At 42.5% G+C, this 57,671-nt stretch carries 52 protein-coding genes and 1 other annotated feature (1 of these 53 running past the window's edge); of the genes, 42 read left to right on the top strand and 10 right to left on the bottom strand.

The genetic code is table 11. The features are described 5' to 3' along the window. The 9 genes from alr to IWB18_RS06065 form a co-directional block, all read left to right on the top strand. Positions 1 to 36 carry the 3' portion of an alanine racemase gene (alr, locus tag IWB18_RS06100; protein ID WP_332310668.1) on the top strand. Its footprint begins 1,107 nt before the window's first position, so only the last 36 of its 1,143 coding nucleotides appear in the window; the start codon falls outside the window, past its left edge; its stop codon occupies positions 34 to 36. A gap of 47 nt (positions 37 to 83) precedes the next feature. Then, positions 84 to 947: a YitT family protein gene (locus IWB18_RS06095; protein ID WP_195682728.1), complete on the top strand. Its 864-nt coding sequence runs from the start codon at positions 84 to 86 to the stop codon at positions 945 to 947. A gap of 93 nt (positions 948 to 1,040) precedes the next feature. Further along, positions 1,041 to 2,633, top strand: coding sequence for a CTP synthase (locus tag IWB18_RS06090; protein ID WP_195682727.1), 1,593 nt, complete (start codon positions 1,041 to 1,043; stop codon positions 2,631 to 2,633). Positions 2,634 to 3,131: 498 nt separating this feature from the next. Beyond that, positions 3,132 to 4,724: a transcription termination factor Rho gene (gene rho, locus IWB18_RS06085; RefSeq protein WP_195682770.1), complete on the top strand. Its 1,593-nt coding sequence runs from the start codon at positions 3,132 to 3,134 to the stop codon at positions 4,722 to 4,724. 108 nt (positions 4,725 to 4,832) lie between these two features. After that, positions 4,833 to 4,961, top strand: coding sequence for a hypothetical protein (locus tag IWB18_RS12590; RefSeq protein ID WP_269747909.1), 129 nt, complete (start codon positions 4,833 to 4,835; stop codon positions 4,959 to 4,961). A 96-nt stretch (positions 4,962 to 5,057) separates the two neighbouring features. Next, positions 5,058 to 6,074 (top strand): 3-deoxy-7-phosphoheptulonate synthase, encoded by a 1,017-nt coding sequence (gene aroF / locus IWB18_RS06080; protein WP_195682726.1) that lies wholly within the window; start codon positions 5,058 to 5,060, stop codon positions 6,072 to 6,074. After that, positions 6,075 to 6,932 carry a prephenate dehydrogenase gene (locus IWB18_RS06075; protein ID WP_195682725.1) on the top strand — a complete coding sequence of 286 codons (858 nt, stop codon included), beginning with the start codon at positions 6,075 to 6,077 and terminating at the stop codon, positions 6,930 to 6,932. A 38-nt stretch (positions 6,933 to 6,970) separates the two neighbouring features. Beyond that, on the top strand, positions 6,971 to 7,741 hold the full coding sequence (locus tag IWB18_RS06070; protein WP_195682724.1) for a TatD family hydrolase: 771 nt from the start codon (positions 6,971 to 6,973) through the stop codon (positions 7,739 to 7,741). Between the two features lie 236 nt (positions 7,742 to 7,977). Further along, complete coding sequence (locus IWB18_RS06065) at positions 7,978 to 9,018, top strand: 3D domain-containing protein (RefSeq protein ID WP_195682723.1); 1,041 nt, start codon at positions 7,978 to 7,980, stop codon at positions 9,016 to 9,018. Between the two features lie 21 nt (positions 9,019 to 9,039). Here IWB18_RS06065 and IWB18_RS06060 read toward each other — a convergent pair whose 3' ends face one another. Together IWB18_RS06060 and IWB18_RS06055 are read right to left on the bottom strand one after the other, a co-directional pair. Then, the gene (locus tag IWB18_RS06060; RefSeq protein WP_195682722.1) at positions 9,040 to 10,020 is read right to left on the bottom strand and encodes an ATP-binding protein; all 981 of its coding nucleotides are present in this window, start codon (positions 10,018 to 10,020) and stop codon (positions 9,040 to 9,042) included. Then, positions 10,010 to 10,981 carry a DnaD domain protein gene (locus IWB18_RS06055; RefSeq protein ID WP_195682721.1) on the bottom strand — a complete coding sequence of 324 codons (972 nt, stop codon included), beginning with the start codon at positions 10,979 to 10,981 and terminating at the stop codon, positions 10,010 to 10,012. The genes IWB18_RS06060 and IWB18_RS06055 overlap by 11 nt, the downstream gene beginning before the upstream one ends. Before the next feature lie 221 nt (positions 10,982 to 11,202). Between IWB18_RS06055 and IWB18_RS06050 the strand changes: the two genes are divergently transcribed. The 15 genes from IWB18_RS06050 to argF all read left to right on the top strand — a co-directional run bounded on the left by IWB18_RS06050 (position 11,203) and on the right by argF (position 28,969). Then, positions 11,203 to 12,459 (top strand): UDP-N-acetylglucosamine 1-carboxyvinyltransferase, encoded by a 1,257-nt coding sequence (locus tag IWB18_RS06050; protein WP_195682720.1) that lies wholly within the window; start codon positions 11,203 to 11,205, stop codon positions 12,457 to 12,459. 101 nt (positions 12,460 to 12,560) lie between these two features. Beyond that, positions 12,561 to 13,343: an MBL fold metallo-hydrolase gene (locus IWB18_RS06045; protein ID WP_195682719.1), complete on the top strand. Its 783-nt coding sequence runs from the start codon at positions 12,561 to 12,563 to the stop codon at positions 13,341 to 13,343. A gap of 16 nt (positions 13,344 to 13,359) precedes the next feature. Next, the gene (locus IWB18_RS06040; RefSeq protein WP_195682718.1) at positions 13,360 to 14,541 is read left to right on the top strand and encodes a S1C family serine protease; all 1,182 of its coding nucleotides are present in this window, start codon (positions 13,360 to 13,362) and stop codon (positions 14,539 to 14,541) included. Positions 14,542 to 14,642: 101 nt separating this feature from the next. Then, positions 14,643 to 15,263 (top strand): TetR/AcrR family transcriptional regulator, encoded by a 621-nt coding sequence (locus IWB18_RS06035; RefSeq protein WP_195682717.1) that lies wholly within the window; start codon positions 14,643 to 14,645, stop codon positions 15,261 to 15,263. A 19-nt stretch (positions 15,264 to 15,282) separates the two neighbouring features. Further along, a complete protein-coding gene (locus tag IWB18_RS06030) occupies positions 15,283 to 16,245 on the top strand; it encodes a 3'-5' exoribonuclease YhaM family protein (RefSeq protein ID WP_195682716.1) in 963 nt (320 codons plus the stop codon). Between the two features lie 8 nt (positions 16,246 to 16,253). Continuing rightward, positions 16,254 to 17,006, top strand: a complete 753-nt coding sequence (locus IWB18_RS06025) for an acyl-[acyl-carrier-protein] thioesterase (protein WP_195682715.1) — start codon at positions 16,254 to 16,256, stop codon at positions 17,004 to 17,006. 82 nt (positions 17,007 to 17,088) lie between these two features. Continuing rightward, positions 17,089 to 17,340: a binding site (T-box leader), on the top strand. A gap of 128 nt (positions 17,341 to 17,468) precedes the next feature. Further along, positions 17,469 to 18,470, top strand: a complete 1,002-nt coding sequence (gene ilvC / locus IWB18_RS06020; RefSeq protein WP_195682714.1) for a ketol-acid reductoisomerase — start codon at positions 17,469 to 17,471, stop codon at positions 18,468 to 18,470. 15 nt (positions 18,471 to 18,485) lie between these two features. After that, positions 18,486 to 20,141 (top strand): dihydroxy-acid dehydratase, encoded by a 1,656-nt coding sequence (ilvD, locus tag IWB18_RS06015; protein WP_195682713.1) that lies wholly within the window; start codon positions 18,486 to 18,488, stop codon positions 20,139 to 20,141. Between the two features lie 25 nt (positions 20,142 to 20,166). Then, a complete protein-coding gene (gene ilvB / locus IWB18_RS06010) occupies positions 20,167 to 21,825 on the top strand; it encodes a biosynthetic-type acetolactate synthase large subunit (protein WP_195682769.1) in 1,659 nt (552 codons plus the stop codon). Between the two features lie 83 nt (positions 21,826 to 21,908). Next, positions 21,909 to 23,435, top strand: a complete 1,527-nt coding sequence (locus IWB18_RS06005; RefSeq protein WP_408626607.1) for a 2-isopropylmalate synthase — start codon at positions 21,909 to 21,911, stop codon at positions 23,433 to 23,435. Beyond that, positions 23,428 to 25,011, top strand: a complete 1,584-nt coding sequence (gene cimA / locus IWB18_RS06000) for a citramalate synthase (protein WP_195682712.1) — start codon at positions 23,428 to 23,430, stop codon at positions 25,009 to 25,011. Before IWB18_RS06005 ends, cimA begins: the two co-directional genes overlap by 8 nt. Positions 25,012 to 25,074: 63 nt before the next feature. Beyond that, positions 25,075 to 26,145, top strand: a complete 1,071-nt coding sequence (leuB, locus tag IWB18_RS05995; protein WP_195682711.1) for a 3-isopropylmalate dehydrogenase — start codon at positions 25,075 to 25,077, stop codon at positions 26,143 to 26,145. A gap of 214 nt (positions 26,146 to 26,359) precedes the next feature. Next, positions 26,360 to 26,626 carry a Veg family protein gene (locus tag IWB18_RS05990; protein WP_195682710.1) on the top strand — a complete coding sequence of 89 codons (267 nt, stop codon included), beginning with the start codon at positions 26,360 to 26,362 and terminating at the stop codon, positions 26,624 to 26,626. Positions 26,627 to 26,725: 99 nt separating this feature from the next. Next, positions 26,726 to 27,958, top strand: a complete 1,233-nt coding sequence (locus tag IWB18_RS05985) for an arginine deiminase (protein ID WP_332310667.1) — start codon at positions 26,726 to 26,728, stop codon at positions 27,956 to 27,958. 21 nt (positions 27,959 to 27,979) lie between these two features. Then, positions 27,980 to 28,969 carry an ornithine carbamoyltransferase gene (argF, locus tag IWB18_RS05980; RefSeq protein ID WP_195682708.1) on the top strand — a complete coding sequence of 330 codons (990 nt, stop codon included), beginning with the start codon at positions 27,980 to 27,982 and terminating at the stop codon, positions 28,967 to 28,969. Positions 28,970 to 29,004: 35 nt separating this feature from the next. On the opposite strand, the gene IWB18_RS05975 is transcribed toward argF, so the two are convergent. From IWB18_RS05975 to IWB18_RS05960, 4 genes are all read right to left on the bottom strand, one after another. Next, positions 29,005 to 29,751, bottom strand: a complete 747-nt coding sequence (locus IWB18_RS05975) for a peptidylprolyl isomerase (RefSeq protein ID WP_195682707.1) — start codon at positions 29,749 to 29,751, stop codon at positions 29,005 to 29,007. Positions 29,752 to 29,803: 52 nt separating this feature from the next. Then, positions 29,804 to 31,162, bottom strand: a complete 1,359-nt coding sequence (locus tag IWB18_RS05970; protein WP_195682706.1) for an FAD-dependent oxidoreductase — start codon at positions 31,160 to 31,162, stop codon at positions 29,804 to 29,806. A 130-nt stretch (positions 31,163 to 31,292) separates the two neighbouring features. After that, the gene (locus IWB18_RS05965) at positions 31,293 to 33,824 is read right to left on the bottom strand and encodes an FAD-dependent oxidoreductase (RefSeq protein WP_195682705.1); all 2,532 of its coding nucleotides are present in this window, start codon (positions 33,822 to 33,824) and stop codon (positions 31,293 to 31,295) included. Beyond that, the gene (locus IWB18_RS05960; RefSeq protein ID WP_195682704.1) at positions 33,824 to 34,126 is read right to left on the bottom strand and encodes an ArsR/SmtB family transcription factor; all 303 of its coding nucleotides are present in this window, start codon (positions 34,124 to 34,126) and stop codon (positions 33,824 to 33,826) included. The genes IWB18_RS05965 and IWB18_RS05960 overlap by 1 nt, the downstream gene beginning before the upstream one ends. Positions 34,127 to 34,313: 187 nt before the next feature. On the opposite strand from IWB18_RS05960, the gene amrA reads away from it, so the two are divergent. Continuing rightward, positions 34,314 to 35,714, top strand: a complete 1,401-nt coding sequence (amrA, locus tag IWB18_RS05955; protein WP_195682703.1) for an AmmeMemoRadiSam system protein A — start codon at positions 34,314 to 34,316, stop codon at positions 35,712 to 35,714. A gap of 33 nt (positions 35,715 to 35,747) precedes the next feature. On the opposite strand, the gene IWB18_RS05950 is transcribed toward amrA, so the two are convergent. After that, positions 35,748 to 36,038: a hypothetical protein gene (locus tag IWB18_RS05950; RefSeq protein WP_195682702.1), complete on the bottom strand. Its 291-nt coding sequence runs from the start codon at positions 36,036 to 36,038 to the stop codon at positions 35,748 to 35,750. Between the two features lie 453 nt (positions 36,039 to 36,491). Between IWB18_RS05950 and pyrB the strand changes: the two genes are divergently transcribed. The 16 genes from pyrB to fdhD all read left to right on the top strand — a co-directional run bounded on the left by pyrB (position 36,492) and on the right by fdhD (position 53,595). Then, a complete protein-coding gene (gene pyrB / locus IWB18_RS05945; protein ID WP_195682701.1) occupies positions 36,492 to 37,418 on the top strand; it encodes an aspartate carbamoyltransferase in 927 nt (308 codons plus the stop codon). Further along, on the top strand, positions 37,415 to 37,837 hold the full coding sequence (locus IWB18_RS05940) for an aspartate carbamoyltransferase regulatory subunit (protein WP_195682700.1): 423 nt from the start codon (positions 37,415 to 37,417) through the stop codon (positions 37,835 to 37,837). The genes pyrB and IWB18_RS05940 overlap by 4 nt, the downstream gene beginning before the upstream one ends. A gap of 9 nt (positions 37,838 to 37,846) precedes the next feature. Then, positions 37,847 to 39,010, top strand: coding sequence for a dihydroorotase (locus tag IWB18_RS05935; protein WP_195682699.1), 1,164 nt, complete (start codon positions 37,847 to 37,849; stop codon positions 39,008 to 39,010). Further along, complete coding sequence (pyrF, locus tag IWB18_RS05930) at positions 38,985 to 39,839, top strand: orotidine-5'-phosphate decarboxylase (protein WP_195682698.1); 855 nt, start codon at positions 38,985 to 38,987, stop codon at positions 39,837 to 39,839. Before IWB18_RS05935 ends, pyrF begins: the two co-directional genes overlap by 26 nt. Further along, entirely contained in the window at positions 39,830 to 40,537 is a 708-nt protein-coding gene (locus IWB18_RS05925) for a dihydroorotate dehydrogenase electron transfer subunit (RefSeq protein ID WP_195682697.1), read from the top strand. Before pyrF ends, IWB18_RS05925 begins: the two co-directional genes overlap by 10 nt. Beyond that, positions 40,497 to 41,429, top strand: coding sequence for a dihydroorotate dehydrogenase (locus IWB18_RS05920; RefSeq protein ID WP_195682696.1), 933 nt, complete (start codon positions 40,497 to 40,499; stop codon positions 41,427 to 41,429). The genes IWB18_RS05925 and IWB18_RS05920 overlap by 41 nt, the downstream gene beginning before the upstream one ends. A gap of 21 nt (positions 41,430 to 41,450) precedes the next feature. Further along, complete coding sequence (gene pyrE, locus IWB18_RS05915; RefSeq protein WP_195682695.1) at positions 41,451 to 42,023, top strand: orotate phosphoribosyltransferase; 573 nt, start codon at positions 41,451 to 41,453, stop codon at positions 42,021 to 42,023. A 12-nt stretch (positions 42,024 to 42,035) separates the two neighbouring features. After that, positions 42,036 to 43,103, top strand: a complete 1,068-nt coding sequence (locus IWB18_RS05910) for a carbamoyl phosphate synthase small subunit (RefSeq protein WP_195682694.1) — start codon at positions 42,036 to 42,038, stop codon at positions 43,101 to 43,103. Then, the gene (gene carB, locus IWB18_RS05905; protein WP_195682693.1) at positions 43,096 to 46,314 is read left to right on the top strand and encodes a carbamoyl-phosphate synthase large subunit; all 3,219 of its coding nucleotides are present in this window, start codon (positions 43,096 to 43,098) and stop codon (positions 46,312 to 46,314) included. Before IWB18_RS05910 ends, carB begins: the two co-directional genes overlap by 8 nt. 97 nt (positions 46,315 to 46,411) lie before the next feature. Then, complete coding sequence (locus IWB18_RS05900) at positions 46,412 to 47,206, top strand: Cof-type HAD-IIB family hydrolase (RefSeq protein ID WP_195682692.1); 795 nt, start codon at positions 46,412 to 46,414, stop codon at positions 47,204 to 47,206. Between the two features lie 95 nt (positions 47,207 to 47,301). Continuing rightward, complete coding sequence (locus tag IWB18_RS05895) at positions 47,302 to 47,748, top strand: RrF2 family transcriptional regulator (protein WP_195682691.1); 447 nt, start codon at positions 47,302 to 47,304, stop codon at positions 47,746 to 47,748. A gap of 12 nt (positions 47,749 to 47,760) precedes the next feature. After that, complete coding sequence (gene cysK, locus IWB18_RS05890) at positions 47,761 to 48,696, top strand: cysteine synthase A (protein WP_195682690.1); 936 nt, start codon at positions 47,761 to 47,763, stop codon at positions 48,694 to 48,696. Between the two features lie 91 nt (positions 48,697 to 48,787). Beyond that, positions 48,788 to 49,276 (top strand): GNAT family N-acetyltransferase, encoded by a 489-nt coding sequence (locus IWB18_RS05885; protein WP_195682689.1) that lies wholly within the window; start codon positions 48,788 to 48,790, stop codon positions 49,274 to 49,276. Between the two features lie 217 nt (positions 49,277 to 49,493). Beyond that, the gene (gene fdhF, locus IWB18_RS05880) at positions 49,494 to 52,175 is read left to right on the top strand and encodes a formate dehydrogenase subunit alpha (protein WP_195682767.1); all 2,682 of its coding nucleotides are present in this window, start codon (positions 49,494 to 49,496) and stop codon (positions 52,173 to 52,175) included. Between the two features lie 36 nt (positions 52,176 to 52,211). Then, on the top strand, positions 52,212 to 52,817 hold the full coding sequence (mobA, locus tag IWB18_RS05875; RefSeq protein WP_195682688.1) for a molybdenum cofactor guanylyltransferase: 606 nt from the start codon (positions 52,212 to 52,214) through the stop codon (positions 52,815 to 52,817). Between the two features lie 7 nt (positions 52,818 to 52,824). After that, positions 52,825 to 53,595: a formate dehydrogenase accessory sulfurtransferase FdhD gene (gene fdhD, locus IWB18_RS05870; RefSeq protein ID WP_195682687.1), complete on the top strand. Its 771-nt coding sequence runs from the start codon at positions 52,825 to 52,827 to the stop codon at positions 53,593 to 53,595. 28 nt (positions 53,596 to 53,623) lie between these two features. Here fdhD and IWB18_RS05865 read toward each other — a convergent pair whose 3' ends face one another. The 3 genes from IWB18_RS05865 to IWB18_RS05855 form a co-directional block, all read right to left on the bottom strand. After that, entirely contained in the window at positions 53,624 to 53,917 is a 294-nt protein-coding gene (locus tag IWB18_RS05865; protein WP_195682686.1) for a MoaD family protein, read from the bottom strand. Positions 53,918 to 53,919: 2 nt separating this feature from the next. Further along, positions 53,920 to 55,809 (bottom strand): aldehyde ferredoxin oxidoreductase family protein, encoded by a 1,890-nt coding sequence (locus IWB18_RS05860; RefSeq protein ID WP_195682685.1) that lies wholly within the window; start codon positions 55,807 to 55,809, stop codon positions 53,920 to 53,922. Between the two features lie 122 nt (positions 55,810 to 55,931). Further along, positions 55,932 to 56,270, bottom strand: a complete 339-nt coding sequence (locus tag IWB18_RS05855) for a zinc ribbon domain-containing protein YjdM (RefSeq protein WP_195682684.1) — start codon at positions 56,268 to 56,270, stop codon at positions 55,932 to 55,934. A gap of 308 nt (positions 56,271 to 56,578) precedes the next feature. On the opposite strand from IWB18_RS05855, the gene IWB18_RS05850 reads away from it, so the two are divergent. Continuing rightward, a complete protein-coding gene (locus tag IWB18_RS05850) occupies positions 56,579 to 57,541 on the top strand; it encodes a HEAT repeat domain-containing protein (protein WP_195682683.1) in 963 nt (320 codons plus the stop codon). Positions 57,542 to 57,671: the final 130 nt, after the last annotated feature.

The raw sequence follows: 57,671 nt of genomic DNA, 5'->3' as shown, positions 1-57,671 counted from the left end.
ATATATATAAAAAGAAACGAGATATTATCTCTATAAAAAGATATGTTAAATCGGAGAAAAACAAAATTTGAGAGGTGATCTATTTGACTGAACGGCTAAAGCCCATTAAAACAGAAATAAAAAGCTATTTGGGGATAACATTGGGCACAATGATAATGGCATTTGGATTCAACTCATTCAGTGTACCCAATAAGATCGCGCCAGGTGGATTTAGTGGTTTGGCCACAGTGCTTTATCATTTGACAGGATACCCCGTGGGTTTGATGACATTGATTTTTACCATACCTTTGTTCTATATTGCCTTTAAACTTTTAGGTGGAAGATTTGGGATCAAGACTTTTTTCGGGACGATTTTATTCTCGTTGAATATCGACTTGTTTATGAGAACGCCGCCCTTTACCCACGATGTATTTCTGGCCTCGGTTTTTGGTGGTGTCATATTGGGAGCCGGAATAGGAGTTGTATTTAAATTTGGGGGGACCACCGGAGGAACAGATCTATTGGCCTCAATACTTCACAAGTTTTTTAAAGGGATCTCCATTGGAACCTGGCTTATGATCATAGATTCCATGGTGGTCGTATTTGCAGGGATAGTGTTCAAAGACATAGAAATTTCAATGTATTCAACTTTGACCCTGTTCTTGTCCATGAAGGTGATCGATTTGGTGCAGGAGGGTATCAGTTATGCAAAAGCTTTTTACATCATATCTGAAAAATCTGAAGAGATTTCCAGGGGCATAATGACCGAGCTGGACAGAGGAGCTACTATTCTCAACGGAAAAGGTGCCTACACCGGTTCTGAAAGAAGCGTGGTTTACTGCATAGTCCACAGGGCGCAGGTATCTCAGATGAAGGATCTTGTAAAAGAGATAGATCCTCACGCATTTGTCATTTTGGGTGATGTCTATGAAGTTTTAGGAGAAGGATTCAAAAAAATCACCAGTTAGGTATTTACAAGCGAATGTTTATGTTATAAAATATTTTTTTATGATAAAGGACGAAAAAAGCTACAGTTAAAAAATAAATATGGAGGTTAGTCGATGAGCACAAAATACGTATTTGTTACCGGAGGTGTGGTATCGTCCCTGGGCAAGGGAATTACCGCCGCATCATTGGGAAGACTCTTGAAGGAAAGAGGACTTAAGGTTTCGATTCAAAAATTTGACCCGTATATCAACTACGACCCGGGCACAATGAGCCCTTACCAGCATGGAGAAGTATTTGTTACCGATGACGGAGCTGAGACGGATCTTGACTTGGGACATTACGAAAGATTTATCGACACGAACCTGTCACAGGACAGCAACGTAACCACCGGAAGGATCTATTGGTCGGTCATCTCAAAAGAGAGAAGAGGTGATTACTTGGGTGGAACTGTGCAGGTTATCCCCCATATTACCAATGAGATCAAGGAAAGCATTTTAAGAGTAGGACAAAAGACTTCCTCTGATGTGGTAATAACCGAGATCGGAGGCACGGTAGGAGACATCGAGAGCCTGCCTTTTCTGGAAGCTATCAGACAGTTGAAGAATGAACTTGGTCAAGGAAACGTAATATTCATTCACGTAACGCTTTTACCTTACTTGAAAATGGCCGGAGAACTAAAGACAAAACCTACGCAGCATTCTGTTAAAGAACTGAGGGGTTTGGGGATCCAGCCGGACGTTATAATCTTAAGATCTGAAAAAGAAGTAAATTCTTCTATCAAAGACAAGATAAGTCTCTTTTGCAACGTGGAAAGCAAAGCCGTGATCCAGAACATGGACGCATCGGAATTGTACGAAGTTCCCTTGCTTCTTGAAAAAGAAGGTTTGGCTGATTTTGTATGTGAAAAGCTGAATATTTCATGCCAAGAACCTGACTTGACGGAATGGCAGGAAATGGTTGACAGATCAAAGAATCTTTCCAAGAGCGTGAGAGTCGCCCTGGTGGGAAAATATGTGGAACTTCACGATGCCTACCTGTCGGTGGTAGAAGCGCTCAAGCATGGCGGTATAGCCAACGACAGTGAAGTTACGATCAAGTGGATCCATTCCGAAGACGTGAACGATGACAATGCCAGTGAATATTTTAAGGACGTTGACGGAATACTTATTCCAGGCGGTTTTGGAGAAAGAGGCATCGAAGGCAAAATTGCAGCTGCAAAATATGCCAGAAAAAACAAGGTTCCATACTTGGGACTTTGTCTGGGACTTCAGATAGCGGTAATAGAATTTGCCCGAAATGTGGCTGGCCTTAAAGGTGCCAACAGCTCGGAAATCGATCCTAACACGCCGTATCCCGTTATCGATATAATGGAGGATCAAAAGGACATAAGTACAAAAGGCGGCACTATGAGACTTGGACTTTATCCATGTACCATAAAAAGGGGAACGAAAGCCTACAGTGCTTACGGTGCCGATTCCATTCTTGAGAGGCACAGACACAGATATGAAGTCAGCAATAAATTCCGCGAAAATCTTGAAGAGAAGGGTCTGATCATCAGTGGAATTTCACCGGACAAGGTGCTGGTGGAGATGGTGGAAGTTGAAGATCATCCTTTTTATGTGGCTACACAGGCACATCCCGAATTTAAATCCAGACCGAACAAACCGCACCCGCTGTTTAGAGATTTCATAAAATCAATGATCTAAAATTTTAAAACGCTAATGATATACAGCTTATCATTAGCGTTTCTGTGGATAAAAATGGTTATACACACAAATTACCCACAAAAGCACAGTTGGATGTGGATAAAAGGTGCATTAATTGTGGAGAATGTGGATAACTGTAAAAAAACATGCAATTTGAGAAATCAGCAACATTATGTTGTGTTTAACAATCTTTTTACCCCAAGACTTGTCAACAGGGCATGTATCCACAAGTTATCGAGAGTTGTGGATAAATAAAATTACTACGTTCGGGCATAAATCATAACTGACGACAGATTATAAAATTACAGGGCACGAGTTTTGTTGACAGGCAATAAAAGGTTGGTATATCATTAAGAAGTAATGTCAGAAATGTTTTAATTTCACATCCATTTCCCATTATCATTTAATTCTACTATATTTCTAAATTCGAGCTTAATTCAATTGTTTGATATTCAGATACGGGGAGGTATTTTTTTGAGCAGCAAAGATTATAATAGCATGACCGTCAGCGAGCTTAGAGAAGCAGCAAAAGACAAAGGTATAAAAAATGTTACAAAGTTAAAGAAGAGCGAGCTTGTAGCGATGTTGTCTGAAGACAAAAAGGAAGAAACCCAGATTTCCGGAGACAACGGGGGAAGTGACTCCAATGGAGGCAAGTACTCAAAGCTAAAGGATTCGGTGGATGCAGCATTCGATCTGGAGGGGACGTTGCAGATATTGCCGGAGGGATTCGGATTTTTAAAGAACGATGACATGGAGTCTCCTGAAGAATACGTTTACGTATCGGCATCTCAAATACAAAAATTCAAGCTCAGATCCGGAAATCGGATCAAGGGCAAAGTCAGAGCTCCCAGAGAAGGGGAGAAGTATTATGCCATGTTGTATGTGGAGAGTGTAAACGGCAGAAGCACAAGCGAGATAATGAAAGAGGAAGAGGACTTGATGACCAATCCGGACAAAAAAGACATGAGCAGGTACGGAAAGCCCCAAACAGGGATACTCGAAGTATTGAGCGATGGATTCGGTTTTCTAAGGACAAACAACTACCTTTCCGGAGAAAATGACATTTACGTGTCTCCTTCACAGATAAGAAGGTTCAAGTTGAGAACCGGTGACAAGATAGTGGGAAAAATCAGAACCCCAAATGAAGGGGAGAAATTCGATGCGTTGCTTTATGTGGAATCCGTAAATGGAGACGTGCCTGAAAAAGTGGTCAACAGACCCAACTTTGAAAGACTGGTTCCGGTATTTCCAGATGAGAGATTAAAATTGGAAACGGGAAGCACGCCTGTCTCAACAAGGATAATAGATCTTTTTGCACCTGTAGGAAAGGGACAAAGGGGAATGATAGCAGCAGCTCCCAAGGCGGGAAAAACCATACTGCTAAAAGAGATAGCAAATGCCATAACCGTCAACAATCCCGAAGCGGAATTGATCGTTTTGCTCATAGATGAAAGGCCTGAAGAGGTCACAGATATTCAACGTTCCGTCAATGCAGACGTTGTATACTCTACATTTGACCAACTGCCGGCAAATCATATCAAAGCTGCGGAAATTGTTCTTGAGAGAGGTAAAAGGCTTGTAGAGCAGGGCAAGGACGTGATCATCCTTATGGACAGCATTACCAGATTCGCCCGGGCAAACAACCTGGTGGTTCCACCCTCCGGCAGGACCTTATCCGGTGGATTGGATCCTGAAGCTCTTTATCTTCCAAAGAAATTTTTTGGAGCTGCCAGAAACATCGAAGAAGGTGGAAGTCTAACGATACTGGCCACTGCCCTGATCGATACGGGAAGCAGAATGGACGATGTGATTTTTGAAGAATTTAAAGGTACCGGAAACATGGAATTGCACCTTGATCGGGGTTTGACCGAAAAACGAATTTTCCCGGCAATCGACATTTACAAATCGGGAACCAGAAGAGAAGACAAACTGCTGACAGAAGAAGAAATGAAGTTTGTCATAGAGGTGAGAAAGATGTTTTCAAATTATTCCGCTGCAGACATAGCCGACAGGCTGATCGATTCGATGAAAAAAACCAGCGGAAACAGCGATTTTATCAAAGCTTTCATAAAAAAGCGAAAGGCCTGATGGAGCAAGGTCGGAGATTTTGATAAAAATTTGATAAACAGTCAAAAGATAAATTGACTTTTAATTTATATACAAGTATAATGATATAAATCAAAAGGGAGTGAAATCATGTCCATACAGGTGAAAGGGATAAAATCCCAGGAAACTGCATATTTTTACGGTTATGGCTTTAGCTATTATTATAGCTACGGTTATTTTGGCGTACAAATAAATAGCAGTGAAAATGTCATGGAGTAGACTTTCTGAACCCAAATGTAAATTAATGTATATTTAAGGAGACTCGGTGAGAGTCTCTTTTTTTATATTAAAAATCAAAAAAGGGAGGTTATAATAATGATCGTAGTTGTAAAAGCAAATGCACCTGAAAAAGAAATTGAGAAGTTGATGGAGATACTTAAGCAAAAGGGGATGGAGATCAACTATTCAAAAGGAGTAGACCATATCATAATGGGGCTGATCGGAGACACAAGATCCATAGATGTGGACAGTATTGCCTCCATAGACATAGTTGACAAGGTATTAAGGGTGCAGGAGCCGTACAAAAAGGCAAACCGAACTTTTCACCCTGAAGATTCAGTGATCGATGTCAACGGTAGGAAAGTAGGAGGAAAAAATTTCTCTGTCATCGCAGGTCCATGTTCGATCGAAAGCGAAGAACAAATCCTTGAAGTGGCAAAAAGCGTAAAGGAATCCGGCGCTACATTTTTAAGGGGAGGAGCTTTTAAACCCAGGACTTCGCCTTACAGCTTTCAAGGAATGGGCCTCGACGGTCTTGAACTTCTAAAATTGGCAAGAAAGGAAACCGGACTTCCCATCGTTTCGGAATTAATGTCGACAGAATTTTTGCAGGCATTCGTAGATGACGTGGATATCATACAAGTGGGAGCCAGAAACATGCAGAACTTTGCCATGTTGAGAGAGCTGGGAATGTGCGACAAACCTATTTTGTTGAAGAGAGGAATGTCGGCAACTATCGAGGAATGGTTGATGTCTGCCGAATACATAATGAAGGAAGGCAACGATAATGTAATATTATGTGAAAGAGGGATCAGAACTTTTGAGACCTTCACCAGAAACACTTTGGATCTTAGTGCCATACCAGCGATAAAGAAGAAGAGTCATTTGCCCATTATAGTCGATCCAAGTCATTCCACGGGAATGTGGTGGATGGTGGAATCCATGGCAAAGGCAGCAGTCGCAGCGGGAGCAGATGGAGTCATGATAGAAGTTCACAATTCGCCGGAGACGGCACTTTGTGACGGTGCTCAGTCGCTGAAACCGGACAAATTCAGAGAGTTGATGGTAACTTTGAATAAGTATGCAGAGCTTGAGGGAAAGGTGATAGGCTAAATGGAGAGTGACTTTAAGAACAAAAACGTCTTGGTCGTTGGAATTGGTCTCATGGGCAGTGCTTTTGCAAAAAGTTTCAAGAGCCTTGGTTTTAAAAAGGTTTACGGACACGATATCAATGAAGAGATCTTGCAGGCTGCAGAAAAACAGATGATAATAGACAGAGGTTGCTCCGATGTTTCCAGCGTCATAGGCGAGTGCGATCTTGTGGTCGTTTGCCTCAACCTTGCCCATGCGGTGGATTTCATCAAAAGCAACATGAAATTGTTTAAAAAAGGAAGCATACTGACCGATATCGTGGGCGTAAAACGAAATATAATAAGAGAGATTTTGCCGGTTTTAAGGGATGATGTGGATTTTATACCCGGACATCCCATGGCCGGAAGGGAAAAGAGTGGAGAAATTTTTACGTCGGATAAAATTTTTGCCGGTAAAAATTACATACTCACACTTACAGAAAAAAACAAAAAGGAAAATATCATTTTTGTAAAAAGGTTGATCGAAGAAATGGGATTTGGCCAGATCATTGAAACTGATCCGGAAACCCACGATGAAAAAATTGCCTTCACCAGTCAGCTTTGCCATATAATAGCGGCATCCATGGTGGACATAAGCGACGATTCCAAGGTAACTCGATTTGAGGGAGGAAGTTTTCAGGACATGACAAGGATAGCAATGATCAATTCGAGTATGTGGGCGGAACTTTTTTTAGCCAACAAGGACAAGTTGGTCGAAGTTCTGGACAAATTTCAAGAAAGCATCGAATTTTTTAAAGATTCCATAGAAAATGAAGAGTATGCTTCAATAACCGATCGTTTTGATATAATAGGGAAGAAGAGGATGGAAATGGGGAAATAAACCTGTTTCTTCCATATAAAACGTAAAGGAGATTTGAGATGTTGATAGATACTCACGCACATATGGACGATGAAAGGTACATCGGGATTTTGGACGATGTTATAAATGAATTTATGTCGCAGGGAGGTAAACTGATAATAAATTCATCATATGACAAAAAGTCCATTGAAGATTCCATAAAGCTTTCCGAAAAATACCCTATAATATACTCTACGGCAGGTTTGCATCCCCATGATGCCAAAACCGGAGATGAAGAATTTTTCAAATTTTTGGAAGAAAGTTGCAAAAGAGATAAAGTTGTCGGTGTGGGGGAGATAGGATTGGATTATTATTACGATCATTCCCCAAGAAAAGTCCAGCAGGAGATGTTTTTAAGGCAGCTTCTTCTTGCAGAGAAGCTCGAAATGCCGGTAGCAATACACTCACGGGATGCCCACAAGGATACGTATGACATATTAAAAAAATTCAGTGGCAGGGTGACCGGAGTTATGCATAGTTATTCAGGAAGCTGGGAAATGGCAAAAAATTATCTGGATCTGGGATATTACATTTCATTTTCAGGACCGGTGACTTTCAAAAATTCGAGAAAACTGCCTGAGGTGGCATCAAAGGTGCCTTTAGACAGAATACTGGTGGAAACGGACAGTCCGTATCTGACTCCGGTCCCTTTTCGGGGAAGAACCAATACACCGTCCTTCGTAAAATACGTTGCGGAAAAAGTTGCCGACATAAGAGAGATTTCTTTTGATTCTCTGATGGAAGCCGTGGAGGGAAATGTAAGAAATCTTTTTGGGGATATAAAATTTTGATTTTTTTTCAAGGACAGCAAATGCTGTCTTTTTTTTTGCGCCGAAAGAAGAAAATAAAAGGTGTAAACGATACACTGTACAAAAATGTCAATAGGTAGTATAATAAAAAATGTAAATAAAATGTAACAAAAAGGCAACAAATTTGACAAATCCCATTTTATGAGATATGATGTCTGGTACTCGCTGGAGAAATCCGCAAGCAGGCCTGTTTTGGGCCTTAAATTAGGAGGTAAAGAATGAACGTTAATTTAAAAAGATTAAAGGAATTGGGCGCAATCGGCCGTAATCTTTTAATCATTTCATTGCTGATCGTAGCAATGTCAGCGGCATTTGTCATCTTCCAGACAACAGAAAAAATCGTGACGATAGTTGATGAAGGAAACACCATGGAATATACATTCAGAGGAGAAAAAACTGTAGGTGAAGCTCTTTTAGACAACGAGATCAGCCTTGGTGAGATGGATGAGATCTCAGTTCCTTTGGATAATGTGCTGGAAAACGAACAAAAGATTGAAATCAAAAGAGGAATGGAAGTCAAAGTAGTGGCGGACGGAAAAGAATATGTATTTGTCACCGCCGAAAAACAAGTCGAAGACATAATCGAAAAATTAGGTCTCAGATTGGAAGAACTGGATTTGGTTTATCCTGCCGTGGATGAAAAGCTGGACTTGAACTTCGACGAAGAGATCAGAATAACCAGGGTCACGGAAGAACTTGACACAAACAAGTATCCTGTCAAGTACACCCAGGTAACAAGAAGTAACTCCAATATGGACAAGGGAGAAGTAAAAACGATCCAAAAGGGAAGCGATGGCCTTAGATCAGTGACTGAAAAAGTCGTGTATCACGACGGAGTGGAATACAGCAGAACGGTTCTCGAAGAAAAAGTCGAAGTTGAACCGAAAGAAGAGATCAAGGAAGTAGGCACCAACGTATATATAGCTACATCAAGGGGGCAGACCCGGTTTAGGACGGCCATGTACGTAACGGCCACCGCTTATTGCTCATGTGAAATTTGTACCGGGCCCGGAAACGGATATGTGACGGCCAGCGGGACAAGAACTACAGCCAACAGAACCATTGCAACTTCAAAATCCTTCGCATTTGGAACAGAATTCTATATTCCATACTTCAGGAATTCATCAAACAGGGGAATTTTTGTCGTGGAAGACAGGGGCGGTGCGATCAAGGGAAACAGAATAGACATATATTTCAATTCTCACGAGGAAGCTCTCAGATTTGGAAGAAAGACTTTGAAGGTATATGTTCTGGATTAACATTGAACAAAAAAGCCGACATCATATGATGTCGGCTTTTTTCATTCTTATATCTTCGCCGAAAAACTCGAAAAACCTGAAATTACCTATAATCCTTGAAGCCAAACGGGCGGAGTATCTATCCTCAAGCTTGTCGAGAGATAAGTTTGTGCTGATTATCATCTTTTTCTCGTCTTTAAGGCGTTTGTTTATGAGGTTAAAAAGCTCATTGTTTGCAAAATCGGTCAGGGTTTCGGTTCCAAGATCATCGATTATAAGAAGATCGCAGGAATAAAGATAATTGACAGGATTGTCCTGTGTGCTATCAGTGGGATTTTGGAATTTGCTTCTTCGTATAATGTCCAACAATTCCGACGATGTTTGATAAATCACAATGAACCCTTTGTCCAAAACTTCCTTGGCGATGCAATGGGAAAGAAAAGTCTTGCCCAGCCCGGGATCGCCGAAAAAATACAAATTGGTCTTTTCAGACTTGAAATTATTAGCGTAATTGATTGCGGCCAGAAGTATATTTTGAATATTGAGCTTTGGTGAAGCCGGATAAGATCCCTTTGAATCCGAGTAGTATCCGGTGTTGAAGTTGTCGAAGTTCTCTTTGTCCAAAATATTCTTCAAATTTGATTGATCGTAGTATTTTTCCACCAGGAGTTTGTTGAAACAAACACATCTTTCTCCATTTACCACTCCTTGGTCATTGCAAATGGGACATATGGGTTTGTAATCCAAATAATCTTTGGGGTAACCTTCCGATTCCAGAAGACTTATTTGATCTGATTTCAACAATTCGATCTCTTCCCTGTACTTCTTTAAATCGGTGGGGTTGCCTTCGGAAACGGAGGCGATCGTCAGTTTGAGACCGGCCTTGTTGATGCCGTCTCCGATGATTTTCAATTGGGGTATCTTTCCATTGAGAATATCGATCTTATGCTGATGATCTTTTTTTCTTTGTGAGATCCTTTCGTTGAATTCCTGAAGTGCGGTGTTGTATGCATTATCTTTCATTTTTATCGCTCCACATTTTTTCTCTTAGTTTTTTCTGTATCAAATCGTAATCGTATTTTGATGTTTTTGCAGATTCTTCCTTGTTTTTGCCTTTGGAGTCGGATTCGATTTTTTCCTTGGCGATGTCCTCGAGAGTTTGGTAACCCTTTTTATTCCACGAGACAAGTATGGAGTTGAGATATCTGAAATTGGGCTTTCCGGTGCTGGACATTCTCCTGCAACCCTCCATGATTATCTCTAAACTGAATTTGTATTCATCAAGCCATCTGTCCATCAATTCGATTTCGCCTTTTGTTGGTTGGCGGTTAAAACCGAGAAAGTTCATTATTTTGTAGTAACTGGTCCACTTTTTATTTGTTTTTTCTATGTGGCCCATAGCTACGTCGTAAGTACTAATGTTTTTATCGTACCATGACAAGGCGACGCGATTCATATAATTTATATCTTTTTTATTTTTGTCCAGACAGTACTCAACAAGCAGCATGACTGTCTGAATATCAAACATGAGGTCGCTCATCCAGCTGTCGATTGTTTGAAGTTCTTTGCTGCTGAGAGGCCTGGAAAACATTCTTTCAATGGCTTGGTACATCTGCCTTGTTTCGGAGATTTTCTTTGAATCATCATCTTTTTTGGAGGGAAGCCCTTTTCCCTCGATCATAAGTGACGTTATATTGAAATATTTGATGATGCTGTTGTCTTGGTCGATTTCGACCATAAGGATCCCTTCGTCTTCCCAGTATCGCCAAGCCTTGATCACATCACTTTCCAAAAGATTGAGGCTCTTGGCTATGACCTTGTTGCTTATGTCGGACAGATTTTTGGACTGGCAATATTTCAAACCCAGAAGATACACTTTGACAAAGTCCCCCGGAGCTTTAGGCATGTAATGGTTTATAAAAATATTTTCGACTAGGGTGACGGAGAGGTCATCGTTTTTTTGGATTATTTCAAATTGGTTCAAATAGGGCACCTTCTTTAAGAATTTATAAATATCATTATATCATAAATAAAGTGGATTATGCCCCCAATGCTCAACTCGTCTCCGGTTGTGAAGGTTTACTCGGTGAAAATACTGATATAACGAGTTATAAAGGATCCAGAGACTTCTTTTTGTTTAATGTTTAGATGAAATATGATATAATGCATCCCAGTAAACAACACAAAAATGAAGGGAAGTTACGAATGGATCGTTTAATAATAGAAGGGGGACATCCCCTGAAAGGCGAGGTAACCATAGCTGGAGCCAAAAATGCAGCCTTGGGATTGATACCGGCAGTGTTGCTGGCGGAAGGTGTTTGCAGGCTTGAAAATTTGCCTAACATAAAGGATGTCAACCGATTCATAAATATTTTGGAAAAAATGGGAGTGGGGGTTGTCAGAGAAAAGGACAACACCGTAGTTTTTGATACCACCACCGTGGACAAGTATGAGATGCTCGACGAGGAGACTCAAAAAATGAGAGCATCATATTATCTCATTGGAGCTCTGCTGGGTAGATTCAAGAATGTCGTCATACCTTTTCCGGGAGGCTGCAACATCGGAGTAAGACCCATAGACCAACACATAAAGGGATTCGAAGCATTGGGGGCCAAGGTTGAACTGGAACACGGGATCATAAGGGCCCATGCAGAAGAACTCAAGGGAGCCTCCATATATTTGGACGTTGTGAGCGTAGGAGCCACCATAAATATTATGCTTGCGGCAGTGAGAGCCAAAGGGGTAACTGTCCTTGAAAATGCTGCAAAGGAACCACACGTGGTCGATGTGGCAAACTTTTTGAACCTGATGGGTGCAAATGTTAAGGGTGCGGGAACTGATGTGATCAAAATAACCGGCGTGGAAAATATGCACGGGTGCGATTATATGGTGATTCCGGATCAGATTGAATCAGGAACTTACATGATAGCCGCAGCAGCCACAAGAGGAGACGTTCTGGTCAAAAACGTGATACCAAAGCATCTCGAGTCCATCACGGCAAAGTTGGTGGAAATGGGAGCAGAGATAACCGAATACGACGATTCCATAAGAGTAGTGGGAAAAGTGCCTTTGAAGTCGGTAAATATAAAGACACTTCCTTATCCGGGATTCCCCACAGATCTTCAACAGCCCATGGCAGTATTGATGTGCATGGCCGAGGGAAGCGGAACTATAACTGAAAGCATATTTGAAAACAGATTCAAGTATGTTGACGAACTCATAAAAATGGGTGCATCGATATTGGTGAACGGAAGGGTAGCCATGATCAACGGAGGGAAAAAACTTTCCGGGACAACCTTGAGTGCTACCGATTTAAGGGCCGGTGCGGCCATGGTCATTGCTGGATTGGTGGCTGACGGTAAAACAGAAGTAACGGAACTCAAGCATTTGGATAGAGGATACGAAAACATGGAGCAAAAGCTTCTGAACCTGGGAGCAAAAATAATAAGAATCAACGACTGATGACTTGTCCCGGTATTCCGGGACTTTTTTAAGGGAAGTTTAAGAAAAATTGTCTATTATTAGGGCATGACGGAAAGTGCTCGGACAAGAGGGAGGGATCCATGAGATTCTGCAGTTTGTACAGTGGAAGCAGCGGCAACAGTTTGTATGTGGAAGGCACCCACGGGAAAGTCCTGGTAGATTCGGGACTCAGCGGGATCAAAATTTCCAGGGCGCTGAATGAAATAGGGTCGGATCCTGCAACCGTCAACGGAATTCTGGTAACTCATGACCATTCGGATCATGTTAAAGGTTTGGGGATCCTTTCCAGAAAATTTGACATACCTATTTATCTGAACATGAATACGTGGCTGGCGGTAAAAGATCAAATCGGCAAAGTCAAAGACGAGAACGTAAATATAATAGAAGCAGGCAAAGAATTTGAGATAGAAGATCTTTGTGTCAAGGCATTTCCCCTGAATCACGATGCTGTTGACCCGATCGGATTTACTATTCGATCCGCAAACAGGAAAATAGGTATCGTCACGGATACCGGAACTTTAAATGAAGAAATTTACGAAAACATCAAAATGTGCGATCTTGTGGTAATGGAGTCGAATCACGATGTCAACATGCTGATGGCGGGGAGATACCCGTATTTTTTAAAAAAAAGAGTTGCTGGAGAATACGGACATCTGTCCAATGAAACTGCGGCAGAGACCATAGTGAAACTGGCAGAGGAAGGCTTGAGGAGAGTTGTCCTGGCCCATCTTAGTGAAGAAAACAATTTTCCCCAGCTGGCATTGGAAACTACAAGGAATAAATTGAAGGAAAACAAACTTCACGAGACGGTTTCAGTGGAAGTGGCAAGGAGATTTTCGCCCAGCAATATATACGAACTATAACTGAGGTGATAGTATGATGGATAACAAGGATGAAAGATATGAGGTCGAAACGATTTTGACCGACAGGGAAGACCGGTATGGAAAGAAACCCAAGAAAGAGCGAAAAGGTCTCAAATATTTTGCGGCTGGTCTTGCAGGTGCGCTGCTTGGCAGTGCTTTCATGGGTGCGGTGGCATTCACATATCTTGACGGACTCGACGAGAAGACGATATCCAATGATGACGGAGGAATCGTCCAACAAGTTCTCAACATCAGCGACAATGCGCCCACTACCGTAGAAGCGGTGGCAGAGTTGGTAACCCCCGCCGTCGTAGGGATAACCACCGTTGAGATCCAGGACGGTTATTGGAGACAATTCGAACAGACGGGAGTGGGCTCGGGTGTTATCGTAACTTCCGACGGCTACATCCTGACCAACCAACATGTGGTAACGGACAATCCAAAAAGCATAACCGTATCTTTGAAAGACGGCAGAACTTTCAGCGGAGAAAAAATTTGGTCTGATGCATCCTTGGATCTGGCAATCGTAAAAATAGAGGCTGACAATTTGCCGGTGGCAAGATTGGGCGACTCAGATCAAATCAACGTGGGAGAACTGGCAGTGGCAATTGGAAACCCTTTGGGACTGACCTTTGAAAGGACAGTAACATCTGGAATAATCAGTGCGCTCAATAGAAGCATCATGGTAGGTGCAAACAACATTGCCGAAGATCTGATCCAGACAGATGCTTCCATCAACAGTGGAAACAGCGGCGGACCGTTGCTCAATAAAAACGGCGAAGTTATAGGAATAAACACCTACAAAATAGATACCGGCGAAGGAATGGGGTTTGCCATACCCATCAACATAGCAAAACCGATCATAAATCAGATAGTAAAAACCGGAGAGTTTCAGGCAGTGGTTATGGGCGTAAGCTGTCTTGACAGAGAAATTGCCCGGTACTATGGAGACAGCGGCATAGATTTGAAAAAAGGAATACTGGTCATGGAAGTGCAACCCGGCTCTGGAGCATCAAAGGCTGGGCTCAAACCCGACGACGTGATCCTGGAGGTAGACGGCAAGGAAGTCAACACCATGCTGAAGCTGAGGGAAATATTGTACGGAAAATCATCGGGACAGTCAGTGGAAGTGAAATACGAAAGATCAGGCGTAGAATCTACTGTTCAGGTTGAATTGAACGCCACGTCACTGGAATAAAACCCCATTTTTCGGGGTTTTTTTAGTTTGACAAAAAAAACAGGTAAGAATATACTTTAACTAACAAATGCGACTTAACGGTCGCCGGTAGGAGAATAAAAATGCCAAAAGAAACATTCTATAATTTGCCCGAAGCCAAGAGAAACAAAATCTATGAATCGGCTCTGGATGAATTTGCCAAGAATCCTTACAGACAAGCAAGTATCAATAGAATAATCGAAAATGCCGGGATACCCAAGGGAAGCTTTTATCAGTATTTCACAAACAAGAAAGATCTATACAAATTCTTGATTGAAGAGATCTACAAAAAGAAAATAAGCTATTTGACGCCCGAGATGGCAAATCCCAGCGGCATGAATTGCTTCGAATTCTTGAAGGAGCTGTTTAAAAGCGGAATCAGATTTGCCAAGGAAAATCCCAGACTTGCAAAAATCGGTCAACATATGCTTTCAGATTCGGAAGCGGACACCTATAATGAGATAATGGACGACAAGAAGGATGAAGGACTGAAAATATACAAAAACATATTGGCAGAAGGCGTCAAAAGAGGCGATGTCAAGGCGGACATAAATCTGAACCTTGCCGCCTATTATCTGTTTCAACTCAGCAATTCCATTTCAGGCGACCTTATCGATCTATTCGGCAAGAGTGAAGAGGAGAATTTCATGTCTCTTGTAGAGGATATGATCGACCTTCTTGAAAATGGCATTGGATCAAAATAATAACCCCAGGAGAGTGAGCATGATCAACAATATTTCAATAAAGGACATGGACTACGGTCAAAACGTGGTTACGTACATGATAGTAAAGAACTCTGATTTAAAAAAAGCAAAGAACGATTCCCTGTATCTGGATCTGATTTTGGGAGACAGTCACGGAAATGAAGCCAGCGGAAAACTCTGGAATGCGTCAGGAGACATGGCGGCATTCAAAACCGGAGATATGGTGGCAATAGATGCTCTGGTGCAAAAATTTAACGGGAAGCTGCAGTTGAGACTCAACAAGATCAGGTATTTGAATGAGGGGGACAAAGTAGATGTAAATGACTTTGTTGAGAGTGCCCCGGAGACACCTGAAAAAATGTACGAATACATGTTAAGGCTGTTGAGTGGATTTGAAAATGAAGAATTAAAACTGATCACAGAATATCTTCTGGAAGAGAAAAAGGAAAAGCTTCTATATTATCCGGCTGCAAAGACTCATCACCATGCTATAAAATCCGGTTTGCTGTATCACGTTACATCCATGTTGAAGATTGCAGAAGGAATAATCCCAATTTACCCTTTCGTCGACAAGGAACTCCTGCTGGCGGGAATAATGCTGCATGATCTTTCAAAAGTAGACGAGATGCAATCCAATGACATGGGTCTTGTGGAAGACTACACAAAGGAAGGGAAACTTTTGGGACACATCATCCAAGGTATCGTAGACATCGACAAGGCAGCTTGCGAATTGGGGATTTCACCGGAATTGAAACTGGTATTGGAGCACATGATACTTTCACATCACTATCATGCAGAATACGGGAGCCCCAAGAAACCGCTTGTACCCGAAGGGGAGCTGTTGCATTACATAGACTTGATAGATGCCAGGATGTATGCCATGGACAAGGTGCTTAAAGATGTTGAACCGGGCCAATTCGGTGACAGGAGCATGACTTTGGAAGGAAGAAACATGTACAAGGCAAATTTGTCAAAGGAGTAAGATTCAAAATGGCTGGATATAAAATGACTGGAGAGTATAAGGTCCACAGCTACGAGGTGGATAAAAAACAAATATTAAAACCCGAAAAGCTTGTCAACTATGCACAGGATATAGCCATGCTCCAGGGTGAAGAGCTGGGATTGGGCCAGTGCCATCTTAAGGAAAAAGGATTGGCATGGGTCATAACAAAATTTGACATCTCTATCAAGAGGCTTCCAAAATTCAACGAGACTCTAAAATTGACCACAATGCCGGTAGGCTTTCACAGGTTGGTGGCAGACAGGATTTTTGCATTCGAGGATGATGAAAAAAAGGAAATCGCACGGATACATTCCCAGTGGGTGATGATAGATACCTTAAAGGGCAGGATAAAGAAGATAGACGATTTCTATCCAAATGCCTACGGGTTTGATTTTAATCAAAACTTGAAGCTTGATTATGAGAAGTTTGATGTCAACAAAGAGTGGGATCATACAGTAACGGAAAAAGTCAAATACGGGGACATAGATTTTAATGCCCATGTAAACAACGGAAGGTATATAGGGTGGATAATGGATTCCCTGCCTGAGTATACCAGAGATAAATTTGGGATCGAAAATATCTCGATCCACTACAAGAAAGAAGCTTTAGAAGGCGACCTGGTACATATTTCAGGTACCGACCCAAGAGACGGATGCGAGGAATCTATCCATCGAATACACACTCGGGAGGGTGATTCCATCGTTGAGGCCAAGATCCGGTGGAGGAAATTATCTGAATAATTAGATTTTTTTGATAATAAAGCAAATAAATCTTGACACAAATAACCCGGAAGAATATAATAAGTTCTAATACGAAATAATGGCAAACGCGATGACAAAGAGAAAAGTACCAAACCTTTGACCCAGAGAGCTGATGGATGGTGAAAATCAGCGTCAGAGAGGTATGCAATACTCACTTTAGAGCACTTTTTCTGAAAAGCCCAGCTTAGTAGGATGAAGCGGCAGCCACCGATATTAGGCTTTGGATTAACTTTTGTTGATCTGAAATGAGACAGACCTTTGCAGGCTGTGAATTAGGGTGGTACCACGAGATAATAGATCTTTCGTCCCTATAAGTATAAGACACTTATAGAGCGAAGGATTTTTTTTTACTCAAAATTAATACTTGGGATTGCCTATGGGGTGATTGAACAAGTAATAATCATGAAATAATAAATAAATTATAAACAGGAGGAAACAAAGATGAGTAAAATGTATTATGAAGAAGATTGCAATTTAGATGCACTTAAAGGTAAAACAGTGGCTGTTATAGGATATGGAAGCCAAGGACATGCACATGCCCTTAATCTTAAGGAGAGCGGTGTGGACGTGATCGTAGGATTGTATGAAGGCAGCAAGTCTTGGGCCATAGCCGAGAAAGCCGGCCTTAAAGTTGATACGGCTGCAAATGCAACAAAAGCTGCAGACGTTATAATGATACTGGTAAACGATGAGAAGCAACCTGAGTTGTTCAAAGAAGACATAGAGCCAAACCTGTCGCCGGGAAAATATTTGGCTTTTGCCCACGGATTCAATATCCTTTACAATCAAGTGGCTCCTAAAGAAGACATCAACGTGATCATGATTGCTCCTAAAGGACCTGGACACATCGTTAGAAGAATGTATGAAGAAGGAAAAGGAACGCCTTGCCTAGTAGCAGTTCAACAGGATCCATCAGGAGATTCCATGGACATAGCCCTTTCATACGCAGCGGGAATAGGTGGAGCAAGAGCCGGAATCCTTGAAACCACATTTAAAGAAGAAACTGAAACAGATCTGTTCGGCGAGCAGGCAGTATTGTGTGGTGGAGTGACCGAACTTATGAAAGCAGGTTTTGAAACTCTTGTAGAAGCAGGATACCAACCTGAAAGCGCATATTTCGAATGCGTTAATGAAATGAAACTGATCGTAGACTTGATAGCTGAGGGTGGATTTAGCCAGATGAGATATTCCATCAGTGATACTGCCGAGTTCGGAGACTACAAAACAGGATCAAGGATCGTTACAGATGAAACTAGAAAAGAAATGAGACAAGTACTTAAAGAGATCCAGGAAGGTACTTTTGCCAAAGACTGGTTGGTTGAGAACAAGGTTGGAAGACCTTACTTCCTGGCAAAGAGAAGAATAGAGAGCGAGCACCAGGTGGAGACTGTGGGCAAGAAGCTTAGAAAAATGATGCCTTGGTTGAAGTCTGACAAAGAATAAAGAGGAAGTGAGATCATGAGAAGTCAGAATATGAAAGAGGGAGCTTCAAAAGCTCCCCATAGATCTCTGCTGAAAGCCAGCGGATACAGCGATATGGAGATAAGAAAACCACTTATCGGAATAGCAAACTCATTTAATGAGATCGTACCGGGCCATATCGAATTAAGGACCATAGCCGAAGCGGCAAAAAAAGGGGTTCTTATGGCAGGCGGAACACCAATGGAATTTCCGGCCATTGCAGTATGTGACGGTATAGCCATGAATCACGAAGGAATGAAATACTCTCTGCCAAGCAGAGAGATAATTGCAGACAGTGTAGAAATCATGGTAAAGGCCCACGGACTTGACGGAGTGGTGCTGATTCCTAATTGCGATAAATCCGTGCCGGCCATGTTGATGGCTGCTGCAAGATTGAACATCCCAGCAATAGTTGTCAGCGGTGGTCCAATGCTTGCAGGAAGTTACAATGGAAATGCAGCAGATTTGATCACTGTATTTGAAGGCGTCGGATCTCATGCCACAGGAAACATGAGCGAAGAAGAACTGTACGAATTGGAAAATTCAGCATGTCCCACATGCGGTTCTTGTTCGGGAATGTTTACTGCAAACTCCATGAATTGCATCAGCGAAGCCATAGGAATGGCTCTCCCTGGAAACGGAACCATACCGGCTGTATATTCAGACAGAAAAAGACTTGCCAAGGCGTCTGGGATCAAGATAATGGAACTGGTGGAAAAAGACATAAAACCCAGAGACATCATGACTCCAAAGGCTTTCGAAAACGCTTTTACAGTTGACATGGCTTTAGGATGTTCAACCAATACGGTTCTTCATCTGACTGCAATTGCAAATGAAGCGCAAGTCGATTTCAACCTCGATAAAATCAATGAGATAAGCCTGAAAACACCTAACCTTTGTAGATTGAGTCCCGCGGGGCCAAATCATATCCAGGATCTGTATGCTGTAGGCGGCATCATGGCAGTGATGAATGAGTTGGACAAAAGGGAACTCCTTCACAGGGATCTCATAACGGTTAGTGGCATGAACATTGGAGAGCTATACAAAGGGCAGGAAAAACGCGGAAGCAAGATAATTGCCGACATAGAAAAGCCTTACAGTGAAACCGGAGGGATCCGAGTGCTTAGAGGTAATCTGGCTCCAGATGGAGCAGTTGTCAAGCAATCGGCCGTAGCTCCTGAAATGATGCAAAAGACTACAAAAGCAGTAGTTTTCGAGTGTGAAGAAGATGCGGTCGAGTCCATACTTGCAGGCAAGATACAAAAGGGCGACTGCGTAGTCATAAGGTACGAAGGTCCAAAAGGCGGTCCGGGCATGAGAGAGATGTTGACACCAACTTCATCTTTGGCTGGAATGGGTCTTGATAAAGATGTGGCCCTTATTACCGATGGAAGATTTTCTGGAGGAACAAGAGGAGCGGCAATAGGGCATGTATCACCAGAAGCAAGCGAAGGTGGACCTATTGGGCTTGTTGAAACCGGAGATACTATAATAATCGATATAATTAACGGGAAACTGGAACTTGACGTGGACGAACAAACCCTGGAAGAAAGAAGAAAAAATACCACTATAAAAACGTGCAAATCTCAAGGTTATCTCAAGAGATATTCAGACATGGTATCATCTTCTTCAACTGGAGCAATAGTCAAGTAATACTGGAGGTGTTGAAGTGGCGACAATGACAGGATCTCAGATGGTGGTTGAATGTCTGAAAGAGCAGAACGTAGATACAATATTCGGATATCAAGGCGGTGCGGTAATCCCTCTTTACGATGCCCTTTACGACGAACAGGAAAATTTTAAGATAATCAGGCCTGCGCATGAGCAAAATGCCGTTCATGCCGCCGATTCATATGCAAGAACTACAGGAAAAACAGGTGTATGCATAGTAACTTCGGGCCCCGGAGCCACCAACACTGTCACCGGGATAGCAAATGCATACATGGACTCCGTTCCCATAGTGGTCATTACAGGGCAGGTAGCTACAAGTCTGCTTGGGAAGGACTCTTTTCAGGAAATAGACATTACGGGAATAACTGCTCCCATAACAAAATACAATGTTTTGGTAAGAGATATAGACCAGTTGCCGGAAGCTCTCTCCAAGGCTTTCAAGATAGCCAAAGATGGCAGACCGGGACCGGTGCTGGTGGATATTGCCAAAGATGTTTTGATGGGAAAGGCAAAATTTGTTTCCCGTTATGAAAAAGAGACAAAAACGTGCGTGCCCGGAGAAGACACTGAAGAAAAAGCCTTAAACATTGCAAGATTGATAAATGAAAGTGAAAAACCGGTGATATATGCAGGTGGCGGAGTGAAGACTTCCAGAGCCCAGGATATCCTGCTTGATTTGGCTGAAAAGAATTCCATACCGGTAGTTAATACTTTGATGGGACTTGGAAGCATTCCAAGAAACAACAGGCTTTCATTGGGACTTGTGGGAATGCACGGATCAAAAGAAGCCAATCTTGCCGTGACCAAGAGCGATTTGATAATAGCCATAGGAGCCAGATTCAGCGACAGGGTCATAGGAAAGAAAGACAGATTTGCACCTGGAGCAAAAATCGTGCACATCGATATCGACGAAGCGGAGATCGGAAAAAACATGCAGGTATACTACTCCCATGTTTGTGATTTGAAGGAGTCCCTGGAGAGCATGGTAGATCATGTTGAGTCAAACGATAGAAAATCATGGATTGACGAAATTGAAACTTGGAAAGTCGATGACGGGATCAAGGAATCTGATTTTGCGGCTAAAAATATCATTGGTGCAATCAGTTCGAAATTTTCCGGCGACCCCATAGTCGTGACGGATGTTGGGCAACACCAGATGTGGACAGCCCAGTACTGGAAATTCAACGGTAAAACCGATTTTGTAACCTCCGGCGGCCTGGGAACAATGGGTTTCGGGATGGGAGCGGCATATGGTGCCAAAACAGGAAATCCTGACAGGAATGTTATTCTTTTTGTAGGAGACGGTGGGTTCAGAATGAGTTGCCAGGAACTTGTGACGATTTCAAAGTACAAAATACCCGTGTTGATCGTCCTGATGAACAACAGTACCTTGGGAATGGTCAGGCAGTGGCAGAAGCTCTTTAGCAATAAAAGATACATGGAAACCGACATTGGAGATGACGTCGACTATATCAAGCTGGCGGAAACATACCGAATAAAGGGTGTACAGGTCAAAGATATGGAATCGCTAAAGCAATTCCTCGACAGCTTCGAGGATATAACTGAGCCTATGTTGGTGGAATGCAAATTGAGCAAAGATGACAACGTATTGCCCATCGTACCACCGGGAGTTGCCATAGACGAATTGATAGTTAAAACGTATTGATCATCATTCGAAAGAATGATGATTCTTTCTTAAACAGTTGTTGAATTATAAGAAAGAAATTTTCGAGAAAGGAGTTGAGTTTATTGGGTAAAATGATCAAGTTTTTTGATACGACACTTAGAGATGGAGAGCAGTCGCCCGGATGCAGCATGAACAACAGGGAAAAGTTGCAATTGGCCAAACAGCTTGAAAAACTTCAAGTAGACGTCATAGAGGCGGGATTTGCAGCCTCATCTCAAGGGGATTTTGAATCAGTGAGATCCATAGCAAATGAAATTAAAAGTTCAGGTGTTGCTGTTCTGGCCAGAGCTGTAAAAAACGATATAGACAGAGGCTGGGAAGCAGTGAAAAATGCAGCATTTCCCAGGATACACACGTTTATCGCAACATCTGACATACATATGAAGTACAAATTAAAAATGGATCCGGAAGATGTCATCAAAAGAGCCAGTGAAATGGTTTCTTACGCATCCTCTTTGGCACCGGAAGTCGAATTCTCGGCAGAAGATGCCACTAGAAGCGATCCTGAGTTTTTGGCAAGGATTTTCGATGCCGTGATACAGTCTGGAGCAAAGATAATCAATATTCCGGATACGGTAGGATATACCACTCCAGACGAGTTTTACGATTTTATAAACGAGGTTAAATCAAAATCCTCCCATTTGGACAAGGCGATAATTTCCGTTCACTGCCACAATGACTTGGGCCTGGGGGTAGCAAATACCCTTGCAGCATTGAAGGCGGGCGCAACCCAGTTTGAATGCACCATCAATGGAATCGGGGAAAGAGCCGGAAATGCAGCTTTGGAAGAACTGGTAATGATACTGGATACCAGAAGAGACCGGTTTGACTGCGACTTCAATATCAATACAAAGGAAATCATGAAAACCAGCAATCTTCTGACGATGATTACCGGTGTCAAAGTGCAGCCCAACAAAGCCATCGTTGGGGCAAATGCCTTTGCACACGAATCGGGGATCCACCAGCATGGAATGCTAAGCCATCAGGAAACATACGAGATAATGAAACCTGAAACCATAGGGTTGTCAAAGAACAAGATGGTCCTTGGAAAACATTCAGGCAGACATGCTTTCAAGGAGAGACTTGAAAGCCTTGGATATGTCCTTACCCAGGAAGAACTGGATGAGGCCTTTGAACAATTCAAAAATCTGGCCGATAAAAAGAAGCAGGTTTTTGACAGGGATATTCAGGCTATTGTAACAAAAAGGGCAATAGAAGAAACTGACGGAATAAAATTGGTCAGATACGTAATAAACAGCGGAAACACCATTACCTCCACTGCCACGGTGACCTTGAAAAAGGGAAATTCGGTCAAGGAAAAAGTGGCTACCGGAGACGGCCCGGTGGATGCTTCTTTCAACGCAATAAAGAAATTGTTGAATTTGGATGTGAAACTTGAAGAGTATTCGCTTCAGGCTGTAACTGAGGGAACGGATGCACTCGGAGAGACTGTCGTCAAGGTAAGTTGCAATGGTCAAAGGTTTGTAGGCAGGGGCCTAAGTACCGATATAGTCGAATCCAGCATCAATGCATATTTGGAAGCGGTAGGCAAGGCGTTGGAAGAACAAAAGGATGATGATAATGAGTAAAAAAATTGAAATTTTTGATTCTACACTTAGAGACGGTGCCCAGGGCAGCGGCATATCATTTTCTTTGGACGACAAAATCAAAATAACCCTGGAGCTTGATGAACTGGGAGTAGACTATATAGAAGCCGGTAATCCGGGTTCCAACCAAAAGGACAGAGAGTTTTTTGAGAAGATAAATACGATGACTTTGAAAAATTCAAAGCTTGTAGCCTTTGGAAGCACCAGAAGAAAGAACTCTGAGGCAAAAGTGGATGTGAACGTAAATTCGCTTTTAAGTGCAAATACTCCGGCTATAACAATATTTGGAAAGTCCTGGGACTATCACGTTACCGATGTGCTGAATACCACCCTTGAAGAGAATTTAAACATGATTTCTGATACGATTTCATATTTGATCAGCAAAGACAAGGAAGTTATTTTTGATGCGGAACATTTTTTTGACGGATACAAGAATAACCCGGAATATGCGATAAAAAGTCTGGAAGCAGCTCACAATGCCGGGGCTAAAGCCTTGGTGCTCTGCGATACAAACGGAGGGGCTTTTCCCGATGAAATAACAGAAATCACAGAAAAAGTCAAAGGATTGTTCGACACCAGTGTAGGAATACATTGTCACAACGACGGTGGAATGGCTGTAGCCAATTCGATTTCAGCTGTCCAAGCCGGCGCAGATCATGTTCAAGGCACATTTCTCGGAATCGGGGAAAGGTGTGGCAATGCCAATCTGTCAACGATAATAGCCAATCTTCAACTTAAAAGGGGATATGGCTGCATACCTGCCGAAAACATGGAAAATCTTACAACTACGGCACGATATATAGCAGAAATCTCCAACATAGCATTGGATCATTCAATGCCTTACGTTGGACACAATGCCTTTGCGCACAAGGGCGGCATGCATATAGACGGAGTTATGAAAGCCAGGTCTTCCTTTGAACACATCGATCCGGAAGCCGTGGGTAACGACAGAAAGTTCATCATGTCTGAAGTTTCCGGGAAGAACACTATAATAACTACGATAAACAAGATCGACTCTTCTCTTACAAAAGATTCGCCTGAGACAAAAGAGATCCTTGAAAACTTGAAATTGATGGAAAATGAAGGTTATCAGTTTGAAGGTGCCGAAGCCTCTTTTGAACTTATGATAAGAAAGCATTTGGGCATGTACAAGCCTTTCTTCAAATTGGATTATTACAAGATAATAGAAGAGGAGAATCAGGGGGACAAGAATTGTTCCGCATCTGCTTTGATAAAAGTCATCGTCAGCGGGCGTGAAGAAATGACTGCTGCAGAAGGCAACGGACCTGTCAACGCCATAGACAAGGCCATCAGAAAAGCTCTGGGGATCTTCTATGAAAACCTGAAAGATTTTCATCTTACAGATTTTAAGGTCAGAGTCCTGGACGGAGCCAATACGGCTGCCAAGGTACGGGTCTTGATAGAATCTACCGACGGAGATGAGTTTTGGAGCACCATAGGTGTATCTACAAACATAATCGAAGCCAGTGTCAATGCATTGGTGGATTCCATCGAGTACAAACTGATCAAAGACAAGGAGCAACCGAAAGAATCGTGAAATTGCTGCAATTTGCTTACGCAGCCTGAATAATGCGATCTAAATAATAGTATGGAGGTAAGTATGGATTACAAAATAGCTGTTATAAAAGGCGACGGCATAGGTCCTGAAGTTGTTGATTCGGCTTTAGAGATACTTGATGCTGTCGGGGAAAAATTTGGACACAAGTTCAATTACACAGAAGTATTGGCAGGCGGATGCGCATATGACGAATATGGCGAGCCTCTTCCGGAAAAAACACTTAATGTGTGCAAAGAGAGTGATGCAGTAGTTTTGGGTGCCGTCGGGGGACCAAAATGGGACGATCTGCCGGGAGAAAAAAGACCTGAAGCAGCGTTGCTGGGGCTCAGAAAAGAATTGGGGTTGTTTGCAAACTTAAGACCTGCAATTCTATTCGAAGCTCTTAAAGACGCTTGCCCACTTAAACCGGAAATCATAGGCGACGGTCTTGATATCTGTGTCGTACGAGAGTTGACAGGAGGAATTTATTTTGGTGAGCGTGGATTTAGAGACACCGAAATGGGAAAGGCAGCCTATGACGTTGAAGTATACGCAGAGCAGGAAGTGGAAAGAATTGCAAAAGTAGCTTTTGATATGGCTATGAAGAGAAAAAAGAAAGTAATGAGCGTGGATAAGGCCAACATACTTGAAAGTTCCAGATTGTGGAGAAAAACTGTTGAAAAAGTGGCCAAGGATTATCCGGAGGTTGCTTTGGACCATATGTATGTGGACAATGCGTCCATGCAATTGGTTAGAGATCCCAAGCAATTTGATGTTATCGTAACAACAAACATGTTTGGAGACATTTTGTCGGATGAAGCGAGCATGATAACCGGATCCATCGGAATGCTGCCGTCGGCAAGTCTGGGCGAAAACAACAAGGGAATGTATGAACCGGTACACGGATCTGCGCCTGATATTGCCGGTCAGGGGAAAGCGAATCCTTTGGCTACGATTTTGTCAATGTCCATGATGCTCAAATACTCCTTGGGACTTCTTGAAGAATCAGAATGTATCGAACAGGCTGTGACCAAGGCCCTTAATGAAGGAAATAGAACCGGAGACATTGCGGGAACCGGTGAAAAAATCTTGACTACTGCTGAAATGACAGCGGCAGTTAAAGCTAATCTTTAAGATTTCAAAACAGCTTTTTCGATCTGGAATTCCAGATTTAGAAAGCTGTTTTTATATATTTTACTGTATACAGTGTTCTTTTCAAACTGACATTTTATATTTGAATTTGGTATTGACAGGCGACTGCATTGTTGTTACAATTATAAATTTGACATATCGGTTTATATGTGTTATAATCAAAACAATCTGTACAGCAAATAACCGAGGTGATTAAATGAACAAGAAACTAACTCTCAGCCAGATAAAAGAGGGCGTGGAACACTATGTAGGTCACAGGGTAAGGTTACAGGCAAACAAGAGCAGAAAACGAGTTGTAGTCAGAGAAGGAGTAATCGAGGAGATATACCCAAGCATATTTGTGATAAAGGTTGATGAAGCAAACAGGAATCCCAGAAAGATGTCGTTTTGTTATTCCGATTTGCTGACACACAACATAGAATTATTTCTATGTGAGAACGACGAAAACATAGTCTATGGCTAAAAACTGTATTTTTGAAATACAGTTTTTTTAATTGCCGTATTGTGCATTAAATCCAAAGAGTTTATACTTAAACATATTATTAGTTGGAGGAGGATGACAGTGGGAACCTCAAACTTGGGAACGCTCAACATAAACTCTGAAGTAGGAACGCTAAAAAAAGTCATGCTTCACCGCCCCGGCAGGGAATTGGAGCGAATAATGCCCGGACACTTGACCGAGCTTTTGTTCGAAGACATCCCCTGGCTTAGAAGAATGAAGCAGGAACACGACAGTTTTGCAAAAGAACTCGTAAAAAACGGAGTGGAAATTTTTTATGTGGAGGATCTGCTCAAAGACGTGCTGGGGATAGAAGGTGTCAGAAAAGACGTCCTTTCACAAATTCTGGAATCCAGCGACAATTGCGACAAGCCGGTCAAAGAATTTTTGTACGGCTATCTTGCTCAAAAAAATCTGGATGATTTTACCAATAGTCTGATTGGAGGAATAACCAAAGAAGATATCAGGGAATTCAAAAAAGAAAAATCACTGTCCGATTATATAATAGAGAACAACTATTTTTACATCAATCCGCTGCCCAATCTGTATTTTATGAGAGATCCCGCCGTAGTAATAGGCAATGGTCTGGCGGTAAGTTCAATGTATTCTCCCATTAGGAAGAGGGAGAGCTTATTTTTAAGACTCATATACGAAAACCATGAAATCTTCAAGAACCACGATTCCATGTATTACAGCAACGATTACAATCATAGTCTGGAAGGCGGAGATGTTTTGATTCTGTCAAAAGACACTCTCGCAGTCGGTTGCAGCCAAAGGACCGGTGTGGCGGGGATCGAAATGTTGGCGGACAAGTTGTTCAATTCTGATTCAGGAATAAATAAATTGTTGATAATACAGATCCCAAAAGTCAGAGCTTACATGCATCTGGATACTGTATTTACCATGGTTGACAGAGACAAGTTCACTATTTATCCCGGTGTACTGGACAAGATAAATGTTGTAAGCGTATTTAAGACTGAAAATAATAAATTTGATTACAGACAGGAAGAAAATTTAAAAAGTGCTTTGGAAAAGGTTTTAGGTTATAAAAATGTTGATCTGATACCCAGTGGGGGAGCAAACCCTGTTACGGCAGCTCGAGAACAGTGGAACGACAGCACAAATACCCTGGCGGTGGCTCCAGGCCGTGTCTTTGCTTACGGTCGAAACGAAGTTTCCAACAGAGTGTTGCGAGAACATGGGATCGATGTTATTGAATTGGAAGCAAGCGAATTGGTTAGGGGCAGAGGCGGCCCAAGATGTATGTCCATGCCGTTATACAGAGAAGAATTTTAATGAGAAGAGAGGGAATAAGCAATGCCTGTAAATTTAAAAGGACGAAGTCTTCTGACCTTGAAAGACTTTACAACTGAGGAAATAAAATATCTTCTGAATCTGGCTGCAGATCTGAAATCCAAAAAAAGAGCCGGGATAAAGGGAAAGATATTGGAAGGTAAAAACATAGTATTGTTGTTTGAAAAAACATCCACAAGAACCAGATGCGCCTTCGAAGTCGCAGCTTTTGACGAAGGTGCAAATGTAACCTTCCTCACAAACAGCCAGATGGGCAAAAAAGAGTCCGTAGAAGATACTGCAAAGGTTTTGGGAAGATTTTATGACGGGATCGAATTCAGGGGATTCAAGCAGGAAACCGTGGAATTGCTTGCGGAGCACTCGGGAGTTCCCGTTTGGAACGGTTTGACGGACTTGTATCATCCCACACAAATTTTGGCGGACTTTCTAACTGTGATCGAAAATATAAATAAACCTCTGGATGAGGTAAAGTTTGTTTATGTGGGGGATGCACGCAACAACATGGCCAACTCTCTCATGATAGGAGCGGCAAAAATGGGAATGGAATTCGTCGCTGTGGCGCCTGAGCAATTATATCCAAACGAGGATCTTGTAGAGGAAATGAATGAAATCGCTATTTCAAACGGAGGCAGCATCAAGGTGACCGACAACATCGAAAAGGGAGTTTTAGGTGCAGATGTGATCTATACTGATGTTTGGGTCTCCATGGGGGAAGAGGATCAATTTGAAGAAAGAATAAAACTTTTGAAGCCATACCAGGTAAATATGGACATGATCAAAAAAACTGAGAATAAAAACGTGATATTTTTGCATTGTCTGCCTGCATTTCATGACCTTGAAACGGAGACGGCACTGGAAATCAAGGATAAATTCGGTTTGGACGAGATGGAAGTTACAGATGAGGTTTTCAGAAGCAGATATTCCAAAGTCTTTGATGAAGCTGAAAATAGAGTTCACACCATAAAAGCGGTAATGTGCGCAACTTTAGGATAAAATAACCCCGGGACGATTTCATCCCGGGGATTTTTTTACTGATCTGTGTAAGTGACTGTATATTTTTCTTTAAGATCGGCAACTTTATTCATGAACATGTCATTTTGTCTGCTTGTCAAAAGATAACTTTTTATTTTATCTTTTATTTCATCGTATGGAAGGTTTCTCTGGGGCTTTTTGTCAGCTAGAAATATTATGTGGTATCCGTAAACTGTTTTTACATCACCCTTGATTTCGTTGACATCCATGGTTTCAAGAGCATCGTCGAACTCCTTGACCATCTGACCTTTGGAAAAGTAACCCAAATCTCCGCCTCTTTCGTTGGAAGGGCAAGTGGAATGCGCTTTTGCCAGATCTTCAAAATTTTCACCGGCATCAAGTTTTTCCATGATTTGATCGTGTTCTTCCTTGGTTGCCACTAGAATGTGTTTTGCACTGTATTGTTCTCTATCGATGAAATTTTCCGGATTTTTTTCATAAAACTCACGAGCATCTTCATCGGTAACGATGGCTTTCATCAAAAAATTTCCTATGGAATAGCTTTTCAAAAGTTTTTCTTTTGCTGATTCCAACTCTTTGGCGAAAGTTTCATCTTCCTCCAGATTATTGTCCAAAGCATCAAAGTAGAAAAGTTCGTGAGCCACAAGCTCTTCCAGCAGTCCTTTTCTTGCCTCCGGGTTCGAATATGTTGCAGCCTGTTGTGGCGGCAATGTTCCCAAAAGAAAATCTATGTCACTTTCCGTAATTGATTTTCCGTTAACTGTAGCTAGTACTTTACTCATAAATTCCTCCTGTATAATAGTGATGTTTACCATTATATCATACTAGGAGTGCCTAAAAAAATTTTTCTCCCAGATAGCCCAATATGTTGATGGGGTCTTTTGAGGATGAAAAGGGTGGAGCGTAGGCAAATTCCAGATGTTTCAAGTCTGATACCGCACCGTTATATCTTATGACGGTGGATAGGATGTCTATCCTTTTGTCACTGCCTTGTCCGCCAATCACTTGTGCACCCAGCAAACGACCTTCAGGAAGATTAAAAAGTATCTTGATCGTCATCTTTTCAGCATTTGGGTAATAATCTGCATGATTTTGAGTTTCAATGGTGATAGTTTCGTAGTCGGAACCTTTTATCATATCAAATTTAGAAAGGGTCTTTTCGTTGGAACCCGTGGCACAGGCCACCAGGTCAAATACTTTTACAACGCTGGTTCCCTGGGTGCCGCTGTAAAAATCATCGATACCGGCGATCGTATTGGCGACGATTCGACCTTGCTTGTTTGCAGGACCCGCCAAGGGGATCATGGTATTGGTCTTGTTTACATAATCGACTACCTCGATGACATCGCCTACGGCGTAAACATCCTGTGCCGATGTTTCCATTTTGTCGCTTACTTTTATGCCGCCCCGTTCACCAACTTCTATGCCTGCATCAGCTGCTAGCTTGCTGTTGGGTTTCACACCGATGGAAAGAATCACCAGTTCGGCCTCTATCCTCTTTCCCCCTTGTGTGACGACAGTCGTATTTTTATCATCATTTTCAAAAGCTTTGACTCCATCGCCCAGGACCAGCTCGATGTTTTGGTCCTTCAAATGATCGTGTATCAAATCGGCCATTTCCCTGTCCAATGGAGCCATAACCTGATCGCTCATTTCTATGATGGATACTTCCAGACCCAGGTGTTTCAAATTTTCAGCCATTTCGATCCCTATAAAACCGCCGCCGACTATTACCGCCTTTTTCACGGAATTTTTCTTGATGTGATCTTTTATGGATTCTGCATCCGGTATGGTCCAAACAGTAAATATGTTTTTTCCGTCGATGCCGGGTATGGGAGGTTTGACCGGTGATGACCCTGTAGCTATGATCAATTTGTCGTAGTCTTCTTCTCTGGTATCCTTTGTGTCCATGTCCGTGACAGTTACTTTTTTATTCTTGACGTCGATTTCAGTTGCCAGGTTGCGGATCTTTACGTCAATATTATAACTTTCTTTCATGGATTCGGGTGTGGCGGCCAAAAGCTGTTTTTGGTCGTCAACGATGTTGCCGATGTAATAGGGAAGTCCGCAGTTTGCAAAGGATATGAAATCGCCTTTGTCGATTATGGTGATTTGAGCGTCCTTGTCGAGTCTTCTGTACCTTGCAGCGGCACTTGCCCCTCCGGCAACTCCGCCGATGATTAAGAGTTTCATCAAACATCTCCTCTTGGTTTGTTATTACATGCTTTTAATGCACTTATACCCCAAAACACGGTTTTACACAAAAAAATGCAAGAGAAAACCCCGCTTTTGCAAGCGGGGCATGTATATTTCATGTTTTGGTTTAAATGAAAAGATTCGTATCTGATTCTTCGGCCGCTGCAAGCATGTTGGCCACGCCTGCCAGTTCGACTCCTTCGATAAGTTCTTCTTCCTTGATGCCCATGACATCCATTGACATGGAGCATGCAACCAAGTGAACACCGTTGGCCATTGCTAGTTTGATCAAATCTTCCAAAGAAGACACGTTTTTATCGTTCATCACCATTCGCATCATCTTTGTACCCATGCCAGCCATGTTCATCTGAGAAAGCTTGAGTTTTTTGCTTCCTCTTGGCATCATCCAGCCGAACATCTTCTCGATCAATGTTTTTTCAACCGTAGGAGGATTTTCTTTTCTTAGAATATTTAATCCCCAGAAGGTAAAGAACATCGTAACCTTTCTTCCCATGGCAGCTGCTCCATTTGCAATTATAAATGAAGCCAACGCCTTGTCAAGGTCACCGCTGAATACGACCATGGTCTTGTCGTTGTATTCTTTGGCCGGTTGTTGTGCAGTTGCACCTTGTGCGCAAAATTCGGAAGCGCTTTCTACAGACTGATTCTCCATGCCCTTCATTATGCAGACTTTTGTAACTTTTCCGTCAAATTCCTCTTTGAGCAAAGTGTTGTTGGTTCTTCTGCACCAGGAGCCTATGTCTGCTCCAAATCCCATGTCAGTGGCAGTTATTTCTACGGTGTCTCCATCATTTATGTTCTTGATGGCATTGTATACCTGCATTATGGGTCCAGGACATTGAAGACCGGTGCAGTCCAGAGTTATCTTTTGTCTCGGATGAGCTGCTTCCGCCGGAGCACTTTTTGTTGTCTCGGAGACAGGGGTTTGACTGCTGTTTGAAATATCTCCATCAGAATATGAAATCATTTCACTGTCATTGTAATATAGAGCTCCGTAGCTTGAATATCCTCCGGTAAGATTTTTGACCTTGAATCCATTTTGCATCAGGATCCTGACGGCCACCCATGCTCGGACACCCACGGCACAATACACTACTATGGTTTTATTCTTATCCAATCTATCAAGGTTTTCTCTAAGTTCATCCACAGGTATATTTATGGAATTTGGTATGTAACCCAAAGTTCTCTCCACCGGTGTTCTCACATCAAGAAGAATCGTATTATCAAGATCCAGATCTCTGATCTCTTCAGATCTGATGGTTTCCATGTCGTTGTCCAGAATGTTGCAAGCTGTAAATCCTGCCATGTTCACAGGATCTTTTCCTGATGAAAATGGTGGTGCGTAAGCCAATTCCAATTCTTTCAAATCGTACACGGAAGCTCCGAATCTTATGGATGCGGCAATTACGTCGACTCTTTTATCGCTTCCTTCACCGCCAACGATCTGGGCTCCCAAAACCTTGCCTGAAGGTATTTCAAATATCAGTTTCATGTTCAAGGTTTGTGATCCGGGATAGTAACCAGCGTGGCTTCCGGGATGGATTTGTATCGCTAGGTAATCTTTTCCGTATTCTTTGCCTAATCTGTTCAGAGTCTTCTCGTTGGCTCCCGTATTGGCTACGGTCAAGTCGAACACCTTTGCTACGGAGGTTCCTTGGGTACCGTTGTACTTTTCAGATTTTCCAAGGATGTTGTTTGCTACCATTCTACCCTGTTTGTTGGCAGGTCCTGCCAGAGGTACCATGGTAGGTACTTTGTTTATATAGTCGGTCACCTGGATAACATCTCCAACAGCATAGATGTTGGGATTTGAGGTCCTTAACTGATCATCGACAACTACGCCGCCTCTATCGTTGAGCTCAAGACCAGCATCTTTGGCCAGTTGGCTGTTTGGTCTGACTCCGATGGACAATATGACTATGTCCGCTTCGATTTCTTTTCCGCCGGCAGTGCGAACCGTAGTTTTATTGCCGGTGTTTATAAATTCTTTTACACCGTCATTTAGTATCAGATCCACGTTTTTGCTTTCGATGTGCTTATGAAGATATTGCGCCATGTCAAAATCCACGGGTGCCATTACTTGATTTGCCATTTCAACGAGAGAAACTTGGATCCCCAGCTCGTGAAGATTCTCGGCCATTTCAATACCTATAAAGCCTCCGCCGATAACGGCTGCAGTTTTTACATCGTTGTTTTCCAGGTAGCCTTTAATGGCATCCGTGTCCGGGATATTCCATATGGTGAACACATTTGGGGAATCGATCCCGGGGATAGGTGGCTTTAGAGGAGATGAACCTGTTGAAATTACAAGATCATCGTAGGTTTCTTCATAAGTATCTCCGGTTTCCAATTTTTTGACGGTTATTGATTTTGAATCCGGGTCAATGGCAATCACTTCGTTTTTTACTCTGACATCCACATTGAATCTACTTTTCATGTCTTCCGGTGTTTGTAGAAGAAGTTTGCTTCTGTCGTCTATGACATTACCGATGTAATACGGAAGCCCGCAATTGGCAAAAGATATGTAATCACCCCGTTCAAACATTATTATCTCAGCATTTTCATCCATTCTGCGCAATCTTGCAGCAGCGCTGGCACCACCTGCCACACCGCCGATTATAAGTACTTTTTTTGACATTATTTGTCCTCCTCTTTAATATCGAACATTGATTTGATGATTTTTTTAACATCTTCATTTGCCAAGGCATAAACTATTTGGTTTTTATTTCGCTGGCCTTCGATTATCCCGGCACTTTTAAGTTTTGCCAAATGTTGTGAAACAGTCGATTGGGGAATGCATAGGCATTCCTGCATTTCGGATACGTTTCTGTTGCCGCCGTCAAGAAGGTTTCTAACGATACACAATCTTACCGGGTGGCCTATTATCTTGAGAAGTTCAGCTTTCTCTTCCAGTTCTCGATCGATGTACTCATTATTCATATAATCACCATCCATATATCACTATATTTAGATATTACGATATTGTTATTCAATTGTCAATTACTTTGTTAAATTTTTTTTAACTGTTTATCTAAGTGAATTCTACGATATAAATAAGCTGAAAGGATTTATGTGTATCGATGAATTTCAAACAAATTTTATGAAAAATCGTAAAGAGGTGTTTTAAATGAGTATTAAAGCATTGGCAATTTCCCCACACCCTCCCATTCTGATACCGCAGATAGGGAGAGGCGAAGAGTATAGAGCCAAGAGCACGCTTGAAGGAATGGAAAAGATGGCCAGATTCGTTGCAGATGTGAAACCTGAAGTCATTTTGATAATCTCTCCCCATGGCAATATGTTTGCCGACGGAGTATGCATCTTGGATGAAGAATTGTTGGGAGGAGATTTTTCTGATTTTGGTTATGAAGGGTACAGACTAAAAAAAAGGGTAAACAGTTCCATAGTACAGGCAATCAAAGCGAGCACCGAAAAATCCGGTGATCCCTGCATATTTATGGATCGGGAAAAAGCTTCCTATTATGGGACCAAGGCTTACCTGGATCATGGCGCATTGGTTCCGCTATACTTCATAGAAAAATACTGGAAAGATTACCAAATAGTCCACATAACCCCGGGACAGATGAGTTTGAAATCCACTTACAAATTCGGCATGACATTAAGAAAGGCCATAGATGAAACAAAAATTGAGACATTGATACTGGCCAGCGGTGACTTGTCACACTGCCTTAAGGATTCGGGACCCTACAGCTTTGCCAAAGAGGGACCGATATTCGATCAAATACTGGTAGAGAGCATCAGGGAAAACAGGTATATGGATATCGTCAAAATGCAGAAACACATATATCAACCTGCAGGTCAATGTGGTCTAAGATCCATAGTAATGGCTCTTGGTGCGGCAGATAAAATGGTAACCGATCCGGAAGTTTACAGTTATGAAGGACCTTTTGGAGTTGGCTACATGACGGCAGGTATCGAGATCAAAGGTGAGAGCGATCATTCCATATGGAGTGAATTGACGGAAAGCCTTTCTGTAGACGAGTATGTGGCGCTGGCTAAAAAAACCGTTGAGCAGTGGGTTTTAAATGGAAACAAACTTGATTGGAATGAATATCGCAAAGGTATTCGCAATAAGGATTTTATCGAGACCATCGACAATAGAAGAGCAGGAGCATTTGTTTCGATTCATTCTGACGGAAACTTGAGGGGGTGCATAGGCACTATAAAACCCACAGAAGTTACGCTGGCTCGGGAAATAATAAACAATGCAGTTGAAGCCTGTGCATTTGATCCCAGATTCAATTCCGTCGAGCCTTGGGAATTGGAAAAACTGGAAATAAAGGTGGACATTTTGGGCGCTCCTGAAGAAATCAAGGGTAAGGAGGAACTCGATGTTAAGAAATACGGTGTGATCGTGGAAAAGGGGAATAGACGTGGTCTGCTACTGCCGGATCTGGAGGGAGTCGATACTGTGGATCATCAAATCGAAATCGCAAAGAGAAAAGCCGGGATCCCATTGGAAGAGGATTGCAAACTGTATAGATTTACAGTCGAAAGGCATGGATAGGGAAAAACCCCCGTGAAAACGGGGGCGTCCTGATTATTGCGGTCTTTTCTGAGGCTTGGCCAAATCAAAAATCACTATTGAGGTGAAAGCCTGGCGCTTTTCCTTGACGTAGTAACTTTCTGCGATGGCATTCTCTATTTTAATTACATCACCTTCGTTGATGTCTTGCATTTTATCAACTGCGTTTCCAACAATGCGGCCTCTCCATTGCATGTACTCGTACTCGCCTCTCTTGTTCTTTTTTGAGGTTGAGAGATTGCATTTGATGAACTTTTCTTGCCTGTCTAAACCGAAAACTTTAGCATAACCTGATACGTTGAACATTGTATCACCACCTTAGTTTTGTCGAAACCCAATATATCACACTATGCCTGAATAGTAAAGAAAAATATAGCAAATTAAAATTAAAGGATTAAGTTAGATTAAAGGTTTGTGTTTTAAACTGTGGTCATTATAAAGACTATCCCCCTTTATAATGATGTTTGATTTATACCAAGTTGGCCGGGAGATTCCATTCAGGAGTCTTCCGGTCTTTACGTTGTCCAGATAATTATTGACAAACGACCCGGGTTACTGTATCATTGTTTTAATAAAAATTACTTTTAACTTAGTACGAGATGCTAGGAAGGTATGCATAGATACAGACATTAAGATAGTTTTGTCTGGTCGACAAAAGTCTGCGTTAATATGCCTTCTCAAATTTTTGGGGAGGTTATTTTGTGCAAAAAACTTTATTGTGCATTTCCTCATCCATATAACAGGATTGGAGTTGTAACTATGAAAAACATAAAACACTTGATCGAACCCGGAGACTTTACAATAGAAGAATTGGACTCATTGTTCAGACTGGCTGATGCAATTATTGCAGATCCGAATAAATATTTGGATAGGTGCAAGGGAAAATTGTTGGCCAGTCTTTTTTTTGAACCTTCCACCAGAACAAGATTCAGTTTTGAATCGGCCATGCTGAGACTTGGAGGTCAGATAATCGGGTTTGATGATCCGGCGGCATCGTCAACATCCAAGGGGGAATCCCTTGCAGACACGATCAGAACAGTAGGTTGTTATGCAGACATAGCCGTATTGAGGCATCCCAGGGAGGGGACTGCGAAACTTGCTTCAAAATACTCTGAGGACATGCCGGTAATTAATGCCGGAGACGGGGGGCATCAGCATCCTACGCAGACATTGACTGACTTGATGACCATAAGGCATTACAAAAAAAGGCTCGACGGACACGTGATTGCGATCTGTGGGGATCTGAAGTTCGGAAGGACCATACACTCCCTGGTCAAGGCCATGAGCAGGTACGAGGGGGTAAGATTCATATTCATATCACCGGAAGAGTTGCGGATGCCTTCATATATACTGGAGGGCTTGGATGAATCCACATACATGCAAACAGATCAATTGGAGAGCGTGATCCATGAGGCTGATATTCTATACATGTCCAGAGTACAGAGAGAAAGATTTGTAAGCGAAGAAGAATATGAAAGGCTTAAAAATTATTATATATTGGACAAGGAAAAATTGACGGGTGCAAAGGACGATATGATAGTTATGCACCCACTTCCAAGGGTGAACGAGATCTGCGAAGAAGTGGATGATGATCCCAGAGCTGTGTATTTTCATCAGGCCAGGTTCGGAATGTTCATTAGGATGGCGTTGATCCTGAGGTTGTTGAATATGGAGGTGGAGCAATGATAAACGTTTCAAAAATCAAGAAGGGCATCGTTATAGATCACATAGCCCAGGGGCAGGGCTACAAGATATTTTCGCAGCTGAAACTTGATGAAATAGAAGATGTGGTAGTCTTGCTGAGAAATATCCCAAGTAATAAAATGGGTAAAAAAGATCTTATCAAGATCGAGACGGAAATACCACTGGATTTGACTGTACTGGGACTGATAGATCCCAACATTACCATAAACATCATCAAGGACGGGCTTAGAGTAGATAAAATAAAGCTCACGCTGCCTCTGAAGGTCACCGGCATACTCAAATGCAAAAATCCCAGATGCATTACTCAACACGAGAAGGTGAAGGATGTGGAATTCATATTGGCGGATGCGGCTTCGAGAATATACAGATGTGAATACTGTGATTCACACACATCCCTTTAAGGAGGAATCATGAAGATATCAAATGTACGAATAATAGATGCAAACAAGGATTTTAAAGGCAGCATAGTAATAGAAGAAGGGATTGTCAAAGAAGTGCTCGAAAATCAAGTGCTTGAAGGTGAAGGCGTACTGGATGGAAAGGGTATGTGCCTTATGCCTTCCTTCGTAGACATGCACGCACATATGAGAGAACCGGGATTTGAATACAAGGAAAACCTGGAGACGGGACTTTCAGCTGCACTGCGGGGCGGGTTCACTCAAATATGCGCCATGGCCAATACAAATCCTGTGATGGATTCCTTTGAGAAAATCAAAAAAAACCTTGAAAAAGCTCGAAAACTGGAATTGGCGGACATGATACAAGTCAGCGCAGTCACCCGGGATTTTGAAGACGAAAGTGGAAAAACAGTTGATTTTGAGCGGATAAGGGAGCTGACACCCATATTTTCAAATGACGGCAAAAACATGGCCAACATGAAAGCGATGGAAGAAGCGCTTACAAAATCCGCACAACTGGATTTCGTACTCTCGTGCCACTGCGAGCCGGAAACTGAAATGACAGATAAATACATTGAAGCGGCAGGGAGATGGGGCGGTAACATTCATATTTGCCACATAAGCAAAAAAGAGACCCTTGAAGCAATAATAAAAGGTAAAAATAAAGGGCTTTCCCTAACTTGCGAAGTGACTCCGCACCATATATTCGGATGGGAAAATCCATATCCCGTAGCTCCGCCGCTGGCCGCAAAGGAAGATGTGGATGCTCTTATAATGGGGATAAAAGACGGATATATCGACGTGTGTGCCACCGATCATGCACCGCATACTGCGGAAGACAAAAAAAACGGAATGCCCGGAATATCAAATATCGAGTACGCATTCTCCGTTTACCATACGGTTTTTGAAGGCAATGGAATTTCTATTAACAGGTTGAGTGAGATGATGAGCGAGAAACCGGCAAAAATCCTTGGATTAAATACTGGAACCATTGATCCAGGGAAGGAAGCCAACCTGGTTTTGGCAGATTTGGATAGAGAATATGTCATAGACACGAATGAATTTTTGTCAAAAGGGAAAAATACGCCTTTTGAAGGATGCAAAGTAAAGGGAAAAATAGAAATGACCATAAAAAGGGGAGTTGTCAAATATGATAATGGACAAATTATACGCTAAAGCCAAAAACAAGGGACCTGTGTGCCTGGGTTTGGACACGGACACTACATACATGCCAAAATGCATAACGGATCTGGATGTGGGTGTTGGAGAGAAGATTTTCAGATTCAACAAGGAGGTCATCGATGCCACTAAAGATGTAGTCGGTTGTTACAAAGTGCAGATCGCATATTATGAGGCTTTGGGAATGGAAGGGCTGAAGGCTTATTCCGATACGATGAAATATATTAAAGAGGCAGACGAAATTTCAATAGGAGACGTTAAAAGAGGAGATATAGCTGCAACGGCCGGCATGTATGCCAAGGGACATTTTGAAGGAGATTTCGAGGCCGACATCATAACAGTGAATGGTTATATGGGGGAGGATGCCATTTCTCCGTTTTATCCTTATATAACTGACAAAGAGAAAGGGTTGTTCGTACTTTTAAGAACTTCAAACAAAAGTGCGGTAGATTTACAGGACGTTGAGGCAGACGGAAAAAAACTCTATATGCATATGGGAGACCTGATAGAAAAGTGGGGAGCTTCTTTTGTGGGCGAGAATGGATTCAGTTCTATCGGAGCAGTAGTTGGTCTTACATATCCGGAAGAATTTTCGATGTTGGCAAAAAGATATCCAAACATGTTTTTTCTGGTGCCCGGTTATGGTGCACAAGGAGGGACAGGCAAGGATTTTGCGGCCGTGCTGAAAGAAAGTTCATGTGCAGTTGTAAATTCATCAAGAGGCTTGATAACGGCCCACAAAAATAAGACCGAAGATTGGGATTTTTCCGAGCAAATCAGAAATGCAACTCTTCGCATGAAGGAGGACATCGTTCAGTGGCTGTGATATTGGAAAACAGAGATCTGGGAGATTCAATGTTTCTCATGATCACGGATCACGGGGTGGATTCGGCACCCGGTCAATTCTACATGGTGAGGGGATGGGACAAATACCCCTTGTTGTCAAGACCGATCAGCATCTTTGACAGCGACGGAAAAACCACGAAATTTTTGTACAGGGTCGTCGGGGAAGGAACAGATTTGCTTTCAAAGCTCAAACCCGGAGATGAAGTGCAGTTACAGGGACCTTACGGAAATGGATTTCCAGAGATAAAAGGTAATAGGATAGCTTTGGTCGGGGGAGGAATTGGAACAGCCCCATTGTATTTGGCGGCCAAAGAAATCAAACGGAAAAATCCGGAAAAAGAACTGGTGCTTTATTTGGGATTTGAAAACTCCAGCCATGCCCAGGAATTGTTTGAAGATATCGAAGCGGATGCAAGGTTTAAAATCGGGGGGTACATTACTGATATAATAGACTTCAAATCTCATGACGCTGTATTGACTTGCGGTCCTGAAGCAATGATGAAAGCGGTTTTTCATGAAGCGAAAGATATATGTGGTGAGATATACGTTTCCATGGAGAAAAGAATGGCATGCGGTGTCGGTGCGTGTTTGGGGTGTACCTGCGAAACAAAGGCGGGAAACAGGCGTACTTGCAAGGATGGCCCGGTTTTTGAAGGGAGTGAGGTATTCTTTGAATAGATTGATAACAAAGTTAGCCGGATTTAATATGAAAAACCCCGTAATAGCCGCCAGCGGAACTTTTGGGTACGGACATGACTACGAACAATATTATGATCCGTCCATTTTGGGCGGGATAAGTTCGAAAGGTCTGACACTTAATCCCAAACCCGGAAATAAGGGTATCAGGCTTTGGGAAACGCCCAGCGGACTTCTCAACAGCATTGGGCTTGAAAATCCCGGTATCAGGGCATTTGCCCGGGAAGTCTACAAGATGAGCGAGATAGACACCATGGTCATAGTCAACCTGGGGGGAGACAATCTTGAAGAGTACATAGAAGGGGCGAGCATATTGAATGACAGCCCCATTGACATGATCGAACTCAACATTTCTTGCCCCAATGTGAAGGCCGGAGGCATGGCCTTCGGGATGCAATGTGACAGCGCTGCACTTATAACGAGAGAGATCAAGAAAGTTACCAAACATCCGCTCATGGTGAAACTCTCGCCAAATGCGCCAAATGTTGCGGACGTGGGAGTTGCGTGTGCAGAAAGCGGAGCTGACGCACTTTCTCTGGTAAACACATTTCAAGGAATGGCGATAGACATCAAGACAAAAAAAGCGGTTTTCGAAAATACATACGCAGGATTGTCGGGGCCGGCCATCAAACCCATCGCATTGAGAATGGTGCACCAAACTGTCAAAGCCGTATCCATTCCAGTAGTCGGTCTGGGTGGCATTTCATCCTGGCAGGATGCGCTGGAGTTCATTATGGCGGGAGCAACGGCAGTCCAGATAGGGACCGGAAACTTTCCAAACCCCAATCTGGGTAAAGAGATAGTGCGTGGACTGCAAAAATACTGCGAGAAAAACGGCATCATAAACATAGATGAAATAAGAGGCATCATATAAAAAAGTGGATGGAGGATTCGCATGGAGACAAAAACTATTGAGATATTAAAAGATACACAGGCATTTTTGGAAGGTCATTTTCTGCTTTCTTCGGGAAAACACAGTGAAGGGTATGTGCAATGCGCAAAAGTCCTGAGTTTTCCCGACAAGGCTGCAGCTGTCCTGGAGCCTGTGGTAGAGAAAATCAAGGGATTGGGGATCGAAAAAGTTGTAGGACCCGCCATGGGAGGGGTCATTGTCAGTTACGAACTGGGAAGACAACTGGGCAAGGAATCCGTGTTTACAGAAAGAAAAGACGGGATCATGGAGCTTAGAAGAGGATTTGAAATCAAAAAAGGTGAAAAAGTCATAATTGCGGAAGACGTTGTAACTACCGGAAAATCTACCATCGAGACAAAAGAGGTCCTGGAGGCGCTTGGTGCTGAGGTGGTAGGAGTAGCGTGCATAGTAGACAGAAGGGGCAAAGATGTTGAAATAGGGATCCCGGTGTACAGTTCGGTGAAACTTGATATAGCCACATACGACCCTCAGGACTGTCCGGCCTGTAAAAGAGGGGAAAAGGCTGAAAAACCGGGAAGTCGGGGGAACATGTAATTGGAGGGTGATATGAGAGCTTATCTTCAACTTGAAAATGGAATGATATTTGAGGGAAAGGCTTTTGGCAAGGTGCAGGACATATCCGGAGAAGTAGTGTTCAATACCGGAATGACTGGATACCAGGAGTTGATGACCGATCCTTCGTATTATGGGCAGATAGTGGTTATGACTTATCCTCTGATAGGAAACTACGGAATAAACCTGGAAGACTTTGAATCGGACGGACCCAAAATAAGAGCTTTGATAGTCAGGGAAAAATCCAATAGCCCAAGTAATTTCAGATGTGAGATGGATTTGGACAGCTATTTGAAATACAGTGGTGTAACAGGCCTGGAAGGAATAGACACGAGAGCCCTGACCAAAATAATCAGAGACAGGGGAACCATGAGAGGGCTCATAACGGGCAGGATGTTGACGGACTCCGAACTTAGAAATAGATTGTCCGAATACGACAATTCAAGAGCCGTATACGAAGTTACCACACCTGAAGCATATACGGTGGAGGGAAACGGAAAGCATGTTGCTGTCATGGACTTTGGCATCAAAAACAATATAATCCGGTCATTCAAGGAAAAAAACTGCAAGGTAACGGTTTTCCCGGCCACGGCATCATGGGAAGAAGTTCTGGAAGCGGATCCAGACGGGATATTTTTGTCCAACGGACCGGGAGATCCACAGGATTACAAGGATATCATAGAAAATGTAAGAGTTCTGATAGAAAAAAAACCTACAATCGGAATTTGCCTGGGGCACCAATTAATAGCATTGGCCTTGGGTGGAAACACCGAAAAATTGAAATTTGGACACAGGGGATGCAATCACCCCGTAAAGGATCTGAAAATGGACAGGGTATTCATAACATCCCAAAATCACGGTTATGTCGTATCGGAAGTTCCGGACTGCATGGAGATAACACACGTAAGCATGAATGATGACAGTGTAGAGGGGTTGAGGCACGTAAACAAACCGGTAATGTCGGTACAGTTTCACCCCGAGGCTTCTCCGGGACCGTCGGATTCGGACTACATATTTGAAAGTTTCATAGAAATTTTGGAGGAGGTGGGCCAGGATGCCTAAAAGAGATGATGTAAAAAAAGTGCTTGTAATTGGCTCCGGACCCATAGTGATCGGTCAAGCCGCTGAATTTGACTATTCTGGAGCTCAGGCCTGCCAGAGCCTTAAAGAAGAGGGCGTAGAAGTTGTATTGGTCAATTCCAACCCTGCAACAATAATGACAGATCGCGAAGTTGCCCATAAAGTATACATCGAACCTATAACCCTTGAATACGTTGAAAAGATCATTGAAAGAGAAAGACCGGACAGTCTGCTTGCAGGAATGGGTGGACAGACGGGACTTAACATGGCAATTGAACTCTACGACAAGGGGATATTGGACAAATACAATGTGAAGGTGATCGGCACATCCATAGAATCCATCAAAAAAGGTGAAGACAGGGAAGAATTCAGAGAACTGATGGCCCAGATAAATCAACCGGTAATCGAAAGCAAGACTGTAAACACCTTGGAAGAGGCGAAGGAATATGCGCTGAGGATAGGTTATCCTGTAGTAGTAAGGCCTGCTTACACACTTGGCGGATCAGGCGGAGGCATAGCGGATAATGAAGAGGAATTGACATCGATCGCTGCCAGAGGCCTTCAATTGAGCAGGGTAAAGCAGGTACTGGTGGAAAAGAGTATCAAAGGCTGGAAGGAAATCGAGTATGAAGTCATGCGGGATACAAAAGGAAATTGTATAACTGTCTGCAATATGGAAAATATAGATCCCGTGGGAATACACACGGGTGACAGCATAGTTGTGGCACCCAGCCAAACTTTGAGCGACAAGGAATATCAGATGTTGAGAAAAGCATCGCTGGACATTTTGGAGGCTGTTGGAATAGAGGGCGGCTGCAATGTTCAGCTGGCGCTGGATCCTCACAGTTTCAAGTATGCGGTAATAGAGATCAATCCGAGAGTAAGCAGATCGTCAGCCCTTGCATCCAAAGCAACAGGATATCCAATAGCAAAAGTTGCGGCTAAGATTGCTCTCGGCCTCGGGTTGGACGAGATAAAAAATGCAGTCACCAAGAAGACGTATGCATGCTTTGAACCAAGTCTTGATTACGTGGTAATCAAAATCCCCAAGTGGCCTTTTGACAAATTCTACGGGGCGGACCGAAAATTGGGGACAAAAATGATGGCCACCGGAGAAGTAATGGCTATAGGCAATAATTTTGAAAGCGCATTTTTAAAGGGACTCAGGTCCTTGGAAATCAAAAAGTACGCATTGGATCACAAGGAAGCTAAAGAACTCACGTTGAGCGAGCTGAAAGAAAAAGTAATGTATCCCAACGACGAAAGAATGTTTTATCTGGCGGAACTTCTCAGGTGGGGATACGACATGCACAAACTTTCAAAAGATACGGGAATCGACATCTTCTTTTTGGACAAAATAAAGTGGATAGTGGACAGGGAGGAAGATTTAAAGAGGACAACTGTAGAGGACATGACAAAAGACATGCTGCTCCAACTTAAACATAAGGGCTTTTCCGACAAGGGAATAGCTGATCTGCTAAACGTAGATCCCAATCATATTTACGAGTTGAGGAGGATGTGGGACATAAAGGCATCTTATAAAATGGTCGACACGTGTGCAGGAGAGTTCGAAGCCTTGACACCTTACTATTATTCCACTTATGACAGCGAAGATGAAGTTGTATCAAACCCAGGGAAAAAGATAATGGTAATCGGATCCGGCCCTATCCGGATCGGACAGGGTATCGAATTTGACTACTGCTCCGTTCACTGCGTGAAGGCTTTGCGGGACATGGGGATAGAAACGATAATCGTCAACAACAATCCCGAGACTGTAAGTACGGATTTTAACATTTCGGATAAATTATACTTTGAACCGCTGACAGAAGAAGACACCTTCAATATCATAGAAAAGGAAAAACCCGACGGGGTGATCCTTCAATTTGGAGGGCAGACGGCAATAAAGCTTGCAAAGTTCTTCAAGGAAAAAAATGTTCCGGTACTGGGTACGGATCCCAAAGCCATAGATGATTCTGAAGACCGTGAAAAATTTGAAGAAATACTTGAAAAGTTGAGCATCCCGCGCCCCAAGGGCAAAGGGATATGGAGCCTGAAGGATGGAATGGAATGGGCGGAGGAACTTGGATATCCTGTATTGGTAAGACCTTCCTATGTTCTTGGAGGACAGGGCATGGAAATTTGTCATCATGTTTCAGAACTTGAATTTTATTTGAAGGATGCTTTTGAAAAGGATTCAAAGAATCCAGTCCTCATAGACAAGTATCTGGAGGGCATGGAAATCGAAGTTGATGCGATTTGTGACGGAGATGACATACTTATACCGGGGATCATGGAGCATCTTGAAAAAGCCGGAATACACTCGGGTGACAGCATTAGCATTTATCCTTCCATCAACATAGGTAAAGACATAAAGGAAAAGATCGAAGATTACACCAAAAGGATCTCAACCGAGCTGAGAGTAAAAGGAATGGTAAACATACAATTCATAGAGAGTGAAGGTGAATTGTACATAATAGAAGTAAATCCAAGATCTTCCCGTACTGTGCCTTATATAAGCAAGGTCACGGGGGTGCCGGTAATAGACATAGCTACTAAAATCATGTTGGGAGAAAAGCTTAAGGACCTTCCTTACGGGACAGGAGTCTATCCGGAGGCTGAACTCACCTGTGTCAAGGTACCGGTTTTCTCTACGGAAAAACTTCCCAAGGTAGAGGCAAGCCTTGGGCCGGAGATGCGTTCTACAGGAGAAGTCCTGGGAGTGGGCAAGACTTTTAAGGAGGCCTTGTACAAAGGGCTCATAGCCTCGGGTGTCGACATGTCGGCTAGAAAAAGAAAGGTAGTCGTAACCTTGAGACCGAAAGACAAGGAGAAATTTTTGCCTTTGGCCTTGAAAATGAAAAGTATGGGATATGAATTCTTTGCAACTGAAAATACGGCTAAGAGACTGGAAAGCGAGGAGATCCCGACTACAAGGATAAACAAGATCGAAGAAGGATATCCCACCATCATAGATATCATCAGGGAACAAAACATAGATATGGTGTTCAACACTCCCACTAAGGGCAATGATTCCAAGAGGGATGGATTTGCAATAAGGAGAACAGCAATCGAGTCTTCAGTCGAGCTGATGACAAACCTTGACAAGGCATCGGCAATGATAGACATTTTATTCGAGGAGATTGCAGTTGAAAATACGGAAATTTACGAATTGTCCGAATATGGGATCAGATAAATAATAAATCAAGAGTCGGGTTCAAGACGAATCCGGCTTTGGTTTTTCAAGATGTTTGTGGGTATAAAATACAAAACGAGAACATGGAGGAGAAACGTTGATAAGACTTTTGGCACTGGATATAGATGGCACCTTGCTGGACAAAGAGAATAAAATCAGGGACACTGTTAGGGAAGCGGTCAAAACTACACTGAAAAAGGGGATCGAAGTGGCGGTTTTGTCAGGAAGAAATTATGACGGAATGAAAATGTATATAGAGGAATTGGGTCTTAAAGGAATGGCTGCGGCTGCAAACGGAGTTCAAATAGTAAACATTGCGTCAAATGAGATAGTTTGCCAAAAGGAAATGGACCCTGAAATCTCTAAAGATATTATAAATGAGGCCGTCAAGCTCGACTTGACAATTGTGAATTTTGCGGGATTGATGGTCTATACCGAGGGATTTGAAGGCATACCACCCGAGTACATAAAACCGTTGAATCAAAAATTTGTGTTCATCGAAAATATAATGGAACACGTTAAAGAAAATACTCCCATCAAACTTTTGATGGTGGGAGAGAGGGAAAATTTGGATGAGTTCAGACTTTACGTTGAAAAGTCTTACGGTAACGAATTAAATGTAGAATACAGCATGACAAATCTTTTGGAGGTTTATTCAAAAGGGGTGGATAAGGGAAAGGCCCTGGAATATCTAATGAAATTTTACGGAATAGGTAGACATGAGACTCTGTGCATTGGCGATTCAGAAAACGACATAGCCATGTTTCAGGTTTCGGGAACGGCTGTGGCCATGGGAAATGCCCCGGAACATGTCAAGGAGAAGGCAGATCAAGTCACTGAATCGTCCGAATGCGACGGTGTGGCTTTTGCAATCGAAAAATGGGTTTTGTGATATTTGGTAAAAAATTTGCATATGTGATTGACAAACACGCTTAAAGGGTATAACATATTAAACAAATAGGAATAGTTGCTTTAGGGGGTGAAGTTGTGAAAATATCGACAAAAGGAAGCTATGGAATTCGGGCAATGGTGGATCTGGCCGTACACTATACCGGAGAACACGTACCGTTGGGAAGCATAGCAGAAAGACAGGATATATCCGCAAACTATCTGGAGCAGGTCTTTTCAATTCTTCGAAAGGCAGGGTTTGTAAAGAGTGTAAAAGGGGCTCAAGGTGGTTATCATCTTGGACGCAAGGCTGAAGATATCACTGCCGGAATGATTTTAAGGACACTGGAAGGAGACTTGTCGGTCATAGATGAAGCAAAAGAAGCAAAGTCTCCCCACAACAGCATACAATATTATTTAAAAGACAATTTATGGAATAAGATAAACCGAAGCGTGGAAGAAGTGGTGGATAGCATCACTTTGGAAGATTTGGCAAATGGATACAAAGAACAGTTTAATGAAACAGAAGTGATGTATTATATTTAAGGAGGGAAAATCATGGCAAATATTGCAAAGAGTATCGTAGACTTGATAGGAAACACGCCTTTGCTTGAGCTTAACAACTACGGCAGTGAGATGAATCTTGTAGGAAGGATCTTGGCAAAGCTGGAATACTTTAATCCTGCCGGTAGTGTTAAAGACAGGATCGGTTACGCAATGATCAAGGATGCGGAAGACAGGGGGATATTGACAAAAGATACTGTCATAATCGAACCTACGAGTGGAAATACAGGAATAGCACTGGCATTTGTAGCAGCGGCTAAAAAATATAGATTGATTTTGACCATGCCTGAAACCATGAGCGTTGAAAGGCGGAATCTACTTAAACAACTGGGTGCCGAGATAGTTTTGACTCCGGGGAGTGAAGGAATGAAAGGTGCTATATCAAAAGCTGTGGAGCTGGCAAAAGAACATGAAAAAGCCATTATACCACAGCAGTTTGAAAATCCTGCCAATCCCAAGATCCACAGAGAAACAACTGCCCAGGAGATCTTGCGGGATACAGATGGAAACGTGGATATTTTTGTTGCGGGGATTGGAACCGGTGGAACTACCACAGGTGTTGCCGAAGTTTTAAAGAAAAAAAATCCGGATATCCAAATCGTTGCAGTAGAACCTTTCGATTCCGCAGTCTTGTCCGGTGAAAAAGCTGGGCCTCATAAGATCCAGGGGATCGGCGCAGGTTTCGTCCCGGGGGTGCTTAAAACAGACTTGATAGATGAAATTTTAAAAGTGAAAAACGAAGAAGCCTTCACAGCGGCAAAAAAAGCTGCATCCACTGAGGGACTCTTGGTTGGAATATCATCAGGTGCAGCACTTCATGCGGCTACGGTGTTGGCGCAACGAGAAGAAAACAAAGGGAAGAATATTGTGGTGATCCTGCCGGACACTGGCGAAAGATACCTGTCCACTCCTTTGTTTCAGGAAAATTAAATGAACTAAATCCCGGATTGATTCGAATCCGGGATTTTTTTGTTGCCGTGATGTATAATTGTTGTGTCAGTTTAATATCTGGGAGGTATTTATGATAAGGGAAGCAGTATTAAAGGACTTGAAAGATATCTTGAGAATTTTCAACTACAATATCAAAAACACAACTGCCGTATATCATTATGATGAAAGGTCACCTGAAGAAATGAGGCACTGGTTCGATTTAAAAATCCAACAGGGATTTCCGGTCATCGTTGAGGAGATGGAAGGTGAGGTTGTTGGCTTTGCCACTTTTGGCACTTATAGACCATTTCGAGGATTCGATAAAACGGTTGAACATTCTATCTACGTCGATGCAGAGTACCGTGGCAGGGGGATCGGAAAAAAGTTATTGTTTGCATTGATGGATTTGGCAAAAGAAAAAAGATTTCATATAATGGTAGCCTACATTGATTCCGAGAATGCCGTGAGCTTAAAGATTCATGAGAACGCCGGTTTTTTTTACTGCGGAAAAATTAAGGAGGCAGGGTATAAATTTGAAAAATTTCTGGATCTGGTCATAATGCAATATTTTTTGGAATAATTTATTTGCCTGCGATGGGTCATTACTTGCAAAAGTATGTTAGAATGAAAAATGTCCGTTGTTTTTGATCAAGAAGTCAAAAACCTTTGTTTGAAAGATATCTAAATTGACTTTTAGTGCTTGGTAGGATAAAATTACATCAAGATTCTGCCTGTAAATACAAGCAATCGGATTAAAAAGAAAACGGTATCATACATAAAGGAGTTGAAGCGTGAAAATGATCAAACTAACGATTGACAATCAAGTGATTGAAGTCGAAAAAGGGACTACAGTCCTGGAAGCGGCCAGACAAGCCGGAATAGAAATACCTACATTGTGTCACGATCCGCGTTTGGAGTCGAGTTTGGGTGGAGCGTGCAGGATGTGTTTGGTTGAAGTCCAAGGGGCCAGAACTTTGTCTCCATCGTGCACAATGCCTGCTACTGAGGGCATGGTGGTATCCACCAGAAGTGAAAGGGTCGTTCAAGGTAGAAAAGTTGTGCTTGATCTGATATGGTCAAGGCATCCACATGACTGCCTGACTTGTTCTGCGGCAGGAAACTGCAAGCTGCAAGACTACAGTTTTGAATATGGAGTTAAAGGATCGAGATTTGAAAATCCGGAAGAACCAGAATTTCCTCTTGATCACTCAAATAAATTCTACTATTACGACAGAAACAAATGCATACTTTGCGGAAAATGCGTCAGAGTTTGCAATGAGCTTCAACAGACTCATGCGATAGGAATGAGCGAAAGAGGGTTTGACACACACGTTTCTCCACCTTTTGAGGATCCGCTGGCTCAATCCAAGTGCGTATCCTGCGGAAACTGTGTAAGCGTTTGCCCCGTAGGAGCATTGGTTCCGAGAAGAACAGACAGATTTAGATACTGGGAAGTTCGAAAGGTTAGAACTACCTGCTCTTTCTGCGGTGTTGGATGTCAGATGGAATTGCTGATAAAAGGCGATAAAATAGTTGAGGTAGCACCTTATGCCGGTGAATCCAACAACAACATGCTTTGTGTCAAAGGCAAATTCGGTTACAAGTTCGTCAACCACGAAGACAGGTTAAAGACTCCTTTGATCAAGAGAAATGGAACTTTTGAGGAAGCTACGTGGGAGGAAGCTCTCGATTTGGTAGTTGACAAACTCAAGAAGACAAAAGAAGAATATGGTCCAGATGCAGTTGCAGGTTTCTCGTCTGCAAGATGCACCAATGAAGAAAATTATCTGTTCCAAAAATTGCTCAGAGCAGTTGTGGGAACAAACAATGTAGATCACTGCGCCAGACTTTGTCATGCATCGACTGTAGCAGGACTTGCAACGACCTTGGGCAGTGGAGCCATGACAAACAGCAATCTTGAAGCATTGAAATCAGACTTGATATTGGTATCCGGTTCCAATACTACAGAGTCGCATCCGGTGATAGGAGCCCATATCCAGCAAGCCAAGGAAAAAGGTGCTAAACTGATCGTAGCAGAGCCGAGAGAAATCGAATTGGCAAAAGAAGCAGACATATTCCTTCAAATCAAACCTGGAACCAACGTGGCATTCTTCAATGGAATGATGCATGTAATAATAAAAGAAGGTCTTCAAGACAAGGAATATATAGCGGCAAGAACCGAAAATTATGAAGAACTTGAAAAAATCATGGAAGCATACACACCTGCCAAAGTTGCCGAAATTTGCGGTATAAACGAAGATGATCTCGTCAAGGCGGCAAGAATGTATGGTGAAGCCGACAGAGCTGCAATATACTACTCCATGGGCGTTACCCAACATTCTACCGGAACCCAGGGTGTCATGTCCGTATCGAATCTTGCACTTCTTTGCGGAAACATCGGCAAGGAAGGCGCCGGAGTAAACCCGTTAAGGGGACAAAACAACGTTCAAGGAGCTTGCGACATGGGTGCGCTTCCAGGAGATTATCCAGGATATCAGAAAGTTTTCGATCCAAAAGCTCAAGAAAAGTTTGAAAAAGCCTGGGGAGCGAAATTGTCCGATAAAGCTGGTCTGACATTGACAGAAGTATTGAACGGTCTTGACGACGGATCTTTAAAAATGTTGTATGTAATGGGTGAAAATCCAGTCGTATCGGATCCCGATACAAAACACGTTGAAGAAGCGCTGAGAAAGGCAGATTTCATAGTAGTTCAAGACATTTTCATGTCTGAAACCGCCGAGTTTGCCGATGTGGTACTTCCGGCAGCATCATTTGCTGAGAAAGACGGTACTTTCACAAACACGGAAAGAAGAGTCCAAAGAGTAAGAAAAGCCATTGAACCAATTGGCAGTTCAAAACCCGACTGGATGATCTTAAGCGATATAATGAACAGAATGGGATATGAAGCAAATTATAAAAATCCCGGTGAGATCATGGACGAAATCGCTTCAGTAACACCTCAATATGGTGGGATTTCATTTGACAGGATCGAAGAAGAAGGCCTGCAGTGGCCATGTCCTACAAAGGATCATCCGGGTACAAAGGTGCTCCATACAGAGTCCATGTCCAGGGGAAAAGGTTTGTTCAAACCTGCAGACTATATTGAAAGTGCTGAAACTACAGACAAGGATTATCCTTACATCATGACTACCGGAAGAATTTTGTACCACTATCACACTAGGACCATGACAAAGAGAGTCAAAGGGATAGACATCATGTTCCCGGAATCCTATATAGAGATAAATCCGGTTACTGCAAGCAGACTTGAGCTTAAGGATGGCGACAAGGTCAAAGTAGGCTCTAGAAGAGGAGAGATCGTTACAACTGCAAAAGTCACTGACAAAGTAGATGAAGATGTAGTATTCATGCCTTTCCATTTCTATGAGAACGGAGCCAACACATTGACTCAGGCAGCCTTGGATCCTATAGCGAAAATCCCCGAGCTGAAAGTAAGTGCAGTCAGATTGGAAAAAGCGTAAGAATTCACTTTGTATGATTTGAAATGAGGAGAGTCTATGAGGGAGTTTGGAACAGCCATAGTATTGGCCGGAGGAAAGAGCAGCCGCATGGGTTTTGACAAGCAGAAATTGATAATCCACAATTGCAGGCTGATGAATAGAATAACCGAAACGCTGGAAAAAAGTTTTGAAGAAATCGTGCTGGTTACGCAAACACCCGAGGATTACGAAGGACTTTCACTTAAAACTGTAAAGGATAAAATTGCCGGCATGGGTCCCCTGGGAGGGATCCATGCCGGTCTTTTGGAATCCACATCCAAGTTTTCCTACGTGTTTGCCTGTGATATGCCGGTAATAGACATGAGCTATGTCGATTTCATGAAAGAAAAATTGGCCGGATCAGATTATGAAGGATGCGTCACCAGATACAAGGATTGGATAGAGCCCTTCAATGCATTCTATTCAAAGGAATTGATCAATGGGATCGAGGATTACTTGAAAGAAGGCAGGAAATCGATTTTTAAATTTCTCGAAAGAAGAAACATTTTTTATATTCCAGAAAGCGAAGCCCGAGAGTTCAGCCCTGATTGGGATATGTTTTATAATTTGAACACCAAGGAAGATATAAACGGTTTTGTTAACAAAGCTAAGGAAAGTTGTTGATTGGCTGATGATTGAAACTACAAAAAAAATTACCATAAAAAAATACAGGGATGGTTTTTTTGAGACTGACGATGACGTGGTCGTTGAATACAGTTTGGCCATCTACTTGAACAACAACTATTTTGTATCGCTGCTGTGTTCCCCGGAACATCTGGAGGAACTCGTATTTGGGTATTTATACTCCGAAGGGATAATCGCTTCAAAAGACGATGTCTTAAGCATTTCCATAGACAGCGAAAAGGGAAAGGCCGTACTGAAGCTTTCCAGAGAAGATATTTTTAAATTTTCCGGTGATCAGCTGATAGGCGAAACTACCGTCACCACAGCTTGCGGGAAGGGTAGAAAAGTAGTGTTTCCCGTGGTGAGAGAGGGTAGCGATGAAAAAATCCGGGCCATCGAGGTGCAACCCGAGGATGTGTTCCGTATGGTAAGGGATTTCAACAAGTCATCAGAGTTGTTCTTAAAAACCGGAGGAGTACACAGTTGCGCACTTTGTACAAAAGATGAGATCTTATATTCCAGAGATGATATCGGTAGACATAATGCATTGGAAAAGATACTTGGAAAAGCCTTGATCGACGGCATCGATTTGAAAGACAAGGTTGTTTTGTCTACCGGCAGGATGTCTTCAGAAATCGTGGATAAAGTTATACTGAGAGGTATCCCGGTGTTGATCAGCAGATCGGCTCCTACCGATGAGGCAATCAACAGAGCGAAGAAAGTGGGACTGAAGCTCATTGGATTTGTCAGGGGAGAAAAAATGAATGTATATACATAAGAGGTGCCCCAGTTGGGGGCGCCTCTTTTTAACCGCCCCCAACTGGGGGCATTACAATAAACTCATCACCGTCATCTACTTTAGTTTCCAGCCCGTCAAGAGCCATAATGGTCCTGCCGTTTAGCAGGTAAACCATGCCGCGGGCGGGTCTTCCATCTTGTATCAGCTTATCTCTAAGGGTTTTGCCATAAACTGATGTTAATATGTCGATTATGTCCATTACGGTGGAATCGGATTTCAACAAGATTTTTTGACTCTTCTTGCCACCCAGATATTTTTCGAAACTGTATATGGTTTTAACAGTTATCTCGATTTCAGACATATTTACAGCAGGCCCTTTTCTTTTAATTTGACTATTGCTTCATCCAGACCAAGTTCAGACAATCTTTCTTCGGTGGGGACTCCTTCCTTAGTCCAATTTCTAGAGTCGTAATAATCGTTGAGCATCATTTCAAGTTCCTCCGGGCTGACGTAATGTCCTTTGGAACCACCTTCCTTGATGGGTTCAGTCAATATCCTTTCCGGATAAGTGTCGTCGGCTTTTGTAAGACCTGCAGTAAGGTTAAAAGCTCTTGCAAGATTGTTTACTCTGGCTCCGATCACCATTACGTCTTCCTTCTTTATGTCAAGTCCTGTTGCTCCGCTGACCATGTCGGCAGTATTTTCTTCGGCCATATGAGGAAGGGCCATGTCGATCAGAAAACCACACATTGTTGGACAGTCGCACGTAGCCGATCTTAAATCCTGATTGTACATGGTAAGCCAGCCTTTGCCTTCAGGAGTGAACCTGTCGTAGGCCTTTGGGATCTCTGCTCCAAAAATCTCTTGCGGAGCATATCCTCTGTTGTGGTCCGCTCCGGTATAGGAAGTCACGTAATTTAATCCATGAGCCTTTGCGCCTCTTGGATCGTAGGCAGGAAATTCCAAACCCTTGACATGCATTGCGTATTTCTCGCTGCCCTGTCCGATCTGCTCCGCCAAGACTTTTGAGCCGTCGCACAGAAGACTTCCGATACCTTCGTTTCTATATGCAATTTCAGTTATGGCGTCTACCATGGCCTCGTCATTGCCGAATCTTAAATCCAATCCGCTTGTCTGTTCTTTGCTGAGAAGACCACTTTCGTAAAGTTCCATGGCAAAGCCTATGGTAACTCCGACAGAAATAGTATCAAGGCCCAGCTTGTCGCAAAGATGGTCAGCGTGTATCACTGCATCATGATTCTTGACACCTGTGCAAGAACCTAGACTGTAGTAGGTTTCGTACTCGGGATCGGACATGGTGCCCTGATACTTAAGATTTCCGCCTCTGGCGAGTTTCATTTGCGTACACCCCACTGGACATCCGTAACAATGCTCATTGCCCAAAGTTCTTGCTACGCTTGATTCAGCTCCGAGACTTTCGGTATAATCGTCTTCCCCGGTGTTTCTATAATTTTCAGAGGGAAAAATCCCCAACGCTGAAGTTGCATCCACGACCATTGGAGTTCCGAGTTTTGAGAAATGTGGATAAAGCATGGGACTTTCCTTCATGCCTGCAAGCATGGCACTCCTGGCCTTTTTGAAAAGTTCTTCATTTCCGATTGGGACTTCTTTAGTGCCACGAACAGCAATGGCTTTCAGGTTCTTCGAACCCATAACGGCGCCTACTCCTTTTCGCCCAAAAGCCCTTCTTTCGTTGATGATAGCAGCCATCTTCGACAAGTTCTCGCCGGCAGGACCGATGCAGGCGATCCTTGCAGATTCTTCCTTCAATTCCTGTTTCAGCACATCTTGGGTGTCGATGGTATTCATTCCCCAGATTTTGTCCGCCTTCCTTATGGAAACGTTATCATCCTTGATCCATAAGTAAACCGGTTCTTCCGATTTTCCTTCTATGATCAAAACGTCGTAGCCTGCAAATTTCAATTCTACGGGGAAATAACCGCCTGACAAGGCCATTCCTACAGCATTTGTCAAAGGTGATTTGGTGGTGACCGCCATTCTGCTGGCGCATGGTGCCGATGTTCCGCTCAAGGGGCCGGGAGCAAAAATCAACTTGTTTTCTTCGCCCAAGGCATCCGTGTCTCCGGGTACTTCATCGAAGAGATATTTGATTCCAAATCCGGCGCCGCCTATAAAATCTTTGGCTATTTTTTCCGGTAATTCCTCAGTGGTGATTTCTTTCGTGGAAAGATTCACTCTCAAGACCTTTCCCATGTAACCTCCTGTGTACATCCAAAATACCTCCCTAAATTTGTAGTAAGTTCAAAATATACTATAATTATATAATACCACTAAAATGCAAAAAAAAACACCACGATGAACGTGGTGGGCAATTCATAAGGGACATATAGGTGCTAAATCTTTTTTACGAATTCTGACTTGAGCTTCATGGCGCCAAAGCCATCTATTTTGCAGTCGATGTTGTGATCGCCTTCGACCAGACGGATATTCTTAACTTTGGTACCCATTTTAAGTGGCTGAGAACTTCCTTTTACCTTGAGGTCTTTGATGATTGTAATTGAATCTCCATCGCTTAGGATGTTTCCGTTTGCATCCTTGAAAATATTTTCTTCAACGGAACTTTCTTCTTCAACTGCTGCCCACTCATAAGCGCATTCCGGACAAATGAAAAGGCTACCGTCCTGGTAGGTGTATTCCGAGTTGCATTTGGGGCAATTTGGGAAATTTTCCATAATAATTAAACTCCATTCCTGATTATTTAGGCATGTTGCAGACCTGTGGACTTTCAACGTGCCTGATAATGCTACCATAACATTCTTTTTATTACAAGGTTTACACTAATGAACCAAGATATAAGTTGTGAGAAATCCCAAAAGAAAACCGGTAGGGATCAAACTTTGAATCTAGTGTGATTTTAATCAGATCAATATCCTTCGATAGGGTAGAAATTACACTGAAAAATTGTTTGAAGTTTTGTTTCAGGTAGAGTAAATATCATGTGTGAGATATAATTAAATCAAAAGAACGGGGTGTGTGGCAAATGAAATCTAGGAGTTTTTATGTGGCGTTATTGGGATTACTATTATCTTTCGTTATTATGTTGTCGGGATGTGCCAGACCAAGTGTGGAAAAATTAATAATGGACAAAGATATCAGCGGCCTTATAGATGCCCTGGGATACGACAAGGGAGATGCGGAGAGTTATGATAATGACATCAGAAAAGATGCATATGATGCTTTGATCGATGTTGGAGAAGAAGCGGTTCCGCTGCTAATAAAAGCCATTAAAAATAAAAATGAAATGATTATAAGCTCTGCGATTGAAATATTGGCAGATATAAAAGACGAGAGGGCTGTCGAACCTTTGATCGATGTTTTGGACGACGAAGCGCTGGAAATGAAAGCATTGTTTGCGCTATGTAAAATTGGGAGTATTAAAAGCATTGATGCTTTGATGGAGTACAGCGATCAGGACATAGTAAAAAAAGGTGGTCTAATAGAAATAAATATTAATTATTGTAAGCCGGCTGCAGAGGGATACGAAGTTGAAGCTACACCTTATCAGTCGGCAGAACCGGGGATTCATCCCGTTGTCATTATGGATGATGGAGAGTTTTTAGGATCTAGAATGGGCAGATTTAATAATGATCCCTACAATTGGAATGAATATTTACCAATTGAATGGCAGGCACTGGGAGAACCAGGATCCATACAACTGGTATTGACTTGGGGAGAAATTGAAAAAATCATATTGGACGAAGTTTACTATGGTCCGGCAACTGATCCGATCATAGGGAAAAGATCACAGGAAAAGAGGCTTGTTTATTTGAGAGAAGCTGTTACCGGCCGTGTAGTGACAAGTGCCACATTGATAGGAGAGCAACCTGATCGATTGCCGGATATGGTTTGGGATGACTGGGAGGATTTTGAATATTTGGGTAAAGTTACTCCTAAAGAAGTCATTGATTGGCTTGAAGAATATGTTGTAATATCGGAAAAATAAAACAGATAACGTATAATTAATTTCGCAAAAACAAAATAACGAAAAATGGACGTGTCCATAGCCGTTTGGTAAAATCAAGTTACCACACAAAATCGAACCAAAGGAGGCTATGAAACATGTCCGATAACAT

Source organism: Alkalibacter mobilis, assembly GCF_015594845.1.
In the GTDB taxonomy this organism is placed as follows: Bacteria; Bacillota; Clostridia; order Eubacteriales; family Alkalibacteraceae; genus Alkalibacter; species Alkalibacter mobilis.
The sequence above is the reverse complement of the archived record's forward strand: the minus strand, read 5'-3'. Positions and strand labels throughout refer to the sequence as shown.

Excerpts from the sequence above, each read along its gene's own strand:
- fdhD (WP_195682687.1), top strand. The coding sequence starts at position 52,825 with ATGATTGAAACTACAAAAAAAATTACCATAAAAAAATACAGGGATGGT.
- ilvB (WP_195682769.1), top strand. The coding sequence starts at position 20,167 with ATGACAGGATCTCAGATGGTGGTTGAATGTCTGAAAGAGCAGAACGTA.
- IWB18_RS05935 (WP_195682699.1), top strand. The coding sequence starts at position 37,847 with ATGAAGATATCAAATGTACGAATAATAGATGCAAACAAGGATTTTAAA.
- rho (WP_195682770.1), top strand. The coding sequence starts at position 3,132 with ATGACCGTCAGCGAGCTTAGAGAAGCAGCAAAAGACAAAGGTATAAAA.
- fdhF (WP_195682767.1), top strand. The coding sequence starts at position 49,494 with ATGATCAAACTAACGATTGACAATCAAGTGATTGAAGTCGAAAAAGGG.
- cimA (WP_195682712.1), top strand. The coding sequence starts at position 23,428 with ATGAGTAAAAAAATTGAAATTTTTGATTCTACACTTAGAGACGGTGCC.
- IWB18_RS05865 (WP_195682686.1), bottom strand. The coding sequence starts at position 53,917 with ATGTCTGAAATCGAGATAACTGTTAAAACCATATACAGTTTCGAAAAA.
- IWB18_RS05965 (WP_195682705.1), bottom strand. The coding sequence starts at position 33,824 with ATGTCAAAAAAAGTACTTATAATCGGCGGTGTGGCAGGTGGTGCCAGC.
- IWB18_RS05950 (WP_195682702.1), bottom strand. The coding sequence starts at position 36,038 with ATGTTCAACGTATCAGGTTATGCTAAAGTTTTCGGTTTAGACAGGCAA.
- IWB18_RS05910 (WP_195682694.1), top strand. The coding sequence starts at position 42,036 with ATGAGAGCTTATCTTCAACTTGAAAATGGAATGATATTTGAGGGAAAG.
- IWB18_RS05920 (WP_195682696.1), top strand. The coding sequence starts at position 40,497 with ATGGCCCGGTTTTTGAAGGGAGTGAGGTATTCTTTGAATAGATTGATA.
- IWB18_RS12590 (WP_269747909.1), top strand. The coding sequence starts at position 4,833 with ATGTCCATACAGGTGAAAGGGATAAAATCCCAGGAAACTGCATATTTT.
- IWB18_RS05960 (WP_195682704.1), bottom strand. The coding sequence starts at position 34,126 with ATGAATAATGAGTACATCGATCGAGAACTGGAAGAGAAAGCTGAACTT.
- pyrF (WP_195682698.1), top strand. The coding sequence starts at position 38,985 with ATGATAATGGACAAATTATACGCTAAAGCCAAAAACAAGGGACCTGTG.
- mobA (WP_195682688.1), top strand. The coding sequence starts at position 52,212 with ATGAGGGAGTTTGGAACAGCCATAGTATTGGCCGGAGGAAAGAGCAGC.
- amrA (WP_195682703.1), top strand. The coding sequence starts at position 34,314 with ATGAGTATTAAAGCATTGGCAATTTCCCCACACCCTCCCATTCTGATA.
- argF (WP_195682708.1), top strand. The coding sequence starts at position 27,980 with ATGCCTGTAAATTTAAAAGGACGAAGTCTTCTGACCTTGAAAGACTTT.
- IWB18_RS06050 (WP_195682720.1), top strand. The coding sequence starts at position 11,203 with ATGGATCGTTTAATAATAGAAGGGGGACATCCCCTGAAAGGCGAGGTA.
- IWB18_RS06075 (WP_195682725.1), top strand. The coding sequence starts at position 6,075 with ATGGAGAGTGACTTTAAGAACAAAAACGTCTTGGTCGTTGGAATTGGT.
- IWB18_RS05990 (WP_195682710.1), top strand. The coding sequence starts at position 26,360 with ATGAACAAGAAACTAACTCTCAGCCAGATAAAAGAGGGCGTGGAACAC.
- IWB18_RS06035 (WP_195682717.1), top strand. The coding sequence starts at position 14,643 with ATGCCAAAAGAAACATTCTATAATTTGCCCGAAGCCAAGAGAAACAAA.
- leuB (WP_195682711.1), top strand. The coding sequence starts at position 25,075 with ATGGATTACAAAATAGCTGTTATAAAAGGCGACGGCATAGGTCCTGAA.
- pyrE (WP_195682695.1), top strand. The coding sequence starts at position 41,451 with ATGGAGACAAAAACTATTGAGATATTAAAAGATACACAGGCATTTTTG.
- IWB18_RS05860 (WP_195682685.1), bottom strand. The coding sequence starts at position 55,809 with ATGTACACAGGAGGTTACATGGGAAAGGTCTTGAGAGTGAATCTTTCC.
- IWB18_RS06070 (WP_195682724.1), top strand. The coding sequence starts at position 6,971 with ATGTTGATAGATACTCACGCACATATGGACGATGAAAGGTACATCGGG.
- IWB18_RS06060 (WP_195682722.1), bottom strand. The coding sequence starts at position 10,020 with ATGAAAGATAATGCATACAACACCGCACTTCAGGAATTCAACGAAAGG.
- IWB18_RS05940 (WP_195682700.1), top strand. The coding sequence starts at position 37,415 with ATGATAAACGTTTCAAAAATCAAGAAGGGCATCGTTATAGATCACATA.
- IWB18_RS06030 (WP_195682716.1), top strand. The coding sequence starts at position 15,283 with ATGATCAACAATATTTCAATAAAGGACATGGACTACGGTCAAAACGTG.
- IWB18_RS06025 (WP_195682715.1), top strand. The coding sequence starts at position 16,254 with ATGGCTGGATATAAAATGACTGGAGAGTATAAGGTCCACAGCTACGAG.
- IWB18_RS06090 (WP_195682727.1), top strand. The coding sequence starts at position 1,041 with ATGAGCACAAAATACGTATTTGTTACCGGAGGTGTGGTATCGTCCCTG.
- IWB18_RS05975 (WP_195682707.1), bottom strand. The coding sequence starts at position 29,751 with ATGAGTAAAGTACTAGCTACAGTTAACGGAAAATCAATTACGGAAAGT.
- IWB18_RS05850 (WP_195682683.1), top strand. The coding sequence starts at position 56,579 with ATGAAATCTAGGAGTTTTTATGTGGCGTTATTGGGATTACTATTATCT.
- IWB18_RS06040 (WP_195682718.1), top strand. The coding sequence starts at position 13,360 with ATGGATAACAAGGATGAAAGATATGAGGTCGAAACGATTTTGACCGAC.
- IWB18_RS05885 (WP_195682689.1), top strand. The coding sequence starts at position 48,788 with ATGATAAGGGAAGCAGTATTAAAGGACTTGAAAGATATCTTGAGAATT.
- ilvC (WP_195682714.1), top strand. The coding sequence starts at position 17,469 with ATGAGTAAAATGTATTATGAAGAAGATTGCAATTTAGATGCACTTAAA.
- IWB18_RS06045 (WP_195682719.1), top strand. The coding sequence starts at position 12,561 with ATGAGATTCTGCAGTTTGTACAGTGGAAGCAGCGGCAACAGTTTGTAT.
- IWB18_RS05970 (WP_195682706.1), bottom strand. The coding sequence starts at position 31,162 with ATGAAACTCTTAATCATCGGCGGAGTTGCCGGAGGGGCAAGTGCCGCT.
- IWB18_RS06065 (WP_195682723.1), top strand. The coding sequence starts at position 7,978 with ATGAACGTTAATTTAAAAAGATTAAAGGAATTGGGCGCAATCGGCCGT.
- cysK (WP_195682690.1), top strand. The coding sequence starts at position 47,761 with ATGGCAAATATTGCAAAGAGTATCGTAGACTTGATAGGAAACACGCCT.
- aroF (WP_195682726.1), top strand. The coding sequence starts at position 5,058 with ATGATCGTAGTTGTAAAAGCAAATGCACCTGAAAAAGAAATTGAGAAG.
- ilvD (WP_195682713.1), top strand. The coding sequence starts at position 18,486 with ATGAGAAGTCAGAATATGAAAGAGGGAGCTTCAAAAGCTCCCCATAGA.
- pyrB (WP_195682701.1), top strand. The coding sequence starts at position 36,492 with ATGAAAAACATAAAACACTTGATCGAACCCGGAGACTTTACAATAGAA.
- IWB18_RS05855 (WP_195682684.1), bottom strand. The coding sequence starts at position 56,270 with ATGGAAAATTTCCCAAATTGCCCCAAATGCAACTCGGAATACACCTAC.
- carB (WP_195682693.1), top strand. The coding sequence starts at position 43,096 with ATGCCTAAAAGAGATGATGTAAAAAAAGTGCTTGTAATTGGCTCCGGA.